The 55,893-nt window shown below is 72.6% G+C and carries 50 protein-coding genes, 1 other RNA gene and 3 pseudogenes (1 of these 54 only partly in view); 25 read left to right on the forward strand and 29 right to left on the reverse strand.

The window, feature by feature from the left end; all coding sequences use genetic code 11:
• Window positions 1–551: 551 nt before the first annotated feature.
• Both cysE and MKK68_RS21300 read right to left on the reverse strand, forming a co-directional pair.
• On the reverse strand, window positions 552–1,412 hold the full coding sequence (gene cysE / locus MKK68_RS21295; protein ID WP_187274774.1) for a serine O-acetyltransferase: 861 nt from the start codon (window positions 1,410–1,412) through the stop codon (window positions 552–554).
• Window positions 1,413–1,440: 28 nt separating this feature from the next.
• Complete coding sequence (locus MKK68_RS21300; protein WP_147843484.1) at window positions 1,441–1,638, reverse strand: hypothetical protein; 198 nt, start codon at window positions 1,636–1,638, stop codon at window positions 1,441–1,443.
• A gap of 257 nt (window positions 1,639–1,895) precedes the next feature.
• Here MKK68_RS21300 and MKK68_RS21305 point away from each other — a divergent pair, with 257 nt between their 5' ends.
• The 8 genes from MKK68_RS21305 to MKK68_RS21340 all read left to right on the forward strand — a co-directional run bounded on the left by MKK68_RS21305 (window position 1,896) and on the right by MKK68_RS21340 (window position 9,390).
• A complete protein-coding gene (locus MKK68_RS21305; protein WP_244032875.1) occupies window positions 1,896–2,321 on the forward strand; it encodes a YeeE/YedE family protein in 426 nt (141 codons plus the stop codon).
• Window positions 2,321–2,770 carry a DUF6691 family protein gene (locus tag MKK68_RS21310; RefSeq protein WP_409567296.1) on the forward strand — a complete coding sequence of 150 codons (450 nt, stop codon included), beginning with the start codon at window positions 2,321–2,323 and terminating at the stop codon, window positions 2,768–2,770. Before MKK68_RS21305 ends, MKK68_RS21310 begins: the two co-directional genes overlap by 1 nt.
• Before the next feature lie 362 nt (window positions 2,771–3,132).
• Window positions 3,133–3,573: a VOC family protein gene (locus MKK68_RS21315; RefSeq protein ID WP_147727343.1), complete on the forward strand. Its 441-nt coding sequence runs from the start codon at window positions 3,133–3,135 to the stop codon at window positions 3,571–3,573.
• Between the two features lie 44 nt (window positions 3,574–3,617).
• Window positions 3,618–4,026, forward strand: an RNA gene (gene rnpB / locus MKK68_RS21320) — RNase P RNA component class A.
• Between the two features lie 522 nt (window positions 4,027–4,548).
• Complete coding sequence (gene rsmH, locus MKK68_RS21325) at window positions 4,549–5,595, forward strand: 16S rRNA (cytosine(1402)-N(4))-methyltransferase RsmH (RefSeq protein WP_147843480.1); 1,047 nt, start codon at window positions 4,549–4,551, stop codon at window positions 5,593–5,595.
• A complete protein-coding gene (locus MKK68_RS21330; protein ID WP_147727345.1) occupies window positions 5,592–6,008 on the forward strand; it encodes a hypothetical protein in 417 nt (138 codons plus the stop codon). The genes rsmH and MKK68_RS21330 overlap by 4 nt, the downstream gene beginning before the upstream one ends.
• Before the next feature lie 5 nt (window positions 6,009–6,013).
• A complete protein-coding gene (locus tag MKK68_RS21335) occupies window positions 6,014–7,930 on the forward strand; it encodes a peptidoglycan D,D-transpeptidase FtsI family protein (protein WP_409567291.1) in 1,917 nt (638 codons plus the stop codon).
• Window positions 7,927–9,390, forward strand: a complete 1,464-nt coding sequence (locus MKK68_RS21340; protein WP_244032877.1) for a UDP-N-acetylmuramoyl-L-alanyl-D-glutamate--2,6-diaminopimelate ligase — start codon at window positions 7,927–7,929, stop codon at window positions 9,388–9,390. The genes MKK68_RS21335 and MKK68_RS21340 overlap by 4 nt, the downstream gene beginning before the upstream one ends.
• A gap of 243 nt (window positions 9,391–9,633) precedes the next feature.
• Here the strand turns inward: MKK68_RS21340 and MKK68_RS21345 are convergent, their stop codons facing one another.
• Window positions 9,634–11,166, reverse strand: coding sequence for a flavin-containing monooxygenase (locus tag MKK68_RS21345; RefSeq protein WP_147729266.1), 1,533 nt, complete (start codon window positions 11,164–11,166; stop codon window positions 9,634–9,636).
• 213 nt (window positions 11,167–11,379) lie between these two features.
• On the opposite strand from MKK68_RS21345, the gene MKK68_RS21350 reads away from it, so the two are divergent.
• On the forward strand, window positions 11,380–12,075 hold the full coding sequence (locus MKK68_RS21350; RefSeq protein WP_147729267.1) for a TetR/AcrR family transcriptional regulator: 696 nt from the start codon (window positions 11,380–11,382) through the stop codon (window positions 12,073–12,075).
• A gap of 12 nt (window positions 12,076–12,087) precedes the next feature.
• Here MKK68_RS21350 and MKK68_RS21355 read toward each other — a convergent pair whose 3' ends face one another.
• From MKK68_RS21355 to MKK68_RS21370, 4 genes are all read right to left on the reverse strand, one after another.
• Complete coding sequence (locus MKK68_RS21355) at window positions 12,088–12,873, reverse strand: SDR family NAD(P)-dependent oxidoreductase (RefSeq protein ID WP_243938816.1); 786 nt, start codon at window positions 12,871–12,873, stop codon at window positions 12,088–12,090.
• Window positions 12,874–13,331: 458 nt separating this feature from the next.
• Window positions 13,332–13,475: a hypothetical protein gene (locus MKK68_RS21360; protein ID WP_187274983.1), complete on the reverse strand. Its 144-nt coding sequence runs from the start codon at window positions 13,473–13,475 to the stop codon at window positions 13,332–13,334.
• 3 nt (window positions 13,476–13,478) lie between these two features.
• Window positions 13,479–13,865, reverse strand: a complete 387-nt coding sequence (locus MKK68_RS21365) for a hypothetical protein (protein WP_243938814.1) — start codon at window positions 13,863–13,865, stop codon at window positions 13,479–13,481.
• Between the two features lie 405 nt (window positions 13,866–14,270).
• Window positions 14,271–14,870, reverse strand: a complete 600-nt coding sequence (locus MKK68_RS21370) for a superoxide dismutase (protein ID WP_147729591.1) — start codon at window positions 14,868–14,870, stop codon at window positions 14,271–14,273.
• 241 nt (window positions 14,871–15,111) lie between these two features.
• On the opposite strand from MKK68_RS21370, the gene MKK68_RS21375 reads away from it, so the two are divergent.
• Window positions 15,112–16,032: a hypothetical protein gene (locus tag MKK68_RS21375; RefSeq protein WP_244032878.1), complete on the forward strand. Its 921-nt coding sequence runs from the start codon at window positions 15,112–15,114 to the stop codon at window positions 16,030–16,032.
• Between the two features lie 57 nt (window positions 16,033–16,089).
• Here the strand turns inward: MKK68_RS21375 and MKK68_RS21380 are convergent, their stop codons facing one another.
• From MKK68_RS21380 to MKK68_RS21415, 8 genes and pseudogenes are all read right to left on the reverse strand, one after another.
• On the reverse strand, window positions 16,090–17,835 hold the full coding sequence (locus MKK68_RS21380; RefSeq protein ID WP_244032879.1) for an HWE histidine kinase domain-containing protein: 1,746 nt from the start codon (window positions 17,833–17,835) through the stop codon (window positions 16,090–16,092).
• Between the two features lie 316 nt (window positions 17,836–18,151).
• Window positions 18,152–18,877 (reverse strand): tRNA (guanine(46)-N(7))-methyltransferase TrmB, encoded by a 726-nt coding sequence (locus tag MKK68_RS21385; RefSeq protein ID WP_243938424.1) that lies wholly within the window; start codon window positions 18,875–18,877, stop codon window positions 18,152–18,154.
• A 103-nt stretch (window positions 18,878–18,980) separates the two neighbouring features.
• On the reverse strand, window positions 18,981–20,159 hold the full coding sequence (metK, locus tag MKK68_RS21390) for a methionine adenosyltransferase (protein ID WP_147844288.1): 1,179 nt from the start codon (window positions 20,157–20,159) through the stop codon (window positions 18,981–18,983).
• Between the two features lie 182 nt (window positions 20,160–20,341).
• A complete protein-coding gene (locus MKK68_RS21395; RefSeq protein ID WP_147729573.1) occupies window positions 20,342–20,746 on the reverse strand; it encodes a helix-turn-helix domain-containing protein in 405 nt (134 codons plus the stop codon).
• A 245-nt stretch (window positions 20,747–20,991) separates the two neighbouring features.
• Window positions 20,992–23,364, reverse strand: a complete 2,373-nt coding sequence (locus tag MKK68_RS21400) for a Tex family protein (protein ID WP_244032880.1) — start codon at window positions 23,362–23,364, stop codon at window positions 20,992–20,994.
• A gap of 36 nt (window positions 23,365–23,400) precedes the next feature.
• Window positions 23,401–23,613, reverse strand: a complete 213-nt coding sequence (locus MKK68_RS29795; protein ID WP_244032917.1) for a hypothetical protein — start codon at window positions 23,611–23,613, stop codon at window positions 23,401–23,403.
• A 92-nt stretch (window positions 23,614–23,705) separates the two neighbouring features.
• A pseudogene (locus tag MKK68_RS29800) lies at window positions 23,706–24,065 on the reverse strand (chemotaxis protein CheB); the annotation flags it as partial.
• Window positions 24,066–24,162: 97 nt separating this feature from the next.
• Window positions 24,163–24,726 (reverse strand): TspO/MBR family protein, encoded by a 564-nt coding sequence (locus tag MKK68_RS21415; RefSeq protein ID WP_244032881.1) that lies wholly within the window; start codon window positions 24,724–24,726, stop codon window positions 24,163–24,165.
• Between the two features lie 191 nt (window positions 24,727–24,917).
• On the opposite strand from MKK68_RS21415, the gene MKK68_RS21420 reads away from it, so the two are divergent.
• The 3 genes from MKK68_RS21420 (at window position 24,918) to MKK68_RS21430 (ending at window position 27,392) form a co-directional block, all read left to right on the forward strand.
• Complete coding sequence (locus tag MKK68_RS21420; RefSeq protein WP_244032882.1) at window positions 24,918–26,108, forward strand: trans-sulfuration enzyme family protein; 1,191 nt, start codon at window positions 24,918–24,920, stop codon at window positions 26,106–26,108.
• A 106-nt stretch (window positions 26,109–26,214) separates the two neighbouring features.
• Window positions 26,215–26,709 carry a hypothetical protein gene (locus MKK68_RS21425; protein WP_147844330.1) on the forward strand — a complete coding sequence of 165 codons (495 nt, stop codon included), beginning with the start codon at window positions 26,215–26,217 and terminating at the stop codon, window positions 26,707–26,709.
• A gap of 8 nt (window positions 26,710–26,717) precedes the next feature.
• Window positions 26,718–27,392, forward strand: coding sequence for a haloacid dehalogenase type II (locus tag MKK68_RS21430; protein ID WP_147860267.1), 675 nt, complete (start codon window positions 26,718–26,720; stop codon window positions 27,390–27,392).
• 303 nt (window positions 27,393–27,695) lie between these two features.
• Here MKK68_RS21430 and MKK68_RS21435 read toward each other — a convergent pair whose 3' ends face one another.
• The 5 genes from MKK68_RS21435 to MKK68_RS21455 form a co-directional block, all read right to left on the reverse strand.
• Window positions 27,696–29,453: a carbamoyltransferase gene (locus MKK68_RS21435; RefSeq protein WP_244032883.1), complete on the reverse strand. Its 1,758-nt coding sequence runs from the start codon at window positions 29,451–29,453 to the stop codon at window positions 27,696–27,698.
• Window positions 29,454–29,497: 44 nt separating this feature from the next.
• Entirely contained in the window at window positions 29,498–29,701 is a 204-nt protein-coding gene (locus MKK68_RS21440) for a hypothetical protein (RefSeq protein ID WP_147844666.1), read from the reverse strand.
• A gap of 169 nt (window positions 29,702–29,870) precedes the next feature.
• On the reverse strand, window positions 29,871–30,104 hold the full coding sequence (locus tag MKK68_RS21445; protein ID WP_147730013.1) for a hypothetical protein: 234 nt from the start codon (window positions 30,102–30,104) through the stop codon (window positions 29,871–29,873).
• A gap of 644 nt (window positions 30,105–30,748) precedes the next feature.
• Window positions 30,749–31,750 (reverse strand): helix-turn-helix domain-containing protein, encoded by a 1,002-nt coding sequence (locus MKK68_RS21450; protein ID WP_147860265.1) that lies wholly within the window; start codon window positions 31,748–31,750, stop codon window positions 30,749–30,751.
• Window positions 31,751–31,896: 146 nt separating this feature from the next.
• On the reverse strand, window positions 31,897–32,781 hold the full coding sequence (locus tag MKK68_RS21455; protein ID WP_147860264.1) for a TIGR01459 family HAD-type hydrolase: 885 nt from the start codon (window positions 32,779–32,781) through the stop codon (window positions 31,897–31,899).
• 121 nt (window positions 32,782–32,902) lie between these two features.
• On the opposite strand from MKK68_RS21455, the gene MKK68_RS21460 reads away from it, so the two are divergent.
• Together MKK68_RS21460 and MKK68_RS21465 are read left to right on the forward strand one after the other, a co-directional pair.
• Complete coding sequence (locus tag MKK68_RS21460) at window positions 32,903–33,160, forward strand: UPF0175 family protein (protein ID WP_244032884.1); 258 nt, start codon at window positions 32,903–32,905, stop codon at window positions 33,158–33,160.
• A 289-nt stretch (window positions 33,161–33,449) separates the two neighbouring features.
• Window positions 33,450–33,614, forward strand: a pseudogene (locus tag MKK68_RS21465) (DUF3368 domain-containing protein); the annotation flags it as partial.
• An 88-nt stretch (window positions 33,615–33,702) separates the two neighbouring features.
• Here MKK68_RS21465 and MKK68_RS21470 read toward each other — a convergent pair.
• Window positions 33,703–35,127 (reverse strand): EAL domain-containing protein, encoded by a 1,425-nt coding sequence (locus tag MKK68_RS21470; RefSeq protein ID WP_244032914.1) that lies wholly within the window; start codon window positions 35,125–35,127, stop codon window positions 33,703–33,705.
• Between the two features lie 310 nt (window positions 35,128–35,437).
• Between MKK68_RS21470 and MKK68_RS21475 the strand changes: the two genes are divergently transcribed.
• Window positions 35,438–35,656 (forward strand): heavy-metal-associated domain-containing protein, encoded by a 219-nt coding sequence (locus tag MKK68_RS21475; RefSeq protein ID WP_147729049.1) that lies wholly within the window; start codon window positions 35,438–35,440, stop codon window positions 35,654–35,656.
• 198 nt (window positions 35,657–35,854) lie between these two features.
• Window positions 35,855–37,528, forward strand: a complete 1,674-nt coding sequence (locus MKK68_RS21480; RefSeq protein WP_147729048.1) for a formate--tetrahydrofolate ligase — start codon at window positions 35,855–35,857, stop codon at window positions 37,526–37,528.
• Between the two features lie 123 nt (window positions 37,529–37,651).
• Here MKK68_RS21480 and MKK68_RS21485 read toward each other — a convergent pair whose 3' ends face one another.
• Complete coding sequence (locus MKK68_RS21485) at window positions 37,652–38,422, reverse strand: restriction endonuclease (protein WP_147860280.1); 771 nt, start codon at window positions 38,420–38,422, stop codon at window positions 37,652–37,654.
• A gap of 299 nt (window positions 38,423–38,721) precedes the next feature.
• Window positions 38,722–39,213: a MucR family transcriptional regulator gene (locus tag MKK68_RS21490; RefSeq protein ID WP_147844642.1), complete on the reverse strand. Its 492-nt coding sequence runs from the start codon at window positions 39,211–39,213 to the stop codon at window positions 38,722–38,724.
• A gap of 666 nt (window positions 39,214–39,879) precedes the next feature.
• Between MKK68_RS21490 and MKK68_RS21495 the strand changes: the two genes are divergently transcribed.
• Together MKK68_RS21495 and MKK68_RS21500 are read left to right on the forward strand one after the other, a co-directional pair.
• A complete protein-coding gene (locus tag MKK68_RS21495) occupies window positions 39,880–42,525 on the forward strand; it encodes a bifunctional acetate--CoA ligase family protein/GNAT family N-acetyltransferase (RefSeq protein ID WP_243938808.1) in 2,646 nt (881 codons plus the stop codon).
• A 12-nt stretch (window positions 42,526–42,537) separates the two neighbouring features.
• Window positions 42,538–42,912, forward strand: a complete 375-nt coding sequence (locus MKK68_RS21500) for a helix-turn-helix domain-containing protein (protein WP_244032885.1) — start codon at window positions 42,538–42,540, stop codon at window positions 42,910–42,912.
• A gap of 57 nt (window positions 42,913–42,969) precedes the next feature.
• Here the strand turns inward: MKK68_RS21500 and MKK68_RS21505 are convergent, their stop codons facing one another.
• The 4 genes and pseudogenes from MKK68_RS21505 to MKK68_RS29955 form a co-directional block, all read right to left on the reverse strand.
• Window positions 42,970–43,503 (reverse strand): Dps family protein, encoded by a 534-nt coding sequence (locus MKK68_RS21505; RefSeq protein WP_244032886.1) that lies wholly within the window; start codon window positions 43,501–43,503, stop codon window positions 42,970–42,972.
• 182 nt (window positions 43,504–43,685) lie between these two features.
• Window positions 43,686–45,260 (reverse strand): murein L,D-transpeptidase, encoded by a 1,575-nt coding sequence (locus tag MKK68_RS21510; protein WP_244032887.1) that lies wholly within the window; start codon window positions 45,258–45,260, stop codon window positions 43,686–43,688.
• Between the two features lie 598 nt (window positions 45,261–45,858).
• Window positions 45,859–48,078, reverse strand: a complete 2,220-nt coding sequence (locus MKK68_RS21515; protein ID WP_244032888.1) for a TonB-dependent siderophore receptor — start codon at window positions 48,076–48,078, stop codon at window positions 45,859–45,861.
• A 353-nt stretch (window positions 48,079–48,431) separates the two neighbouring features.
• A pseudogene (locus MKK68_RS29955) lies at window positions 48,432–48,671 on the reverse strand (DUF6894 family protein).
• A 377-nt stretch (window positions 48,672–49,048) separates the two neighbouring features.
• Here MKK68_RS29955 and MKK68_RS21525 point away from each other — a divergent pair.
• Window positions 49,049–50,128: an acyltransferase family protein gene (locus MKK68_RS21525; RefSeq protein WP_244032889.1), complete on the forward strand. Its 1,080-nt coding sequence runs from the start codon at window positions 49,049–49,051 to the stop codon at window positions 50,126–50,128.
• Between the two features lie 92 nt (window positions 50,129–50,220).
• Complete coding sequence (locus MKK68_RS21530) at window positions 50,221–50,526, forward strand: hypothetical protein (protein WP_187275586.1); 306 nt, start codon at window positions 50,221–50,223, stop codon at window positions 50,524–50,526.
• 10 nt (window positions 50,527–50,536) lie between these two features.
• Here MKK68_RS21530 and MKK68_RS21535 read toward each other — a convergent pair whose 3' ends face one another.
• Window positions 50,537–51,094, reverse strand: a complete 558-nt coding sequence (locus MKK68_RS21535) for a DUF4337 domain-containing protein (protein WP_147729230.1) — start codon at window positions 51,092–51,094, stop codon at window positions 50,537–50,539.
• A gap of 159 nt (window positions 51,095–51,253) precedes the next feature.
• Here MKK68_RS21535 and MKK68_RS21540 point away from each other — a divergent pair, with 159 nt between their 5' ends.
• Window positions 51,254–51,814 (forward strand): DUF2059 domain-containing protein, encoded by a 561-nt coding sequence (locus MKK68_RS21540; protein WP_147859896.1) that lies wholly within the window; start codon window positions 51,254–51,256, stop codon window positions 51,812–51,814.
• Between the two features lie 27 nt (window positions 51,815–51,841).
• Here the strand turns inward: MKK68_RS21540 and hemA are convergent, their stop codons facing one another.
• Window positions 51,842–53,176 carry a 5-aminolevulinate synthase gene (hemA, locus tag MKK68_RS21545; RefSeq protein ID WP_147859897.1) on the reverse strand — a complete coding sequence of 445 codons (1,335 nt, stop codon included), beginning with the start codon at window positions 53,174–53,176 and terminating at the stop codon, window positions 51,842–51,844.
• A gap of 362 nt (window positions 53,177–53,538) precedes the next feature.
• Between hemA and MKK68_RS21550 the strand changes: the two genes are divergently transcribed.
• From MKK68_RS21550 to MKK68_RS21560, 3 genes are all read left to right on the forward strand, one after another.
• Entirely contained in the window at window positions 53,539–53,748 is a 210-nt protein-coding gene (locus MKK68_RS21550; RefSeq protein WP_147859898.1) for a hypothetical protein, read from the forward strand.
• A 362-nt stretch (window positions 53,749–54,110) separates the two neighbouring features.
• Window positions 54,111–55,400 (forward strand): UDP-N-acetylglucosamine 1-carboxyvinyltransferase, encoded by a 1,290-nt coding sequence (gene murA, locus MKK68_RS21555; RefSeq protein WP_147729280.1) that lies wholly within the window; start codon window positions 54,111–54,113, stop codon window positions 55,398–55,400.
• A gap of 226 nt (window positions 55,401–55,626) precedes the next feature.
• Window positions 55,627–55,893 carry the beginning of a methyl-accepting chemotaxis protein gene (locus MKK68_RS21560; protein ID WP_244032890.1) on the forward strand. It continues 1,890 nt past the right edge of the window, so only the first 267 of its 2,157 coding nucleotides appear in the window; it begins with the start codon at window positions 55,627–55,629; its stop codon lies beyond the right edge, outside the window.

The raw sequence follows: 55,893 nt of genomic DNA on the forward strand, positions 1-55,893 counted from the left end.
CCGACGTGACGGTCGCGGTCGATAGATTGCGTGCTGCCGATGCGCCCACGCTCTGCCCTTGTCCGCTCATCGTTCGTCGTCCCCGCTTGATTGTCGTTCGAGCCCGGGCACGTTGCTGTGCCGGCATGATGTATCGGCCGCAGCCACCCCGCATGAAGGGATGGCGCGTTCGGATGAAGCATCGAATGCTTGACGTCCACCCGCGACGACCTGCGTCGCGTCTTGGAACGTTCGTGGTCTAGCCTCGGCCGCGATGCGCGGTCAATAGAACGATTTTCTCAAGTTGCGATGTCTAGCATAAATGCCGGCTATCGAACGCTGGTATGATGAATTACGGTGCCGTGCAGTCGTTTTTCTGGAGAATGTACTTCTCCAAAAGCCTCGTCCGGCGATGAAGGCTAAGCTCGTCCCACCGTCCGCTCGACCGTTCCGACGCCCGCGCGGGACGAGCGACCCTTCCCGTCGCCGAGACGAGCGAGACGAGCGAGACGGCGCAGCCGACGGCGCCTCCGATCGTGGCCGCGGGCCGGTCGCCTTCGCATCGGCCCGTGTCAGATCCCGTCCCCGAAGAACTGGTCCATGCTCTGGGCCGGCTCCTCGCTGCGCGGCAGCTTCGACACCACGCGCGCCGGCACCCCGGCGACCGTGGTGTGGGCCGGCACGTCGTGCAGCACGACCGCGGCCGCCGCGACGCGGGCGCCCTCGCCGACGCGGATGTTGCCGAGCACCTTGGCGCCGACGCTGAGCAGCACCCCGCGCTCGATCTTGGGATGGCGGTCGCCGCTTTCCTTGCCGTTGCCGCCGAGCGTCACGGATTGCAGGATCGAGACGTCGTCGGCGATCACCGTGGTCTCGCCGATCACCACCCCGGTGGCGTGATCGATGAACACGCCGGAGCCGATGCGCGCCGCCGGGTGGATGTCGGCGCCGAACACTTCCGAGATCCGGCTCTGTACGTGCAGCGCCAGCGTCGCCCGGCCCTGGTGCCAGAGCCAGTGCGCCACCCGGTAGCCCTCCAGCGCCGCCAGGCCCTTGTAGAACAGGAACGGGTCGAGATAGCGCCGGCAGGTCGGGTCGCGCTCGCGGATGGCGACGAGGTCGCGCACCGCGTGGGCGCCGGCATGCGGGTCGGCCTCGAAGGCGGCGAGGCAGAGGTCGCGCATCGCCAGCCGCGACAGGTCGCCGTCGCCGAGACGGTGCGCGAGCCGGTAGGCGAAGGCCTGCGCGATGCTGCGCTGGTCGAGGACGGTCGCCTGGATGATGCCGGCATAGAGCGGCTCCTCCACCAGCGCCGCCTCGGCCTCGGCGCGGACCTCCGCCCAGACCGCGTCGACGCTCGTGCTGCGGCTCGTCGTCCGCAGCGGCGCCTGCGGCAGGGAGGAACGCGCCTCGAGGATGGCTCCGAGGCTCATGCGGCGACCCGCGAGCGGATCGGCATCCTCACGCCGTCCGCTTCTCGAAGATATCCGGCAGGTAGCGATGCAGGGTCTCGTGGCCGTCGAACTTGACGTCGAGGGTGACCCGGGCCGCCTGCGCCTCGTCGTGCGTCTCGACCACGCGACCGAGGGCGTGGCGCCAGATGCCGAGCGCTTCGGCGACGTCGAGCCGGGCGAACACGACCTGATCGCCCTCGGCGATCGCGGCGGCCGCGCCGGTGCGATGCGCCCCCGCCCGCGGCGAACGAACCGGGGTCGGCGGCGCGAGGACGTCGTTGTCCTCCCAGGGGTCGAATTCGGAGATGCTTTGCGTCGCGGAAGCTCTGTCCAGCAGCATGATTCTTCCGTTAAGTTGTTGACTTGATTAAATAATTGGTGATCCTGCGGGGGATTGCAAGCCTTGTTTCCGGCGACCCCGCGCGATACGCCGGCCGCCGCACGCGAAGGAGGACCGCCCGCATGACCAGCACCGATCTGTCCGCGCTCGCCGGCGGAGCGCTGATCGGCCTCTCGGTGGCGCTGCTGCTGCTGCTGAACGGCCGCATCGCCGGCATCAGCGGTCTCGTCGCCGGCCTCGGCACCGACAGGGGCGAGCGCCGGCGGGTGGATGCCGCCTTCGTCGCCGGCTTGCTGATCGGGCCGCCGGCCTTCGCCTGGCTCTCCGGCGCGTGGCCGGAGATGCGGATCGTCGCCTCGCTGCCGGTGCTCGTCGTCGCGGGCCTGCTCGTCGGGTTCGGCACGCGGCTCGGCTCGGGCTGCACCAGTGGCCACGGCGTCGCCGGCCTCGCCCGTCTGTCGCCGCGCTCGCTCGTGGCCGTGCTCACCTTCCTGTCGGCCGGGATGGCGACGGTGGCGGCGGCGCGCGCCTTCGGGGGGGCGTGGTGATCGGCCTTCGGTGCCTGCTGGCGGGGCTCGCGGCGGGCGTGATCTTCGGGGTCGGCCTGTCCGTGTCCGGCATGCTCGACCCGGTGCGGGTCCGCGGCTTCCTCGACGTCACGGGAGCCTGGGACCCGAGCCTGATGTTCGTGCTCGGCGGCGCGGTCGCCGTCTCCGCGCTCGGCTATCGCCTGTCCCGCCGGCTGCCGCGGCCGGTCCTCGCCGACGCCTTCCAGATCCCGACGAACCGCCGGATCGACGCGGCCCTCGTCGGCGGGTCGGCCGTGTTCGGGATCGGCTGGGGGCTCTCCGGCTTCTGCCCCGGGCCGGCGGTCGCGGCCCTTTCGACCGGGAGGCTGCCCGTCGCCGTCTTCGTCGCGGCGATGCTGGTCGGGATGGCCGCCCACCGCTTCGCGACGGCGCCGGGATCGAGAGCCGCCGCGGGGCCGACGCGATAAGATCCCGGCGCCCGCACGCCCGCCGGACGATCGCGCCGCCAAGCCCGGACGCCGCCCTGACGGGATCCTGTGCGAAGCCGCCCCGAGGACGAAGAACGTCGCCGACGGGGCGGAGATCGTCGGGGCTCTTCCTTCGAAGCCCTGCGGCCCGACGGGGATGCCGCCGCCGCGTCGGCCGACGCGATCCAGGCGCGTGCCGCGATTCGCGACCGCGCCGACGGGTACGGCCTACCGGCCGCCCGATCGGGCGCTAGCTACCGCGGCGACCCGCCCGGCGCCGCGACCTTCGTCGGCTGCGCCGGGCGTCCCGCAGATCCGGCCGGGGAGGCGGGACGCCGCTCCGGCCCAACAGGATGCCGCCTATGGAATATTTGCACACGATGGTGCGCGTCGCCGACCTCGACACGGCGCTCGCGTTCTACGTCGACACCTTCGGATTGCAGGAGGTGCGCCGCATCGACAACGAGAAGGGCCGCTTCACGCTGGTCTTCCTCGCCGCCCCCGGCGACGCGGCCCGCGCCGAGACCACCAAGTCGCCCCTGGTGGAGCTGACCTACAACTGGGACCCGGAGACCTATTCCGGCGGGCGCAACTTCGGGCACCTGGCCTATCAGGTCGACGACATCTACGCCTTCTGCGCCCGGCTGAAGGACAAGGGCGTCACCATCAACCGGCCGCCGCGCGACGGCCACATGGCCTTCGTGAAGTCGCCGGACGGCATCTCGATCGAGATCCTGCAGAAGGGCGGCGCGAAGGAGCCGCAGGAGCCGTGGGCCTCGATGGAGAACACCGGCAGCTGGTAGCCCGCTTGACCCGGGCGGCCGATCCGGCCCACATCCGCGCCGGATCAGTCGGCCGGGCGGCCGCTCCGGGCGTCAGCCCGGGGAGGAAAGTCCGGGCTCCATGGAGAGACGGTGCCGGATAACGTCCGGCGGGGGCGACCCCAGGGACAGTGCCACAGAGAGCAGACCGCCCCGGGCCGCGAGGTCTCGGGGTCAGGGTGAAAGGGTGCGGTAAGAGCGCACCGCGGACGCGGCAACGCGGACGGCACGGCAAACCCCACCGGGAGCAAGACCGAATAGGGGCGGCGCGCCTCGCCTCGCGAGAGGCAGAGGCAGGCCCGCTCTCCAGGCCAGTCGCCCGGGTTGGTTGCTTGAGGCGGTCGGCAACGATCGTCCCAGAGGAATGGCCGCCACGTCCGGGTGCCTCGCGGCATCCGGGCCCTACAGAACCCGGCTTACAGGCCGGCTGATCCGCTCGCTCCCGGCCCGGCGCGTCGTCGGGAACCCCGGCTAAGCTGTTGACGGATCGTGCCGATCCTCGGGCGGCTGCGGGATCGTGGGGAATATATGCCCGCGCTGGGCGAAGCTGTGCGAAGCTTTCGCCGGCTGACGCTTTCACGTCGTCACTACAGTCGTTGATCGCAGCCCGAACCTCGGCCGACGCGACGAAAAATTGACCGTCGGTTAACCTTGTCGAGGTCAGATCGGACGTCCGCGATGCGGGTCTTCGCTTGCGTTGACGATCGTCAGAGGCCCATGGTACCCGCCAACATCTCGTCAACGGTGACTTCCGGATCGACGGACGCGCCCCGCGCCCAAGCGGGGATCGCCCGTGTGCGGGCCTTTGGCCGCCGCATCACCGGGACCGCCCAAACCGACCGCGCCGCGACGCAGCGGCCGGGTGCAGGCAGCCATGAGCCGAACCGTTCCCCCCGTCCACGGCGGGCTGCCTCGGCCGCGCGCGGCCCGGCGAACCTCCGCAGGCGGGGTGCCCCGATGACGCGCAAGCCCCTGGAGCCGGCCGGCGGACCGCACGTTCCGGTGCTGCTCGACGAGGTGCTGGCCGCCCTCGACCTGTGCGGGGCCGGGCTTGCGGTCGACGGCACCTTCGGCGCCGGCGGCTACACCCGCGCGATGCTCGCCGCCGATCCCGACCTGCGCGTGATCGGCATCGACCGCGACCCGTCGGCGATCGCCGGCGGCGCCGGGCTCGTCGCCGCCGCGAACGGGCGGCTCACCCTGGTTCCCGGACGGTTCGGCGCCCTCGACGCCCACCTCGCTGAGCTCGGCGAGGCGCAGGCCGATCGGATCGTGCTCGATATCGGCGTGTCGTCGATGCAGATCGACCAGCCCGAGCGCGGCTTCTCGTTCCGCAACGACGGCCCGCTCGACATGCGGATGGCCGCCACCGGCCTCAGCGCCGCCGACCTCGTCAACGAGGCCGAGGAGGCGGAGCTCGCCGACATCATCTACCATTACGGCGAGGAGCGGCGCTCGCGCGCGGTGGCCCGCACCATCATCGAGGCGCGCCGGCGCGGCCGGATCGAGACCACGGCGCAGCTCGCCGACCTCGTCGCCGGCGTCGTCCGCACCGAGCCCGGCAGCGGCATCCATCCGGCGACGCGCACGTTCCAGGGCCTGCGCATCGCGGTCAACGACGAGCTCGGGGAGCTGGTCCAGGCGCTGCACGCGGCCGAGCGGATGCTCGGGCCGGGCGGGCGGCTCGCGGTGGTGACCTTCCACTCGCTCGAGGACCGCATCGTCAAGCAGTTCTTCTCCGCCCGCAGCGGCCGCGCGGTCCAGGCCTCGCGCCACATGCCGAGCGCGCTGCCCGGCGGCGAGCCCGCCGCCGCCAAGAGCTTCAAGCCGGTGACCAAGGGACCGGTGCTGCCCTCCGATTCCGAGACCGCGCGCAACCCGCGCGCGCGCTCGGCCAAGCTGCGGGCCGCCGAGCGCACGGATGCACCCGTGCCGGCGCCGCTTGCCGCGATCCAGGCGCTCGCCGCGCTTCCCGAAGCCCCGCGCGGAGGCGCACGCCGGTGATCCGCCTGCTCAACCTGCTCGCCGTCGCCGGCCTCGTCGCCTCGGCGATCTACGCCTACTCGATCAAGTACGACACGCTCTACCAGGGCGGTCAGGTCTCGAAGCTGAAGAGCGGCCTGCATGCAGAGCGGCAGGCCATCGCCGTGCTGCGCGCCGAGTGGCAGCTCCTGACCCGGCCGGACCGGCTGCAGGCGGCGGTGGAGAAGCACCTCGCCCTGGAGCCGATCGGCACCAGCCATCTCGGGCGCCTCGCCGACCTGCCGGCCCGGCCCGAGCGCGGCGACGAGATCGGCCGCCTGCTCGCGGCCACCGCGACGCCGAAGGAGAAGGGGCCGGCCTCCGAGCCCCGCACCACCGGATCGATCACCCGCACCGTCGTCACGACCCGCACGCCGAACGCGGCCTCGAGGTAGTCCCCGTGTCCCAAGACGCTCACGACGCCGCACCCGAAGACGACGCCCGCGATCCGCAGGCCGCCGACCCGCACGCGCTGCCCGACGACGCGGCCGGGCACGATCACGCCGAGCCCGAGCTTGAATCCGCGCCGCGTTCCCACGCCGTCGAGGAGCCGGTGCTCGAGACCGAGCCGCGGGTCCATCCGGGGATGCGCCTGTTCCGGGCGATGTTCCGCCTCGCGATCGAGCGCTCCTACACCCGCGTCGCGCTGGTCGGCCTCGCGTTCCTGGCGGTGTTCGGCGCGATCAGCGTGCGGCTCCTGTCGATCGCGATCTTCGGCGCGCCGCCGAGCCAGGAGCACCGGGTGGCGGCCGCCGCCACCACCGCGATCCGGCCCGACATCATCGACCGCAACGGCGAGATCCTCGCCACCGACATCCGCACCGTCTCGGTCTTCGCCGAGCCCGGCAACATCTACGACAAGGACGAGGCGGTCGAGCTGCTCACCGCCGTCCTGCCCGAGCTGAACGCCACGGAGCTGCGCGCCAAGCTCACCCAGAAGCCGGGCAAGAAGGGCGTCGGCTTCGTCTGGGTGAAGCGCGAGCTGACGCCGAAGCAGCAGGCCGAGGTCCACCGGCTCGGCATCCCCGGCATCGGCTTCCTGCCCGACCACAAGCGCGTCTACCCGAACGGGGTCGCCGCCGCCCACATCATCGGCGCGACGAACCTCGACAACATCGGCATCGCCGGGATGGAGAAGTACATCGACAACCAGGGCAACAAGGCCCTGAACGAGTTCGGCTTCGTCGCCAAGCAGACCGACCTCAAGCCGATCCAGCTCTCGGTCGACCTGCGCGCGCAGTTCGCGGTGCGCGACGAGCTGGCCAAGGGCATCGAGCACTTCAAGGCCAAGGCCGGCGCCTCGATGATCCTCGACGTCCAGACCGGCGAGGTGATCGCGCTGGTCTCGATGCCGGACTTCGACCCGAACAACCCGGTCGACGCCCTGTCCGACGACAAGATCAACCGCATGAACGTCGGCGTCTACGAGATGGGCTCGACCTTCAAGGCGATGACCCTCGCGATGGCGCTCGAATCGGGCAAGTACAACGTCAACTCGACCTTCGACACCCGCGGCGGCGTGCTGAGCTGGGGCCGCCAGAAGATCCACGAGTATCACGGCACCAACCGCGTCATCACCATGCCGGAGGTGTTCACCCACTCGTCCAACATCGGCTCGGCCAAGATGGCGCTCGGCGTCGGCGTGCCCGGCCACAAGGCGTTCCTCAAGAAGATGGGCCTGCTCGACCGGATGCGGACCGAGCTGCCCGAGTCGGCCATGCCGATCATCCCGCCGCGCTGGACCGAGATCAACACCATCACCATCGCCTTCGGCCACGGCCTCGCGGTGGCGCCGATCCAGGCGACGGCGGCGGTGGCGGCGATCGCCAACGGCGGCTTCCTGATGACGCCGACCTTCCTCAAGACCGACGTCAAGGAGGCGATGGCGAAGGCGACGCAGGTGCTGAGCCCGCAGACCAGCGAGGCGATGCGCTTCATCATGCGACTCAACGCGACCGAAGGCTCGGCTAAGAAGGCGGCGATCCCGTACTACTTCGTCGGCGGCAAGACCGGCACCGCCGAGAAGGTGATCGGCGGGCGCTACAACAAGAACCGCCTGTTCACGACCTTCATGGCGGCCGCCCCGATGGACAAGCCGAAATACCTGTTCGTGACCATCATGGACGAGCCGCAGGGCCTGCCGGAGAGCGGCGGCTACGCCACCGCCGCCTGGAACTCCGGCGTCGTCACCGGCAAGGTGATCGAGCGCGTCGCGCCGATCCTCGGCCTGCCGCCGCAATTCGAGCCGCCGGCCAAGCCCTTCCCGCTGATGGTCAAGCTCAACGCCTACCACGCCAGCATGGTCGGCGGCCCGTGAGCGCGCCGACCCTGGGCACCCTGTTCCCGGATGCGGGAACGGGCGAAGCCGGCCGCCCGGTGGCCGGGCTGACCGCCGACAGCCGCAACGTGGTGCCGGGCGGCGTCTTCGTCGCGGTGCCGGGGACCCGGGCCGACGGGCGGCTGTTCGCGGCCAAGGCCGCGGCGGCCGGCGCCGTCGCCGTGGTGGGGGAGGGCGACCGTCCCGCCGACCTGCCGCGGGATTGCGCCTGGATCGCCGTGGCGGATGCCCGCCGGGCGCTCGCGCTCGCCGCCGCGCGCCTGTCGGGCCGCCAGCCCGAGACCATCGTCACGGTGACCGGCACCGCCGGCAAGAGCTCGGTCGCCGACTTCGTCCGCCAGATCCTCTCGCGGATCGGGCGGGAATCGGCGAGCCTCGGCACCGTCGGCATCGTCACCAACCGCGGCGCCGCCTACGGCTCGCTGACCACGCCCGATCCGGTGACCCTGCACCAGACCCTGGCGCGGCTCGCCGACGACGGCATCACCGACCTCGCGATGGAGGCCTCCTCGCACGGCATCGAGCAGCGCCGCCTCGACGGCGTGCGGCTGGCCGCCGCCGGCTTCACCAATCTCGGGCGCGACCATCTCGACTACCATGCGACGGTCGAGGACTATCTCGCCGCCAAGCTCCGCCTGTTCGCGACCCTGCTGCCGGCGGGCGCGCCCGCCGTCGTCAACGCCGACGGCGCCTATGCGGACCGGGTGATCGCCGCCGCGACCGAAGCCGGCCACGCCATCCGCACCACCGGCCGCGCCGGCTCCGACATCCGCCTCCTTGATGCCCGCACCGAGGGCTTCGCGCAGGTGCTCGACCTCGACGGCCGCCACGGCCGACGCCGGATCCGGCTGCCGCTGGTCGGCGGGTTCCAGGTCGAGAACGCGCTCGTCGCCGCCGGCCTCGCGCTCGCCACGCCCGCCGGCGCCGCCGACCCCGACGGCGTGTTCGCGAGCCTGGAGCACCTCACCGGCGTGCCCGGCCGCATGGAGCGCATCGGCGAGGTCAACGGCGCGCTCTGCCTCGTCGACTACGCCCACAAGCCGGAAGCCCTGGAGGGCGTCCTCGTCGCGTTGCGCCCCTTCGCCACCGGGCGCCTGGTCGTAGCCTTCGGCTGCGGCGGCGACCGCGACCGCGGCAAGCGCCCGATCATGGGCGCCATCGCCGCGCGGCTGGCTGATACGGTGATCGTCACCGACGACAATCCCCGCTCCGAGGACCCGGCCGCGATCCGCGCCGCCATCCTCGCCGAGGCGCCGGGCGCCGGCGAGATCGGCGACCGCGCCGAGGCGATCCGCACGGCCGTGCGCGGGCTCGGGCCCGGCGACGTGCTGGTGGTGGCCGGCAAGGGTCACGAAACCGGCCAGATCGTGGGCGACCGGGTGCTGCCGTTCTCGGACCACGCAGTGCTGCGGGCGGCGATCGATGGGGATCTGCGATGAGCGCCGTTCCCGTGAAACACGACGACTGCCGCACGTCTCCCTCCCCCCTCTGCGGGGGAGGGTGGCCCGCGAAGCGGGTCGGGAGAGGGAAGCGCCGCATCCGGCACTGTCGCTCCCCTCTCCCGACCCTCGCTCACGCGAGGCCCACCCTCCCCCGCACCCAAGTCGGGCCTGCCCGACTTGGGCACACAGGGTGCGGATCTCGGGCAAGCCCGAGATCCGTCGGGGGGAGGGAAGGGAGGCTCACGCCGCGCGCTTGGCCGCCTCGCGGCGCGAGAACCGCATCGTGCCGTCGTCGAGGCGGCCGAACTTCAGGGCGGCGGTGTCGAGGATGTAGTTCTGGTGCAGCTTCCACGGCTTGGTGTCGGCCTGCTTCGGCAGCAGGTGCGCGGCGCGGGTGACGTAGCCGGAGGTCAGCGGCAGGGTCGGCTCGGTGTTGAGCCGGCCGGTATCCGCCAGGGGCTCGCAGCGCGCGAAGCCGTTGGCGTCCATGTGGTTGATGAGCCGGCAAAGGTAGCGCGCCGTCAGCTCGCTCTTCAGGGTCCACGAGGCGTTGGTGTAGCCGATCGTCACCGCGAAGTTCGGCACGCCCGACAGCATCATGCCCTTGTACAGGAACGTGTTCTCCGGCTCGACCGCGCGGCCGTCGACGGAAAGCGTCATCCCGCCGATCATCTTCATCCGGAGGCCCGTGGCGGTGACGACGATGTCGGCCGGCAGCGTCTTGCCGGAGGCGAGCCGGACGCCGTCCTCGGTGAAGCTGGCGATCGTGTCGGTCTCGACCGAGGCGGCGCCGGAGCGGATCGCCTTGAACAGGTCGCCGTCCGGCACGAGGCAGAGGCGCTGGTCCCACGGCTTGTAGCTCGGGGTGAAGTGCTTGGCGACGTCGTAGTCGGGGCCGAGCTGCGCGCGCACGCCGTCGAGGATGCGCTTGGTCATCGCCGCCGGCTTCTTGCGCGCGAACTGGTAGAAGAAGATGCCGAGCGCGACGTTCTTCGCCCGCGTCAGCCGGTGGGCGAGGCCGGCCGGCAGCTTTTCGCGCAGCCAATGCGCGATTCTGTCCCGGCTCGGCAGGGCGACGATGTAGGTCGGCGAGCGCTGCAGCATCGTGACGTGCTGCGCGGTCTTGGCCATCGCCGGCACCAGCGTCACCGCGGTGGCGCCCGAGCCGATCACCACCACGCGCTTGCCGTCCCAGGACAGGTCCTCGGGCCAGGCCTGCGGGTGCACCACCGGCCCGGCGAAGCGCTCGCGCCCGGGAAAGTCCGGGCTGTAGCCGTGGTCGTAGGCGTAGTAGCCGCTGCACACCGACAGGACCGCGCAGGTGTAGCGCACCGGCTCGGCGGCTTCGCCGACCTCGGCGTCGAGGGTCCACAGGGCGGCGGCCGAATCCCAGGCCGCCCGCACCACCCGGGTGCCGAAGCGTATCTTTTGGTCGATGCCCTCGGCCTGCGCGGTCTCGCGGACGTAGCTCAGGATCGAGGCGCCGTCGGCGATCGCCCGGTCGCTGCGCCAGGGGCGGAAGCTGAAGCCGAAGGTGTAGAGGTCGGAATCCGAGCGCAGGCCGGGATAGCGGAACAGGTCCCAGGTGCCGCCGATCGCGTCGCGGCTTTCCAGGATGGCGTAGGTCTTCCGCGGGCACTCGGTCTGCAGGTAGTGCCCCATGACGATGCCGGAGAGCCCGGCGCCGACGACCAGCACGTCGAAATGCCGGGCGGCGTCCGCGGCGGAGGCGGGCGCCCGAAGCGGACTCGTGGGGGGCGAGGCGTCGTTCATGGCGTCGGGCTCCGGCGGTTTCGCGCGTCGCCCCGATTTAAGGTGGACACCTTATAGACGTCAACGGGCTACCACCGTAAAATGCATCTGGCGCGAAACGTGATGGTGCCGGACGCGCCCCGCGCTCGGCGGATCGCAGGCCGGATCAGGGTGCGGGTGGATCGATGGGGCGGCCAAGTCGGACGGCGGGCCTGAGGCGATGAGGGCGGGGCGATGAGGACGGGCCCTGCGGCGCGCGCGAAGGATCTGCCGAAGGGCGTTGCCGGGGCCGCGGGCAGGAGCGGTGCGACGCGCGTCGCGAAGCCCGGCACGCGCGACCGCGTGCTCGCGGCCTGCCGCGACCTGTTCAACGAGCGCGGTCCGGCCGCCGTCACCACCGCCGAGATCGCCGCCGCGGTCGGCATCAACGAGGGCAATCTCTACTATCACTTCCAGCGCAAGGAGCAGATCCTGGAGGCGCTGTTCTCGGCCTTTGAGATCCGGCTCGAGGCGGTGGCGACGGCCTACGCGACGCAGGCGGGCGAGGCGCGCTACGCCCCCTACCTCGCCGGCTGGTTCACGCTGATGTGGGAGTGGCGCTTCTTCTACCGCGACGGCGGCACGATCTTCCGGCTCGCGCCGGCCCTGCGGCCGCGGCTGAAGACGGTCAGCGATTCCGGCCAGGACCACGTCCGGCAGGCGCTCGCCGGGATGAAGGCGGCGGGCCTGCTCAGGGCCGGCCCGGCGGAGACCGAGCACCTGATCGTCAACGCCTGGATCGTCTCTACCTACTGGATCGACTACCTGCGCTCGCGCCGCGGCCTCGGCGAGGTCCGGCGCGAGCACCTGGATTGGGGCGCGGCCCAGGTGGCGAGCCTGTTCCGGCCCTACCTGACCGAGGCCGGGCTCGCCGCCGCCGCGCTGGCCTGAGCCGCCGGCGGCTCAGGCCGCGCGGTAGCGCTCCGCCGCATGCGGCCGCCCGAGATTGGGCAGCATCGCCTGGCGCCCGGCCTCGTAGGCGCTCCACTGCCCGGCATCGGGCAGCGGCGGGATCGTCACGGTCTCGCGCCGGTCGAAGCCGACGAGGGCGGCGTCCACCAGCTCGCCGACCTCCATGACGTTGTCGAGGGTGTTCACGTCGGCGCCGGACCGCTCCCAGATCTCGGTGCGGGTGGCGGCCGGCAGCACCGCCTGGACGTGCACCCCCTTGGGCCCGAGCTCGAGATGCAGCCCCTGGCTGAGATAGAGCACGAAGGCCTTGGTCGCCCCGTACACCGACATGCCGAGTTCCGGGGCGAGGCCGACGACCGAGCCGATGTTGATGATCGCGCCGGTGCCGGCCCGGACGAAGCGCGGCGCCGCGGCGTTGGCGAGCCGCGTCAGCGCGGTGACGTTGAGGGCGATGAGGGCGGCGAGCGGACCGGGATTCTGATCGACGAAGGGCCCCAGTACCGCCGCGCCGGCATTGTTGACGAGCACGCCGATGCGCGCGTCCTCACGCAGGCGCGCCTCGACGCGGGCGAGGTCGGCCTCCACGGTCAGGTCGGCCTGGACCACGTCCACGGCGATGCCGGCCTCGCGCCGCAGCCGGTCTGCGAGGGCTTCGAGGCGCTGCCCGTCGCGGGCGACCAGCACGAGGTCGTGGCCGCGCCGCGCGAAGCGGTCGGCATAGGTGGCACCGATCCCGGACGAGGCGCCGGTGACGAGAACTGCGGGCTTGGTGGACATGGCCGATCTCTCCTGCTCTAACATGATGTTCATCATGTATAAACGGACATGATGACCATCATGGTCTGCGTCAAGCGCGGTGATCGGGGCCGGTGTGAGGTGGCGCACAGGGCGCGGTTTTCGCCGGATCGGATGCGAGCCGGCGGCTCAGCAAGCCGACGTCATGCGCCGCGACCGAAGCGGAAGCGCCTCTCCCTCCCCCCGACGGATCTCGGGCCTGCCCGAGATCCACACCGTGTGTGCCCAAATCGGGCGGGCCCGACTTGGGTGCGGGGGAGGGTGGCCCGCGAAGCGGGTCGGGAGAGGGGAGCGCGCTGTCCGGATATGGCGCTCCCCTCACCCGACCCTCGCTGACGCGAGGCTCACCCTCCCCCGCAGAGGGGGGGAGGGAAGTTGGGGTGGATTCACCGTCGCCTGGATGGATGAAGGCTGTTGCCCGTCTGAGCCGGGGGGGCGGATCAGCGATGCGCAGAGACGGGTTTGCTGGCCGAGCCCTGTTCCGCGCCGCGCGGGCGGAACGCCCGGCTGCCGAGAGCGAAGAAACCCACGGCCCCGCCGATGACGACGCCGACCAGCAGAAGGAGGAGATTCGTGTCGGGCATCGCTCAGCTCTCGCTCTGGATGAACCGAATGACGAACTGCCCGGAGGCGGGCAGCGCGGCGCCGAGGAGCATCCACCAGATGGCTTCGCCCTGCGGCCGGTTGTGATCCTTGACGTAGGGTACGATGAAGGCGGCACCTACGATAGCGATCCCCAGCGTGTTCGAGAAGCTGCCATAGAGCTTGATGTGCTCATTCCAACGCTTGGCCTCGAGCTTCCTGAGATCGGGCTCGAGTTCGATCCGCCTCCGCCGATGCGAGAAGTACAGTCGCAGAGCCGCGGCCGCAAAACCGGCCAGGGCGCCGAGAAGGGGAAGGGCCAGCCTGGTTCCGGTTCGGTCGGCGATCCAGTTGGCCGAGCCGTCGAGAAGACCTGCGAGGTCGCCGGGCATCGATTTCCCCCTCGGAGACCTGCGCCGGGAAACGGGCGCTCCCGACCGGCGGGACAATGTGCGTCGTAGGCGGATGGACGCCGCCGTCGCCAAGCTTGGACGCGGCCCGTTGGTCGACCTGCACCGGCCGTGCGATCGAACGCGACGAAAACGGCCGGTGCTGGACGCCTCGGGGCGGGACGACGCCTGTCAGGGGTGGCTTCCCTCCCCCCGCACCCAAGTCGGGCCTGCCCGACTTGGGCACACGGGGTTGCGGATCTCGGGCAAGCCCGAGATCCGTCGGGGGGAGGGAAGAGGCGGTGGCGTGATCGTCCAAGAGATGGGTGAAGGCCGTCGCCGATCCGGGACGTGGCGCCGCGAGGTGCGACGCCCGGCCCGCCAAGCGGCGACCTCCGCCACGCCGCCTCAGGCGGTGGCTTCGCCGTACAGCGTCTCGACGTGTTCCCAGTTCACGAGGTTCTCCAGGAACGCCTTGAGGTAGTCGGGGCGGCGGTTGCGGTAGTCGATGTAGTAGGAGTGCTCCCACACGTCGACGCCGAGGATCGGCTTGGCGCCGTGCACCAGCGGGTTCTCACCGTTCGGGGTCTTCATGATGGCGAGCTTGCCGTCCTTGACCGCGAGCCAGGCCCAGCCCGAGCCGAACTGGCCGATGCCGGCCTGGATGAAGTCCGCCTTGAACTTCTCCGCGCCGCCGAGATCCTCGTCGATCTTCTTGGCGAGGCTGCCCGGGATCGCGCCGCCGCCGTTGGGCTTCATCCACTGCCAGAAGTGCAGGTGGTTGAAGTGCTGGCCGGCATTGTTGAACAGCGGCTGGTTGTTGCCGTAGCTCGCCGTGACGATCTCCTCGACGCTCTTGCCCTCGAGACCGGTGCCCTCGAGCAGCTTGTTGCCGGTGTCGACGTAGGCCTTGTGGTGCTTGTCGTGGTGGAACTCGAGGGTTTCCTTCGACATGTACGGGGCCAGCGCGTCGTAGGCGTAGGGCAGTTCCGGCAGGGTGAAGGTCATCAGATTCTCCGTCTTGTCGAGGTCTTCTGGACGGGCGTGCGGAATCGCGCCGCGCGCCGCGCTCGACGGGGTAACGACCGGAAGGTAAGTCGGTGCCCCCGCCGCGGCAACGCCGGAACCGGCACGAAGCCCGTGGAAACCGCCACGCCGCGGGGCCGACTCCGGGTCGCCGGCGTTTTGCAAAACGCCGGCAAGGTCTTACTACGATCCTGGCGTATCCGGCCCCGACTTCGAGAGTTCCATGATCATTGCGCTGTTCGCGCTCAGTGCCGCGATGGTGATCGGCGGCGTCGTCGCCGTGATCCAGGGGTTCCCCTTCGTCCGCCTGGAGAGCGGGCTCTCCATGGTGATCGCGGGCGCGACCGTCGCCTCGGCCGGGGCGGTGCTCTCCGGCCTCGCGGTGGTCGCGATGGGCCTGCGCCGGGTCGCCCACGCCTTCGACGCCCGCCGCATCGTCGACGCCGTCAGCACGATGCAGGACGGGGTCCGCCTGCCCCCGGCGGCCCCCGCGCCGGCGTCCCTCGCGGTCCCGGCCGCGCCCGCGCCGACCGACCCGGCGCCGGCCCGCCCGATGCTGCCCAACGTGCTGGTGCCGGCCGCCGGCGCCGGCCTGCTCGGCGGCCAGAGCCGGACCGATCCGGTCTTCACGGAGGGCTACGCCGAGCCGTCGATCCCCGAGCCTTCGATGCCGGAGCCGGCCGAGGCCCATGCCGAGCCGGCGGTCCCGCACCCCGAACCGGCGGTCCCGCACCACGCGGCGCACGAGCCGGAGCCCGCCGCCCCGATGCCGGCCGAGGCGCAGGCCGAGCCGGAGCTGCCGCTCCCCGGCCTCACGCCGCCGGGGCCGGAGCCGGCCGCGCACGTCCCGCCGCCCCCGCCTCCGCCCGCCCCCGAGCCGGAGGACGACCTGTTCGCCCCGACCGAGCCGCCGGCCCTGCGCCGGAGCCTCGATGCCGAGCCCGCGCGGGAGGCCCCCGAGCCCGAGCCGGACACCCGCGAGGTCGTCGGCCGCTACGCCTCGGGCGGCAACACCTACGTGATGTACGCCGACGGCGCGATCGAGGCGGACACGCCGCAGGGCCGCTTCACCTTCGCCTCCCTCGACGAGCTGAAGGCCTTCGTCGAGGGCGGCGGCGAAGCCGGCAGCCGCGGCGCCGCCTGAAGGCGTTTCGCGCGCTCTCCTTCCCCCGCAGAGGGGGGAGGGGCAAGTGCCCGTGCGTCAGCCCGGCGGGTCGAGGCTGGCGTTCCGCACCGGAAGCGGGGCCAGCATCGTGAGGGCGAAGCCGCCGGGGGCGTAGAGGGTCTCGACCTCGGCCTGCACCTGCGTCGTCAGCACCCGCTGCAGCAGGCGCGAGCCGAAGCCCTGGCGGCGGGGCGGCTCCACCGTCGGGCCGCCGCTCTCGCGCCAGGCGAAGCGCAGCATCCCGGCCGGGCCGCCCGGCAGGACCGCCCAGGCGACCGAGATCCGCCCGCGCCGGTTGGAGAGCGCGCCGTACTTGGCGGCGTTGGTGGTGAGCTCGTGGATCGCCATGCCGATCGGCACCGCGATCTCGGAGGGCAGCGCCGTGTCCGGCCCGTCGAGCACGATGCGGCCGTCGAGGGCCCCGTCCGCATCGGCGGCCTCGCCCTCGCCCGCCTGCGCCTCGGCGTAGGGGCGCAGCTCGCTCAGCAGCAGCGTGCGCAGGTCCGCCGTCTGCCAGGTCGCCTCGGTGAGCACCGAATGGGTGTGGGCGAGCGACTTGATGCGGCCGACGAAGGCTTCGTAGAAGCTCTCGATGCTGGACGCCGTCCGCGCGGTCGAGCCGACGATCGCCTGCACCGTCGCCAGGGTGTTCTTCACCCGGTGGTGCAGCTCGCGGATCAGCAGCGCCTGCCGCTCCTCGGCCAGGCGCTGGTCGGTGACGTCGGCGACGAGGCCGATCAGCCGCCGCGGCAGCCGGTTCGGGGCGTCGCGCTCGAAGCGGCCGGCGAGGTCGATGGTGCGCCACGCGCCGTCGCTGCGGCGGCGGATGCGGCCCGTGGTGTGCAGGATCGCGTCGTCGCGCAGCGCCTGCGAGATCGCCAGCCGCACCGCGGCGCGATCGTCCGGGTGCAGCGTATCGCGGAGGAACTCGGTCTTGCCGATGGTGCCGTCCTCGGGCGTGTGCCCGAAGATCTCGAACATCCGCTCGTTCTCCCAGATCGCGTGGTCCTCCAGCATGTGCCACTCGAAGATCCCGAGCCGGGCGACCGTGGTCGCGACCCGCAGGCGCTGGTCGCGGGCGGCGAGCCCGTCGCGGGCCTCGACCCGCGTGGTCACGTCCTGCACCACGCCGACCATGCCGGTGCGGCGCCCGTCTTCGGCGTGGACCGGGCGGCCGCGCACGTCGACGATGATCTCGCGCCCGTCCGCCTCCCGCGTCAGGCGGGTCTCGAAGCGGTAGGCGCCGTCGCGCGCCATCGCGTCCCGGACCACGGCCTGGATCCGGTCGGGCTCGCCCGCGGAGAGGCCGGCGCGCAGGATGTCCCAGGTCGCGGAGGAGCCGGGGGGATGGCCGAGGATCTGCGCGGCGCGGCGCGACAGCACGAGGCGGCCGGTGCTCCGCTCCCAGCGCCACTCGCCGAGGCCCGCCGCGGCGAGGTCCTGGCGGTTCTCCTCGGAGCGGGCCGCCTCGTCGGCATCCACCGCCTCGACGACGAGGACGGTCCCGCCGGCGCCGGAGCGGCGCACCCGCACCTCGACCGAGCCGCCGTCGGCATGGAGCCAGGGATGGATGCCGTCGGCGATCCGGCCGCCGCCGACGAGGTCGGCGGCCGGCCGCCCCGCGAGCGCGCCGGGGGGGTGGCCGAGCAGGGCGCAGAGCGCGGGGTTGGCGTCGCGCAGGCGCGCGCCGTCCTGCGACAGCACGGCCAGCCCGATGGCGGCCTCCTCGAAGGCCGCGCGCCGCGGGTCGTCCGCCGGGCCGTGATCGTCCCTGTCGGTCACACCGTCCCCTCGAACGCGCGGTCGCGCCGTCTCGAAAAGCGTCGCCCCGACGGAGGCACCGAGCGGGCGCCCGACAGGAGCGCGCCCAAGATGGGGCCGGGGCCGAAGCGGGGCAAGTCGCCCGGCGGCGCCTGCGGCTTCGACAACAGCTTAGTTGACCCCGTCGCCCCGGCCGATCCTCGAAGAAAGCCGCCGAACGCCGCCCGAGGCCGCCGCGAGGATCGTGCGGGTCGCCTGCGCCGGGCCACCGGCGCTTTCCTCCGGCACCCGGTGGCCGGCCCCGCGACCTCACGCATCGTCGCCTGCGGACGGGGCCTCAGCCCGGCGCGACGCGCGCGAACTCGAGGTAGGTCGGGCGGCGCCCGGCCGCGATCGCCTTCGCCTCGTAGCGGGTGCCGGGCCAGCCGGGATAGGGCTGCGTCCAGTCGGCGGCCGTGCGCGCCGTCCAGCGCAGGTGCGGGCAGCGGGCGGTGCGGACCAGGGTCCAGCCGACGTAGTCGTCGATGTCGCTGGCGAAGCGGAACAGGCCGCCGGGCCGCAGCACCCGGGCGATCTCGGCGAGCGACTCGTCCGAGACGAAGCGGCGCTTGCGCTGGCGCCGCTTCGGCCAGGGATCGGGGTAGAGCAGGTAGACCCGCGCGAGGCTGGCATCCGGCAGGGCGGCGAGCAGCGGCGACACGTCCTCGTCGCGGATGCGGACGTTGCGCAAGGCCCGCTCGTCGACGGCGCGCAGCAGCTTGGCGACGCCGTTGACGAAGGGCTCGGCGCCGATGATGCCGATCTCGGGATGGGCCGCCGCCTGCGCCGCCAGGTGCTCGCCGCCGCCGAAGCCGATCTCGAGCCAGACCTCCGACGGGCCTCGCGCGAGGCCGGGAAACAGCGTCGCCGGGTCGAGGGGGCGGCCGTCGGCGGGCGGGGCGACGCGCAGGCGCGGCAGCAAGTCCGACAGGCGCTGCTCCTGCAGCCCACGCAGGCGCTTGCCCTTGCGTCGGCCGAAGAAGGCCCGCTCGGAGGCGTCGGCCGGGGGGCTGGTGTCGGTCACGGGGAAACTCGTTGGGAGGCTCACGCCTCGATCGGCGACCGGATCGGGCGCAGGCCCCCTCTCCCGTTCGGGAGAGGGGGCCGCCGGCGCGGGGTCGAAACCCTTACGCCAGGGCCGATCTCAGCTTGTCGGCGAGGTCGGTGCGCTCCCAGGAGAAGCCGCCGTCGGCGTCCGGGGCGCGGCCGAAATGGCCGTAGGCCGAGGTGCGGGCGTAGATCGGCTTGTTGAGGCCGAGCGCCAGGCGGATGCCGCGGGGCGAGAGGTCGAGGGCGTCCATCAGCACGCCCTCCAGCTTGGCCTCGTCGACCTTGCCGGTGCCGTGCAGGTCGACGTAGATCGACAGCGGCTTGGCCACGCCGATGGCGTAGGCGAGCTGGATCGTGGCGCGCGAGGCGAGGCCGGCGGCGACGACGTTCTTGGCGAGGTAGCGCGCGGCATAGGCCGCCGAGCGGTCGACCTTGGTCGGGTCCTTGCCCGAGAAGGCGCCGCCGCCGTGGGGCGCCGCGCCGCCGTAGGTGTCGACGATGATCTTGCGGCCGGTGAGGCCGGCATCGCCGTCGGGGCCGCCGATGACGAACTTGCCGGTCGGGTTCACGTGCCAGACCGTGCCCTCGTTGATCCAGCCCTCGGGCAAGGCCGCGCGGATGTAGGGCTCGACGATGGCGCGCACGTCGGCCGAATCGAGCGACTCGTCCAGATGCTGGGTCGAGAGCACGATCTGCGTCGCCTCGACCGGGCGGCCGTTGGCGTAGCGCACCGTGACCTGGCTCTTGGCGTCGGGGCCGAGCTTGGCCGCGTCGCCCTGCTTGGCCTTACGGGCGTCGGCGAGGTCCTTGAGGATCTTGTGGGCGTAGAAGATCGGGGCCGGCATCAGCTCCGGGGTCTCGTCGGCGGCGTAGCCGAACATGATGCCCTGGTCGCCCGCGCCCTCGTCCTTGTTGCCGGCCGCGTCCACGCCCTGGGCGATGTCGGCCGACTGAGCGTGCAGGTAGATCTGCACGTCGTTGTTCTTCCAGTGGAACCCGGACTGCTCGTAGCCGATGTCCTTCACCGCCTCGCGGGACAGCGCCTCGAGATCCTTGAAGGTCACCGAATCGGGGCCGCGGACCTCGCCGGCGATCACGACGCGGTTGGTCGTGGTCAGCGTCTCGACGCCGAGGCGGGCTTCCGGCATCGCGGCGATGTAGGCATCGACCACGGTGTCGGAGATCCGGTCGCTCACCTTGTCGGGGTGGCCCTCGGAGACGGATTCGCTCGTGAACAGGAAGTCCGAACGCGGCATCGTAAGAGCACCCCGGTTGACGGGTGCGCCTTCCTGATCGCGGCGCTTGACCCGGTTGTAAGGGCCGGAGTTCTGGCACCGGCTTCCGGCAGGGTCAAGGTGGAATGCCGAACGGATCCGTTATAGCGTACGAAGCGGACGGCCGATCGGTCCGAAGGTGCTACCACAGGGACGCGGTGGCCTCAGCCGCTCAACTTGCGCTCGAGGGCCTGGACCGCGGCGGCGAGGTCGCGCCGCGTGTCGGCCGAGCAGTTCTCGGAGACGTGGCGGGCCACCATCTCGGCCACGCCCTGCCAGCCGGCGTCGAGCGGGCGCTGCGGCGTGTCGCCGAAACCCTCGACGGCGTGGTCCTCGTCCCGGGGCATCCCGTTGAAGAAGTGATCCAGCGGCACGCCGGTCATGCGCGAGAAGATGTCGAGATGGATCGCGCTGATGCGGTTGGTGCCCTTCTCGTACTTCTGCAGCTGCGCCGCGGACATGCCGAAGCTCTGGGCGACGCGGCGCTGGGTCAACGACGCCTTGCGCCGTTGTTCCGCGATGCGTTGCCCGACATAAACGTCCCGTTGATCCGTCTTCTGGCCTGCCATCACTCGTCTCGCGTGCGCGCCCCCAAGGACGCGGAATCGTCGACCATCCGCGCCCTCGCCCTGCGCAAGCTTAGCTGCCGGCGCACGGCTTGTCACCCTCATAACCCGTTGGCTCTCCAGCGGTATCCGCCTGCATGGATGCCGCCGCGATCGCACCGCCGGCCAAGCTCGGCCGTTCTCCGATCCGCTCTACGAGAATTCTGTTGCCGCGGCAACGGTTTCGCGGGGCCGGCGTCCCGCGGGCCTCAGGAACGTCCGCGTCCCTGCGCGGTCGCCGCCCGGCGCAACGCGTCGGCGAGGGCACCCCCCGATTCCGGCGCCGGCGCGGCGGCGGATCGCGGCGCGGGCCCGCGCGTCGGCGCCGCGCGCTCCTGGCGTGCCTGGTCTTGGCGTGCCTGGTCTTGGCGCCCCTGCTCGCGGCGCGCCGGCCGCTCGCCGTCCTCCGCGCGCATGCTCAGGGCGATGCGCTTGCGCGCCGGGTCGACCTCGACGACGCGGACCTGCACCACGTCGCCGGGCTTCACCACCTCGCGCGGGTCCTTCACGAAGCGGTCGGCGAGCACCGAGATGTGCACCAGCCCGTCCTGATGCACCCCGACGTCGACGAAGGCGCCGAACGCGGCCACGTTGGTGACGACGCCCTCGAGCCGCATGCCGGGCTTCAGGTCCGCGATCGTCTCGACGCCGTCCTGGAAGGTCGCGGTGCGGAAGGCCGGGCGCGGGTCGCGGCCGGGCTTCTCGAGCTCGGCGATGATGTCGCCGATCGTCGGCAGGCCGAAGGTGGCGTCGACGAATGCCCGCGGGTTCAGCGCCCTGAGCACGCCCCCATTGCCGATCAGGGCGCCGATCGGCTGGCCGGTGGCGGCCAGGATCTTCTTCACCACCGGATAGGCCTCCGGGTGCACGCCCGAGGCGTCGAGCGGATCGCTGCCGCCGCGAATCCGCAGGAAGCCGGCGGCGAGCTCGTAGGCCTTCGGCCCGAGGCCGGCGACCTTCCTCAGCGCGGCGCGCGAGCGGAACGGGCCGTTGGCGTCGCGGTGCACGACGATGTTGGCCGCCACCCGCTCGCTCAGCCCCGAGACGCGGGCGAGCAGCGGCGCGGAGGCCACGTTGACGTCGACGCCGACGCCGTTGACGCAATCCTCCACCACCGCGTCGAGCGAGCGCGACAGCTTCCCCTCGGCAAGGTCGTGCTGGTACTGCCCGACGCCGATCGCCCGCGGCTCGATCTTCACCAGCTCGGCCAGCGGGTCCTGCAGCCGCCGCGCGATCGAGACCGCGCCGCGCAGGGTCACGTCGAGGCCCGGCAGCTCGGCCGAGGCGTAGGCCGAGGCCGAGTAGACCGAGGCGCCGGCCTCCGAGACCATCACCTTGGTCAGCGTCAGCTCCGGGTGCTTGCCCAGCAGCTCGGCGGCCAGCCTGTCGGTCTCGCGCGAGGCGGTGCCGTTGCCGATGGCGATCAGCTCGACCCGATGCGCGCGGCACAGCTTGGCCAGCGTCGCCAGGGCGCCGTTCCAGTCGCGCCGCGGCTCGTGCGGGAAGATCGCGTCGGTGGCCACGACCTTGCCGGTGGCGTCGACCACCGCGACCTTCACGCCGCTGCGGAAGCCCGGATCGAGCCCGAGCGTCGGCCGCGCGCCGGCGGGCGCGGCCAGCAGCAGGTCGCGCAGGTTGCCGGCGAAGACCGAGATCGCGCCGGCCTCCGCCACCGCCCAGAGCCGGGCCCGCAGGTCCGTGTCGATCGCCGGCTTCAGCTTGGTCCGCCAGGTCTTGCGCACCGTCTCGGCGAGGAACCGGTCGCCCGGCCGTCCGCGCTCGGCGATCCCGAAGGCCTCGGCGATGCCGAAGGTCTGGGCGATCCGCGCCTCCTGCCAGCCCGGCCGGCCGGGCGGCGGCGTCTCGGCGTCGGTGAGGTCGAGGTCGAGCACCTCCTCCTTCCCGCCGCGGAACAGCGCCAGGATCCGGTGGGAGGGCAGGCGGGCGAGCGGCTCCTCGAACGAAAAGTAGTCGGCAAACTTCTGTCCGGCCTCGGCCTTGCCCTTGCGCACCGAGGCGCGCATCCGCCCGCGCCGCCAGGTCTCCTCGCGCAGGCCGCCGACCAGCTCGGCATCCTCGCCGAAGCGCTCGATCAGGATCGCGCGGGCGCCCTCCAGGGTCGCCTCGACGTCGGGGAAGCCGTCCTTGCCCAAGAAGCTCTTCGCCGCCTGCTCGGGGGCCTGGTCCGGCCGCGCCAGCAGCGCCTCGGCGAGCGGCCCGAGCCCGGCCTCGCGGGCGATCTGCGCCTTGGTGCGGCGCTTGACCTTGAACGGCGCGTAGAGGTCCTCGAGCCGTGCCTTGGTCTCGGCCGCCGCGATCTTCCGGGCGAGGTCCGCATCGAGCTTGCCGAGGGCCCGGATCGCATCCTGCACGGCGGCGCGGCGCTCCTCGAGGTCGCGCAGGTAGCCGAGGCGCTCCTCCAGGGTGCGCAGCTGCGCGTCGTCCAGCGCCCCGGTCGCCTCCTTGCGGTAGCGGGCGACGAACGGCACCGTCGCGCCGCCGTCGAGGAGGTCGACCGCCGCCCTCACCTGCGCCTCGGCGACGCCGAGCTCGGTGGCGATGCGCTGCGTGATGCCGATCATCCGGTCGCGTCCTGCAGATGGCGTGGGGCGCGGTGTCTAACCCGGATGGGGGAGGGGGGCCAGAGCGGGCGCGGCCGGCGCGCGGGCCGGCTCCGCCTGCGGCGCCGCCTCCACCGCGATCCCCGGAGGATCGTCCGCCGCGATCGCCGCGGCGATCGTCCTCGGGCTGCCGATCGTGGCGATCGGGCCGTCGTGGGCGATCGCGCTCTCGGGCATGCCGTGGCGGGGCGGCGGCTCGGGCGTGAGCACCCTGGTGAGCCCGCCGGTGCGATGGATCGCGGCGAGCCCCGGGCGCCGCCGTCGAGGGAGCCGGACAGCACCACGCCGATCATCCGCCCGCGGCCGTGCCGGGCCACGGAATGGAAGAGCAGGTCGACCGTGCGGTTGCCGTGCAGCCGCATCGGGTCGGCGACGATCTCGCCGAAGCTGCGGTCGGCCAGGATCGGGTGCCGGGCCGGCTCGCCGATGTCGATGCGGCCCGGCTCGAAGCGTTCGCCCGCGTCCGCAAGCAGGACCGGGTGCGGGCAGGCCTGCGCCAGGATCGCGCGGAGGTGGCTCGGCCGGTCCCAGGGGCGGAGCAGCACGAGGAGGACGGCCCGGAGCGGCGCCGGGAGGGCGACGAGGAGCGCCCGGATGTCGCGAAGGCCCTCGGCCCCGGAGGCGCCGACGCCGACGAACCGGGGCCGGTCACCGGCGGGCATGGGTGCACGGCAGCATCGGGCCGGGCCGGGGCGCCACGCCGGACGGCGAGGATTTTTTGGCCCCACGGTCCGGGGCGTGGGGTGCCGGCGCGCCGCGTCAGTTCAGCCGCCAGATCGCCGCGTTGAGCAGGGACGCGAAGGCGACCCAGGCGGCGTAGGGCACCAGAAGCCACGCCGCGATCCGGTCGATCCGCCAGCTCAGGCGGATCGTCCACAGGATCATCACGAGGAGGGCCACCACCACCACCAGGCCGGCACCCAGCGCGTGGCGGGCGAAGAACGTCGGCGTCCAGGCGGCGTTGAGCGCGAGCTGCACGCCGAAGGCGGCGATCGCCAGCCACCAGCCCCGGCGCGACGGGCCGGTGGCCGGGCGGGCGCCGAGCAGGCGCCAAGCTGAGACGACCATCAGCACGTCGAGGATCGTCCAGGCGATCGGGAAGGCCGCGTTCGGCGGGTTGAAGGCGGGCTTGGCGAGGCCGGCGTACCACCCGTCGATCTCGGGGGCCGTCGACAGCCCGCCGATGAGCGAGGTCGCCCCCACCGGCAGGATCGCGGCGGGCAGGCGCAGCCACCAGGGAAGGGCCGGGCGGATCGGAACCCGCGTCGGCGAGGCTTGCGTGGACGAGGCTTGCGTGGACGCGGCGCGGCTGGCGGTCTGCATGGACGAAACCCGACGGGGACCTCGGAGGCGGCCCCGGCCCGGATCGTGGCAGCCGCGGCGTTCGGAGGCTATAGGAAACCCGCGCGTCTTCCTCCCCTCGTGCGGGGAAGGGACGATGAAGGGAAGGGACGCGGCGCGAGCCGCATCCGGACCGTCGAACGATCTCCCGCCACGCAACATCGGACGCGGCCATGACCTCACGCAACCCGACGGACGACGCCGACCCTCGCGCCGCCGGATGGTCGAAGCGGACGCTCGCCGCCCAGGCGATGGGGCATGTCGAGCCGGTGACCCGCGCGGTGGTGGCGCCGCTGCACGTCTCCACCACCTTCATCCGCGACCCCGACAACGGCTATTCCTCCGGCTTCTCCTACGCGCGGCCCGACAACGCGACGGTGCGGGAGGCGGAAGCCGTGCTGGCGATGCTGGAGGAGGCGCCGGCCGCGATGCTGTTCGGCTCCGGCATGGCGGCGGCGACGGCGGTGTTCGGCGCGCTGGAGCCCGGCGACCACGTGGTCGCGCCGGCGGTGATGTACTGGGCCCTCAAGCGCTGGCTGCGCGAGGAGGCGCCGCGGCGCCGGCTCGACCTCGATTTCGTGGCGATGGACGACCTCGACGCCCTGCGCGCCGCGATGCGGCCGGGCCGGACCAAGCTCGTCTGGATCGAGACGCCCGGCAACCCGCTCTGGACGGTCACCGACATCGCCGCCGCGGCCGAGATCGCCCATGCGGCCGGGGCGCGGCTGGCGGTCGACTCCACCGTCGCCTCGCCGTTCCACACCCGGCCGCTGCGGCTCGGCGCCGACCTCGTCATGCATTCCGGCACCAAGATCCTGAACGGCCATTCCGACGTGATCGCCGGCGTGCTCGCCACCGCCGCCCGCGACGCCGCCTGGACCCGGATCGGCGCGATCCGCGCGAGCGGCGGCGCGATCCTCGGGCCGTTCGAGGCCTACCTCTTGATGCGGAGCCTGCGCACCTTCCCCCTGCGCGCCGCCGCGCAATCGGCCGGCGCCCTCGACCTCGCGGGCCGCCTCGCCCGGCACGCCCACGTCGCCCGGGTGCTCTATCCGGGGCTCCCCGAGGATCCGGGCCACGCGGTCGCCGCGCGGCAGATGGACCAGGGGTTCGGGGCGATGCTGTCGATCCGGGTGGCCGGGGGCGAGGCCGCGGCGATCGCCACCGCCGCGTGCGTGCGCCTGTGGAAGCGCGCGACCTCGCTCGGCGGCGTCGAGAGCCTGATCGAGCACCGCGCCTCGGTCGAGGGACCGGGCACGCCGTGCCCGCCCGACCTGCTGCGCCTCTCGACCGGGCTCGAGGACCCCGACGACCTGTTCGCCGACCTCGACGCGGCGCTCCGGGCCGCCCACGCGGGCCCCTGAGCGCGGCGGGCTCGGATTCCTGTCCCGCGGGCGGGACCCTCCGGCGTGCCGCGCGTTGTGCCTCACAGCTTCCGAGCATCCCACGCCGAGAGACGACGAGCGGACCATGACGACACGCATCCTTGCCGGCGCCGCGCTCACCGGGGCCCTGGCGCTCGCCCTCCTCGCCGCACCGGCGGCCTCCACCGCCGCGCGGGCCGACACGGTCCCGAACCTCGACATCAAGAAGACCTGCCAGTCGGCGAGCCGGGCCAACGTCAGCGTCAGCGACAACGCCAACATCGAGGGCTGCCTGCGCTCCGAGCGGGACGCGAAGAAGGAGGCCGAGCGCCGCTGGGGCGACTACACGCCCTCGGCCAAGCGCCAGTGCGAGGACCAGTACAAGGCCGGCGGCTACCCGTCCTACGTCGAGATGGTGACCTGCCTCGAGCTCGCCAGCGGCACGGTGCCGACCCAGCCGAATTCCGGCGGCACCGCCACCGGCGGTCCCGGCGCGCCGGGCGGCAAGGCGGCCCCGCAGGAAGCGGGAAGCCAGAACCTCACGCGCGAGCCGGCCGCGAGCCAGCGCACCAACCCGATCGAGGTGCTCGAGAAGAAGTAGCGCCCGCGATGTCGGAAAGACCGCTTCTCGCCGGCCGCCGCGCCGTGGTGTTCGACGCCTACGGCACCCTGTTCGACGTGCATTCGGCGGTGCAGCGCCATGCCGACGCCGTCGGGCCGGCGGCGGCGCGGCTGTCGGAGCTGTGGCGGGTGAAGCAGCTCGAATACAGCTGGACCCTGTCGCTGATCGGCCGCACCGCCCCGTTCTGGCAGCTCACCGAGCGGGCCCTGGACTTCGCCCTGGCGAGCCACCCGGACGTCGACGCGGGCCTGCGCGACCGGCTGCTCGACGCCTATCGCGACCTCGACGCCTACGGGGAGGTGCCGGGCGTGCTGGAGCGCCTGCGCGCGCGCGGCCTGTCCACCGCCATCCTCTCCAACGGCGACGACGCCATGCTCGGCCGCTCGGTCGCCTCGGCCGGCCTCGCGTCCCGCCTCGACGCGGTGCTCTCGGCCGACGCGGCCGGCGTCTTCAAGACCCATCCGCGCGCCTACGCCGTGGCGCTCGACGCCCTCGGCGTGCCCGCCGAGGCGGTGCTGTTCTGCTCCTCGAACCGCTGGGACATCGCCGGCGCCACCGCCTTCGGCTTCGCCTGCGCCTGGATCAACCGCACGGGGAAGCCGGACGAGTACGCCGACCTCGCGCCGGTGGCGGTGCTGTCGGATCTCGCGGGCTTGTTCTGAGGCGGGGCGTCGGCTCCCCCATCTCACCTGGATCGCATGGGGTGCGGGTTCCCCTCTCCCCGCACGCGGGGAGAGGCCCGGCCGCACCTCGTCGTGCAGCCGGGAAGCGTAGGCGAAGCCGAAGCGGCGGTGAGGGGAAGGCACCGGACGAGGCTCCGCCGTCGAAGCCCCCTCACCGTCGGCTGCCGCCTCGCCGCGCCGACGACAGGGTCGTCGCGGCCCTCTCCCCGCGTGCGGGGCGAGGGGATGCGCGCGGGGCGCACCGCCATGGTCCTGTAAGGCTCCCGCGCGCCTCCCGACCCCTCACTTCACCACGATCCAGTCCTCCACCACCAGGGCGTCGAGGCCGGTGGTGGTGAACATCAGGATCGCGTCCTCCGCCGTGTGGAGGATCGGCTTGCCCATCACGTTGAAGCTGGTGTTGAGCAGGATCGGCACGCCGGTGATCTCGGCGAAGGCGGCGATCAGCGCGGCGTAGGCCGGGTTGCGCGCCGGCGTCACGCTCTGGAGCCGGCCGGTGCCGTCGGCGTGCACCACCGCCGGGACCTGGTCGCGCTTAGATTCGCGCCAGACCAGGGTGCGCTCCATGTACGGGCTGTCGGCGTAGGCCTCGAACCAGTCGGGGCCGGCCTCGGCCAGGATCGAGGGGGCGAAGGGCCGGAAGGCCTCGCGGTACTTCACCTTGGCGTTGAGCGCGTCCTTCGCGCCCGCCGGCCGCGGGTCGGCGAGGATCGAGCGGTTGCCGAGCGAGCGCGGGCCGAACTCGGCCCGGCCCTGGACCCAGCCGACGAGGCCGCCGGCCGCGAGGATCCGCGCCGCCTCCCGGGTCGCCGCCGCATGGCCGACCTTGCGCGCGCGCGGCTCCCACTCGGCCAGCCGCTCCATCGGCGCGGTCGAGACGCGCGAGCCGAGATAGGGGGTGAGCGGGCGCGCCTCCGGCGCCGGCCCGGTCCAGCCCGGGTTGTCGGCGGCGTAGGCGAGCCAGGCCGCGCCGACGGCGTTGCCGTCGTCGCCCGGCGCGGACGGCACGTGCAGGCGGGAAAAGCTCGAGCGCTCGAGCACCCGCCCGTTGTAGGAGGAGTTGAGGCCGCAGCCGCCGGCGATCACCAGGTTCTCGTGCGGGCTGAGCGCCCAGGCCTCGGCGACGAGGATGTCCATCAACTCCGAAAACACCTCCTGGCCGCTCCTGGCGAGATCGGCCCAGCCGGCCTCGCCGAGATCGGCCGGGCGGCGGCTCAGGATCGTCGCGACCACGTCGCGCACGGTGGCGTCGTCGGTGAACTTCAGGCGGCCGCCCTCCGCCGTGTACAGGCGGCGCAGCTGCGCGACGAGCGCGGGATCGGAGCGGCCGTAGGGCGCGAGCCCCATGATCTTCCATTCCTCGCCCTTGAGCTGGTCGAAGCCGGCGAGGTCCGTGACGAGCCCGTAGAGGAAGCCGACCGAGCCGCGGCCGCGGTGGCGCCGCACCTCGGCGATGCGGCCCGCCTCCATCCGGTAGAGCGCGACCGCGCCGGTCTCGCCCATGCCGTCGACGATCACCGCGGTCGCGTCCGAGAACGGGCTGCCCCACAGGGCGTAGGCGGCGTGGGTGAGGTGGTGGGGGAAGCGGTCCTGCCGCACGATCCGCGCGCGCGCCGCGCCGCCGCGGCCCCGCGTCTCCTGGTCGAGGGCCAGCAGCGTGCCGTAGCCGGCGCGCGCCTGGGCGATCGCCATCTCGGCCACGAAGATGCGCTCGGCGCGCTCGGGCACGAACGAGCGGTTGAGCACCGGCGCGTGCCGGCCCAGGGCCTCGAGGGTGAAGGCGCCGGTGCGCCCCTGCCCCTCGAGGAACTCGGTGAATTGCTGGCCCCAGGTCGAGGCGACGACGAGCTCGGAGCCTTCCGGCACGAGCTCGGCGAGCAGCCCGACCATGCGGGTGGCCGGGTCCGGCTCGCAGTTCGGGGCGCGCTTGTATTGCAGGAAGCGCTCGGCGCCCTCGGCGAACAGGACCGTGCCGTCGGGCCCGATCAGCGCGAGCGCCGGGTCGTGGAAGGTGGTGGCGAGGCCGAGATAATACCGCATCGCGGATCGGGTTAGCGCCGCGGCGCCGACCCGGCAACCTCCCGTCAGGCGCGCTGCGCCCGCTCCAGCCGGCGGGCGAGGCGGGTCGCGCCGTAGACCTCGCCGAGGCGCCGGCGGGCGGCGTGGACGGGAGGCGCCTCGCGCTCGGCATGGGCGGCGGCGATCACCCGCAGCGTCGCGGCGACGGAGCGCTCCAGGCGCTGCTCGTCGTGGGCCTTCACGGCGCGGGCCGGCACGGATTCGGTCATCGGGATGCCCCCTCGTGGTCCCGCCCTCGTCCGGACGGCGACCGTCGGCGACAGCATCCGGGGCGGGCTGGGCCGCAAGATGGCAGCTTGGCCGTAACCTGGCCGCTTGGCCCCGAGTCGGCCGCTCGATCATAAGGTGGCGGCTTGGCCACGGGAGCCGCCGCCGGCCTCAGGGCGCGGCGGAGGCCTCCTGCGCCCGCACGACCTCGCGGGCGGTGTCGAGCACGATCCGGCGGTCCGCGTCGCTGCGGATCGCGTCCCACAGCGTCAGCAGCTCCCGGGTTTCCTGGGCCGGGCAGCCGCCCTCCCGGGTGCTCACCAGCTCCTCGACGGTGCAGCCCAGGGCCGTGGCGATGCGCTTCAGCGTCTGAGCGGTGCGCTCCGACGGCAGGAGTTCTGTCATGCGTCGATCTCGATGGGGCATCGGCATCACGCGGCCCGGCGTGCGCGGGACGGCGCGGAAGGCCGGCATGCGGCAGGCCGGGTCGGGCGCCGGCCCGCGCCCGGGCGACCCGGCCGGTGCGCGGGTTGCATCGTGCGCCGGCCGCGGGGGGCCATGGCGGCGCCTGCGGTCGAACCGGGCGTCGTCACGGCCGCATCGCGATCCGCCGGCGGACGAGCCGGGATCGTCTTGCGGGTGCAGGCATCGTTGTTCGCAAGATCCAGCATGCGGGTTCCCGTGCGACGCGCTCGAGGGGCGTAGGATAATCGATCTATGAGTTACAGTCTATTTTGAATAAATACCTTACAAAGACCGTTCGCTATATATTCGGCAGCTCCGATCCGGCGACGATGCAGGATTTGGACCTGCCCTCGAGACCGCCGATCGATGAGAGACCGGATATCGAATCCAAAATGGGATCGAAGTTGCACTCACATACGTTGGTATCCGATTTTAAACTATAAGTGTCAAATTCGCGCGATATTTATACTGTCTTGCGCTATATTGATAGCCAGCCCCGATAGGGCCCCGGCGCTCGGCCGGCAGGCCTCCGCATCCGGGCCCGCGGCCGAAGCGCCGCGGGCCCCTCACCGCCCGGGGCGCATTCAGCGCGGCCGGCCGGCGTCGCGCCGCGTCTCGGACGGCGCGCAGCCGTACAGCCGCCGGTAGCGCTGCCCGAAATCGCTCATGTGGACGAACCCCCACCGCGCCGCGACCTCGGCGATCGAGAGCGTCGCGCCGCCGCGCGCGGTCAGGTCGTGGTGGACCTTCCGCAGGCGGCGATCGATGATGAACTGCACCGGCGTCTGCCCGATCGCCTGCCGGAACCTGTCCTGCAGCGAGCGGACGCTGATCCCGGCCGCGGCCGCGATGTCGGCCAGCGTCAGCGGGTCGGACAGGTGCGCCTCGATGTAGTCGAGGGCGGCGCGGATGCGCCGGAGCGGCACGTCCTGGCTCTCCTGCGGCGCCGGCATGTCCCGCTTCGGCCAGACCGAGAGCAGCTGGTAGCTCAGGATCTCCTGGATCAACGGGACGATCAGGTTCCCGCGCCGGCTCGGTCCGTGGCTGTGCGCATGGATCTGCCTCAGGGTGCAGAACAGCATCTGCATGCCGGGGGTCGTCATCGCGGCGATCGGCGCGAGCGGCGCGAAGCCGCGGTCGCCGCCGCCCGTCAGCGCCGCGTTGGCGGCCGTCAGGGCCGCGACCGGGATCGTCCCGCCGATGGCGCCGAACCCGCTCGAGGCCTGGACCTCGCGCAGGTCCTCGAAGCCGACCAGCGTGGCGTGGGAGGGCAGGCCGATGGCCTCGCCGGCCCGGTAGCGGTAGGCGATGCTGCCGCTCGTGACGAAGCGGATGGTGACGAGGTCGGCGTCGAATTTCGGCTTGGTGACGAATCCGCTCGCCGAGGCGGTCTCCCACAGGCTGAAGGTCTCGCTCTGGCTGCCGGCGATGCGGATGTCGGGCGCCGCCGAGCGCAGGATGTCGAAGTTGACGGCGATGCCACCGCGATCGTTGAACAGCTGGAGCTGCCGCAGCGAGCCGATGCGCGCGACGATGCGGTCCTGGGAGCGCCAGGCCGCCGGATCGCGCTGGGCGAGACCGCTCATCCGAGGGGCCTGACCGATCGGGGCGGCGTGGAAGCGGGGCGGCGCATCGTCGGGCAACTCGAAGTGGGGATCGGCTGTGCCGCCGGGGCGATCGACCGCCCCGAAACCGCGCACCGCCGTGCGCGGGCCGTGCCGCGGCCGGCGGGCTACCAGACGAGCCGCTCGATCACCGCGTCGGGCTGCACCGGCTGGCGCGCGAGCCAGGCGGCGACGTCGCCGAGGGTGTGGTGGGCGGCCGAGACGCCGAGCTCCTCGGCGTGGATGCCGCGGGCGACGAGCAGGCTGGCGATGCCGAACCCGCGCGCGCCGGCGATGTCGGTGCGGATCGCGTCGCCCACCGCCAGGACGCGGGCGGGATCGGGCGCGGCGCCCGCGTCGAGGCCGGCGGCGAGCGCGAGCGCGGCCTCGTAGACCGGCCGGTGCGGCTTGCCGGCATAGGTCACCGCGCCGCCGATCGCGGTATAGGCCTCGGCCAGCAGGCCGGCGCAGGGGATGAGCAGGCCGTCGCGCTCGACCACGAGGTCGGGGTTGGCGCAGATCATCGGCACGTCGCGGGCCCTCAGCGCGGCCAGCGTCGCCCGGTAATCCTCGGCCGTCTCGGTGGCGTCGTCGAACAGGCCGGTGTTGACCACGAGATCGCAGGCGTCGGCCGGCACCAGCGTGAGGTCGAGCCCCTCGAAGATCGGGCCGTCGCGCTCCGGGCCGAGATGGTGGATCCGCGCGCCCGGCCGCCGGGCGATCAGCTCGCGGGTGAGGTCGCCCGAGGTCAGGATCGCGTCGTAGGCGGCGCGCGGCACGCCGTAGCCGTCGAGGATGCGCTGCACGCCGGCCCAGGGGCGGGGCGCGTTCGAGACCAGCACCACCCGGCGCGGGCGCGGGCCGGGCCGCTCGCGGAAGGCGATCAGCGCCGCGCCGGCGGCGGTGTGGGCGCGGGTGCCGTCGTGCAGCACGCCCCAGACGTCGCACAGGATCAGGTCGTAGGCATCCGCGATGCCGGACAGGCCGGGCAGCGTCGGGATCGGATCGGGCATCGGCGGTCTCGGGCGGATCTGTCGGGGAAGGCGCCGGCCGGGTTAGGCGCGCCGGCCGGGGTTGGCAATCGCGCGGGGCTTTGCGGGATCGGGCGACCCGGCGTAGCCTCGCGGCGGGAACGTGACGGTCCCGATTCCCGACGACCTCGCCCGCCGCCTCACCGCGGATGGCGGCGACCTCGCGCGCCGCGCGCTGGAGGCCTTCGCGGTCGAGGAGTTTCGCGCCGGGCGGCTGACGCCCCCCGAGTTGCGCACGCTGCTCGGGTTCGGCACCCGTGCGGCGCTCGACGCCTTCCTCAAGGCCCGCAACGTCTTCGTCGACTACGACCTCACCGACCTGGACGACGACCGCCGCGATCTCGACCGCCTCGGCCTGTGATCCGTTGCGTGCCGTCGCCGATGCCGGGCCGATCCATCATCTCGTGCTGATCGACCGGATCGCGGTGCTGCCGACGCTGCTGGCCGGGGTCGCGATCCCCGATACGGTATGCCGGGAGTTGCGCCATCCCGAAGCTCCCGCGGCCGTGCGACGCTGGATGTCGGCGCCGCCGGCCTGGCTCGCGGTCGAGCCCGATCCGGTCGGGTCGGACCCGTCGCTCGGGCCACTGGATGCCGGGGAACGGGAAGCCATCCGGTTGGCGACGGCGCTCGGGGCTGACCTGATCCTCATGGATGGCCGTGCCGGCGTCGCCGCCGCCCGGGCCAGGGGGGGCGCCGTCACGGGCACGCTCGGCATCGTCGACCTCGCCGTGCGGCGCGGCCTCCTCGATGTGCACGACGCCGTCTCACGGCTCCGGGCGACCAATTTCCGCTGCCGCCCGGCGCTGTTCGAGGCCCTGCTCGCCCGGCATCCTCGCCCCTGGCACGGCTTCTCCCCGATCTGCCATCCCGAAGGGACCCTCAGGATCGGGTACGACCCCTCTAGCTCGCCCGGCGCAGGAAGGCCCGGAACGGGCGGCGCTCCGGCGTCGGCTCGGGCGGGTCGTCCGGGGTCGGGGGGGCGGAGGGGACCGGCGGGGCCTGCGCGGCGAGCACGTCGGCCCGCACCGGGCGCGGCGGGGCGAAGACCGCCCCTTGCGCGAACGGCACGTCGAGGTCGATCAGATCGGGCACGTCGGATTCGGCCGCGACGTCGGTCGCGACCAGGCGGATGCCAGCCCGCGCGAGCGCGGTGACGAGGTCCTCGATCGCGATGTCCGACAGGCTGCGCCGGGCCGGGCCGGGGCGCAGCAGCAGGCCGGCGGGGACCTTGACCTGGCCGACGCCGTAGCCCGCCAGCGCCGCGGCGTCGAAGCGCAGGTCCGCCGGCCGGTCGAGGGTGAAGCCGACCCGGCCCTTGAGCGCGGCGACGGCGCCGGCCTGCTCGGCGTCGAGGTTGCGCCAGCTCGCCTGCGGCAGGGCGACGACGAGGCGGCCGGCCAGGGCCGGCTCGGCCGCGACCAGCCGCGCGATCCCGCGCAGGAACCCGGGCTCGTAGAGCGAGAGCGGCGACAGGCCGTAGGCCACCGCCGCCTCGCTGCCGCGGCCGACGAGGTGGCGGGCGATGGTGGCGACCCGCTGCAGCATGCGCCGGTCGAGCTCGGTCGAGCGGCCGTGCCGCTCCAGCACCGGCAGGAACGCCTCCGGCGTCAGCACCGCGCCGGCGAGCCTCAGGCGGGCCAGGGCCTCGTAGGACGCGACCTTGCGCTGCGGCAGCGTCACCAGCGGCTGGAGGTGGACCTCGAGGCCGTCGCCGTCGAAGGCCGCGATCACCGCCTCGTCCTCGGTCGAGCCCCGGGCGGCCGCGTCCGCCCGGGGCAGGGCGCGCGGCGGGAAGAGGCGCGGCACCGGCATCGGCGCCGGCTCGGGCTCCGGCGCCGCGGGCGGCACGTAGGCCGGCGGCTGAATCGAGGCGGGCGGCGGCGCGTAGGCGGGGGCCGGCGCGTAGGCGGGGGCCGATGCGAAGACTTGGGCCGGCGGCGGTTCCGGGGCGGGCGCCGGCTTCGAGGCGGCCAGGTCGGCGGCCTGCTGCTTCAGCCGCGCGACCTCGCCGTCCTGCGTGCCGACCACGGCCGCGAGGTCGCGCACGATGCCGCTGAGCAGGCCGATCTCGACGGTCAGCTCCTCGACGTCGCGGGGCAGCCCGGCCTGCGCCGGATCGGCCCGGCCGGCCGCCTCGGCCTTGAGCAGGCGCTTCGACAGGGTGTCGAGCTCGGCCGAGAGCTTGTCGCAGCGTGCCTTCAGCCCGCTCGCACGGGCATGGGCCGCGAGCGCGCCGAACGCGGCGAGCCCCCCGAGCGCGAGCGCGCCGACCGTGGGCATCAGGGCGGCGAGCGGCGCGAGCGCAACGAGGCCGAGCAGACCCATCGACCACAGGCCCGCATGCCGGCCGATCCTCCGGGCTGTGGGTCGGTTCGCCACGGGTGCCTTCTTGCCTGGATTCGGGGGGAGCCCGGGCCTGCCTGATCGGGGCCGCGGAGCCCTTTTGTCGCCGAGGGCCCGCGGGGCCGCAAGCGCGCAGGTGAGCCGGCGCGGCGGTTTTCCGCGAGTGTGACATCCGGAAGTTTCTTCGCCCGCTTGCGGCCTCGCGCGCCCAATCCTCGCCCTGCTCCGCCCTTGCCGCGCCCGGCCCGGCGCCCGAGATCGGTGGCAGGCGATCGATCGACGGAGCGACGGCATGGACGCGCAGGGCGAACTTCTGATGCGGGTCGAGGGCATGACCTGCGGCGGGTGCGAGGCGTCGGTGCGCCGCATCGTCCAGCGGATCGATCCGGCGGCGGAGGTCGCGGTCGACCGGGCGCATGAGCGCGTCGCGATCCGGACGTCGGCCCAGAGCCTCGTGCTGGCCGAGGCGCTGACCAAGGCCGGCTACACCGCCACCGCGATGACCGGCTGAAGGCGCGCCAAATCGAATTTGTCGGCGCAGCGAATAATTTCGACGCGCTTTTCGACCGGAGCTGACGCAAAATGTCGGAATCGGCCGGGCGTTGCGCTTGGTCTTGCGCCCGTCGCACGGCACAACGCCGGCTTGAACGGACGTCGCGGACAAAACCGGACGCCACACGACGCCCTCGTGCCAAAGGTTGAGGAAACCATGCCCTCCGACATCGAGATCGCCCGCGCGGCGACGTTGCAGCCGATCGCGCAGGTCGCCGAGAAGCTCGGCATCCCCGACGACGCCCTGCACAATTACGGCAAGCACATCGCCAAGCTCGATCACGGCTTCATCGGCGGGCTCGAGGGCAAGCCCGAGGGCAAGCTGATCCTCGTCACCGCGATCTCGCCGACCCCGGCGGGCGAGGGCAAGACCACGACGACGGTCGGCCTCGGCGACGCGCTGAACCGCATCGGCCGGAAGACCATGATCTGCCTGCGCGAGCCCTCGCTCGGGCCCTGCTTCGGCATGAAGGGCGGCGCGGCCGGCGGCGGCAAGGCCCAGGTCGTGCCGATGGAGCAGATCAACCTGCACTTCACCGGCGACTTCCACGCCATCACCTCGGCGCACGCGCTCGCCGCGGCGCTGATCGACAACCACGTCTACTGGGCCAACGAGCTCAACATCGACGTGCGCCGCATCCACTGGCGCCGGGTCGTCGACATGAACGACCGGGCGCTGCGCGCGATCACCCAGTCGCTCGGCGGCGTCGCCAACGGGTTTCCGCGGGAAGACGGCTTCGACATCACCGTGGCCTCCGAGGTCATGGCGGTGTTCTGCCTCGCCAAGGACCTCGCCGACCTCGAGGAGCGCCTCGGCCGCATCGTCGTCGCCGAGACCCGCGACCGCAAGCTCGTGACCCTGAAGGACGTCAAAGCCACCGGCGCGATGACGGTGCTGCTGAAGGACGCGCTGCAGCCGAACCTGGTGCAGACGCTGGAGGGCAACCCGGCGCTGATCCACGGCGGCCCCTTCGCCAACATCGCCCACGGCTGCAACTCGGTGATCGCCACCCGCGCCGGCCTCAGGCTCGCCGACTACACCGTGACGGAAGCCGGCTTCGGCGCCGACCTCGGCGCGGAGAAGTTCCTGGACATCAAGTGCCGGCAGGCCGGCCTGTCGCCGTCCGCGGTGGTCATCGTCGCCACGGTGCGGGCGCTGAAGATGCACGGCGGGGTCAACAAGAAGGACCTCGGGGCCGAGAACGTCGACGCCCTCGAGAAGGGGTTCGCCAACCTGGCGCGCCATGTCGCCAACGTGCGCGGCTTCGGCCTGCCGGTGGTGGTGGCGGTCAACCACTTCCACGCCGACACCGATGCCGAGCACGCCAAGCTGCGCGACCTCTGTCGCGAACGCCTCGACGTCGAGGCGATCACCTGCAAGCACTGGGCGGAGGGCGGCGCCGGCGCCGAGGCCCTGGCCCATGCGGTGGTGGCGCTCTCCCAGGGCGCGCCGAAGCCGATCGCCTACACCTACGAGGCCGAGGCCAAGCTGTCGGACAAGGTCAAGGCGATCGCGACCAAGCTCTACGGCGCCGCCGACATCCAGATCGAGTCCAAGGCGGCGGGCAAGCTCGCCACCTTCGAGAAGGACGGCTACGGCCACCTGCCGGTCTGTATGGCCAAGACCCAATACTCGTTCTCGACCGACCCGACCCTGATCGGCGCCCCCGAGGGCCACGTGGTCGCGGTGCGCGACGTGCGCCTCTCGGCCGGGGCCGGCTTCGTCGTGGTGATCTGCGGAGAGATCATGACCATGCCGGGCCTGCCGCGGGTGCCGGCCGCCGACACGATCCGCCTCGACGCGAACGGCCAGATCGACGGGCTGTTCTAGGGGCGCACGCGACGCGTCTTTCCCTCCCCCGCACCCAAGTCGGGCCTGCCCGACTTGGGCACACGGGGTGCGGACCTCGGGCAAGCCCGAGATCCGTCGGGGGAGGGAAGAGGAGAAGAGCCGTCAGCCCCGCGCGGCCAGGACGGTCCGCATCGGGCGCAGGTCGTCGAGATCGTCGTGGTGCAGCAGCAGCACGTCGGTGGCGGCGGCGAGCTTGCGGGCGGCGGGGGTGAAGCCGGCATTCGTGACCACGGCGGCCATGTCGCCGGACCAGTAGCGGGCGGCGGCGGCCGCCTCCTGCACCGCGGCGTTGCCGACCGGGCGGCCGTAGCGCTTGCACTGCACGACGAGGCGGGTGCGGCCCTGCTCGGCGACGATGTCGGCGCCCTGGTCGCCGCTCGCCGGGGTCGGGTGCGTGCGCCAGCCGGCGCGCTCGAGCCGCGCGGCGCAGAACCGCTCGTAGGGCACGCCCTCCTCGGGCGCCGCGTCGTCCTCGGGCAGGTCCACCGCCTCGGCCACCGCCTCGACGATGGACAGGATCGTGTCCGCCCGCGCCGCGCACAGGTCCGCGAAGCCGCGCGCGGTCAGGTCCGGCACCACGGTGCGCGCGACGAAGTAGTCGCGCTCGCGCAGCCAGCCGTCGACGATGCGGTTGCCGTAGGCGTCGACGAAGCTTTCCTGCCGGCGGCGCAGGGCGAGCGTCCGGGCGTGGCGGCGGGCGAGCTTGCGCACCCGGGCGCGGAAGCGCCGGGGCCGCCCGAGATGGCGCAGCAGGACGAGGCCGAGCGCCGCGCCCGAGAGCAGGAGGCCGCCGCGCCCGTACCGGAGCGACAGGCCGCCGCCGACCACCGCGATCCAGAACAGGCGGGCGACGAGGCTGGGCTGGCCGGGCATGAACGACGCCTCACGCGGCCGGCCCCACCGGCCGGCTCCTCGCCGACAGCCATCGCACCCGGCGATGCCCGATCCCTGAATCGGCCCGGCGAGCGCCGCGGAAAGCTGTGGATTTCCCGGGGGCGGGCGCCCGCGAGCGGATCGCGTCGCGCTGTCCGGCTCCCCCTCCCGGAGGAGAGGGCCGGGGCGAGGGGCATGACCCACCCGGACGGGTCGTGCCCCGCAATCCGCCCGTCTCCCACGGGGGACGGGACGCGGGTTCTGCCGGGCCCGGTCGGGCGATCGGAAGAACCCGGCGATCAGCCCTCGGCGGCGCTGCGGCCTCGGCTGCGGCGCGGGGCCGGAGCGGCGGCCGCCTCGGGTGCGGCCTTGCCGCGGGTCTTGCGACGCTGCTGGCCGAGGCCCATCGTCTTGGCGAGCTCGGAGCGGGCGGCGGCGTAGTTCGGCGCGACCATCGGGTAGTCGGCCGCCAAGTTCCACTTGGTGCGATACGCGTCGGGGGTCATGTCGTAGCGCGTGCGCAGGTGGCGCTTCAGCGACTTGAACTTCTTCCCGTCCTCCAGGCAGATGATGAAGTCCGGCGTGACCGAGCGCTTGATCGAGACCGCGGGCGTCGGCGGCTCGACCTTCTCGGCGGCGGCGCCGTTCCCCAGCTGGGCCAGCGTCGTGTGCACCGAGACGATGAGCCCGTTCAATTCCGGGACCGGAACGGAATTCTTGCTCACGAAGGCCGACACGATCTCTGCCGCCAGAGCGATGTAATCCGGTTCCATGCCGTTGTCGTTCATCATCGATCGTTCCCCGGTCCGACTTCCCTCGACACGTCCGACGTCAACGCAGCCCAAGGGTTGGGAAATTTTCAGCTGACGCCAGCTTGTTCAGGCAAGGCGGCTATGATGTCTAACATCTCAACGCAATGCGCAAGGTCTGTTTCCGTTCGATTAAACTTGATGGAAAGGCTTCCAACACAAAAAAACGAGTGTAGCGCCGCACCCGGAGTCCAGTCCGACCCCCTGCGGCGCTGGTGTCCAATGGCGGAGCCGGTCGTCGAGACGGCCGGAGCCTTCGCGGATTCGGTATTAGTCGCCTGCTTTTCCGTCCCGGCGCGCCAATACCCTCGTTCGATTCCCGCCTCGGGCTTGAAAACTTTGTTGTGTCCGCAACGAGATCGCGAGCGATCCTGCGCGGGCCGCGGCGGAGCGGCCAGGGCCTGCCGGTGCTCCCGAGCCGCCGGTCCGCGCGGCCGCACCCGCGCGACCGGTCGTGCCGCCGCGCGCGCCGACATGAGGACTTGCCCTGGCGCGGGTTGCTCTGTTGAAGAGGCGGGCGCACCGGACGATCGGCCCGCCCCCGTTGATTCGCGACCGGGCGGGCAGACGAGAAGGATCGCATGATGCCGATGGACCGGCCGTGACCGCCTTCCGCCGGGCGGCCGGCCCCCCGCTCGGAGGCCCCGCGTGAGCACCTACCGCTTCGAGGCCCTGCTCACCCCGCGCTCGGTCGCCGTGGTCGGCGCCGGCGCCCGCGCCGGCTCGCTCGGGCGCGCGGTGTTCGACAAGATCCGCGCGGGCGGCTTTCCCGGGTCGGTCCACCCGGTCCACCCGCAGGATGCCGAGGCCGACGGCGTGCCCTGCGTGGCGCGGATCGCCGACCTGCCGGCGGTGCCCGACCTCGCCGTGGTGGCGAGCCCGCCCGAGAGCATCCCCGGGATCGTCGCGGAGGCCGGGCGGGCGGGCGTGCGCGCCGCGATCCTGCTCACCGCCGGCCTCGGCACCGAGCCGGACGATCCCGGCCCGCGCGCGGCGCGGATCGCGCGGGAGCACGGCCTGCGCCTGCTCGGGCCCGACAGCGCCGGCCTCGCGGTGCCGGGCCACCGGCTCGACGCCAGCCTGCTCGCCCGCGCGCCGCGGGCGGGCGACCTCGCCCTGGTCTCGCAATCGGGCACGGTCGCCGGGGCGATCGTCGAGTGGGGCGCCCGGCACGGGGCCGGGTTCTCGGCGGTGATGGCGCTCGGCAGCGCCTGCGACGTCGACATCGCCGACTGCCTCGACCACTTCGCCAACTGCCTGCGCACCCGGGCGATCCTGCTGTGCCTGGACGGGGTGTCGGACGCCCGCCGCTTCATGTCCGCCGCCCGCGCCGCCGCGCGCACCAAGCCGGTGGTGATCCTGCGCGCCGGCCGCCATGCCCGCGACGGGCGGAACCCCGAGACCCATACCGGCGCCCTGGCCCGGCCCGACGCGGTCTACGCCGCCGCGTTCCGCCGGGCGGGCCTGCTCGCGGTCGAGGATCTCGACGCGATGTTCTCGGCCGCCGAGACCCTGTCGCACCAGCGCCCGTTCGCGGGCAAGCGCCTCGCGATCCTCACCAACGGCCGCGGCATCGGCCTGCTCGCCGCCGACCGGCTCGCCGACCGCGGCGGCGTCCCGGCGGACGGGCCGGTGGTCGATCTCGGCATCACCGCCGACGGGCCGGCCTACGCCGCCGCCCTCGCGCCGATGCTGGCCGACCATGCCGGCGACGCGGTGCTGACCGTCCACGTCCCCACCGCCCGCTCGGACGCGGCCGCGGTGGCGCAGGCCGTCGCCGACACGGTGACGCGGGCGCGGCGCGGGCAGGCGCGCAAGAAGCCGGTCTTCGCGGTGTCCCACGGCGAGGCGGCCGCGGCGATCCTGGCCGGCGCCGGCATCCCGCACTTCGCCACCGATTCCGAGGCGATCGAGGGCTTCCTGCACCTGGTGCGCTACCGCGAGGCGCAGGACGACCTGATGCGCACGCCGGATTCGCTGCCGCGCGACTTCTCGCCCGACACCGCGGCCGCCGAGGCGATCGTCGCCGCCGCCCTGCGGCAGGGGGCGGCGTGGCTCGATCCGGTCGCGGTCGCCGGCCTGCTCGCGGCCTACGGCATCGAGACCGTGCCGCTGACGCTCGCCCCCGACATCGACGCGGCGGCGGCGGCCGCCTGGACGATCATCGCCGCCGGCGGCACGGTGGCGCTGAAGGTCGTCTCGCCCGACGTGGTGCACAAGTCCGACATCGGCGGCGTCCACCTCGACCTCACCAGCGAGCAGGACGTCCGCGACGCCGCGCGGAAGATCCTGGTGCGCGCCCGGCGCGAGCGGCCCGATGCCCGGGTCACGGGGTTCGCCGTGCAGCCGATGGTGCGCAAGGGCCAGCGCCGCGAGCTGATCGCGGGGCTCGCCGAGGATCCGGTCTTCGGGCCCGTGGTGGTGTTCGGCCGCGGCGGCACGGCGGTGGAGGTGATCGACGACCGGGCCCTCGGCCTGCCGCCCCTCGACCTCGCGCTCGCCGACGACCTCATCGGCCGCACCCGCGTCGCCCGGCGGCTCGCCGCCTATCGCGACGTGCCGGCGGTCGACCGCGGCGCGATCGCGCTGACGCTGGTGAAGCTCGCCCAGCTCGCCGCCGACCTGCCGGACGTGCGCGAGCTCGACATCAATCCGCTGCTCGCCGACGCCGACGGCGTCGTCGCCCTCGACGCCCGGGTGCGCCTGCGCGCCAGCCCGCGCCGGGCCGGCGGCCATCCGCGCTTCGCGATCCGGCCCTATCCCGCCGAATGGGTGCGGGCGCTGACGCTGAAGGGCCGGGCGATCGCCGTGCGCCCGGTGCGGCCCGAGGACGAGCCGCTGTTCCGGGCCTTCTTCGCCACGATCGACCCGGAGGACGTGCGGCTGCGCTTCTTCGCCCCGGTGCGCGACTTCAGCCACGCCTTCCTCGCCCGCCTGACCCAGCTCGACTACGCCCGCGCCATCGCCTTCGTCGCCCTCGACGAGACCGAGGCGGGCGCCGGCGAGGGGGCGAAGCGCATGCTCGGGGCGGTGCGCCTGCACGCCAACGCCGACGGCACCAGCGGCGAGTACGCGATCCTCGTCCGCTCCGAGGCCCGCGGCACCGGCCTCGCGCTCGCCCTGATGCGGCTCATGCTCGACTGGGCGCGCTCGGAGGGCATCGGCACCGTCGAGGGCACGGTGCTCGCCGAGAACCGCGCGATGCTCGCCGTGTGCCGCCGCCTCGGCTTCGCGCAGAGCCGCGACCCGGACGACGTCGGCGTGGTGAAGGTGCGGCTGGGGTTGCGGGGGTGAGGGGAGACGGCCATGACTCGCACATCGGCTCGCACATCGGCTCGGACATCGCTGACGGACCTCCTCGCGTCGCCGCCGGACATCGACCGCGCGCGCATCCTGGCGACGACGGAAGCGGAGATCCGCGCGCAGGCCGTCGCCGACGGCGACGACCCCGATACGGAGGCCGAGGGCTACCGGCTGGTTCCGCCTCCCCACGACCTGCGGCGGACCCTGGGCCTGACGCAGGCCGCTTTCGCCGCCCTGCTCCGGTTTCCGATCGGGACGGTGCGGAACTGGGAACAGGGCCGCACGCCGCCCAATCCCGCGGCGCGCACGCTGCTGGCCCTGGTGGCCGCAGATCCCGCCCATGCGCTGCGGGTGCTCGGGACGCCGCGGGCGCCATGAAAAAAGCCCCGCCTCCTCATCGGAAGCGGGGCCGCATCTCGCGTCACGCGTAAACGATCAGTGGCCGCCCTCGGTGGCGTTGCGGGTCGACTCGTAGAGGAACCAGGTGCGCTCCTCCGACTGGTCGATCCACTCCTCGAGCAGCGAGGTGGTCGAGACGTCGTTGGCCTCGTCGGTGACCTCGTGCAGCTCGCGCATGTTGGCGGTGAGCGTCTTGTTGTCGTCGCGCAGCTCGCGCAGCATGTCGAGCGGCGAGACGTACTCCGCGTCGTTGTCGGCGACGCGGGTCAGGGACTTCGCCTGGCCCAGCGACTTCAGCGCGGTGCCGCCGATCTTGCGGGCGCGCTCGGCCACGTCGTCGATGATCGCGAAGATCTGCTCGCTCTGCTCGTCGAGCAGCAGGTGGTAGTCGCGAAAGTTCGGGCCGCTCATGTGCCAGTGGAAGTTCTTGGTCTTGATGTAGAGCGCGAACAGGTCCGAGGTCAGGACCGCGAGGCCCTCGGCGATCTTCTTGGTGTCGGCCGGGTCGAGGTCGGTCGGGGTGTTGAGGCGATCGCTCTCGATGCGGGTGATGGGCTTGGCCTTCGCCATGGTGGTCGCTCCGTTTGGGTCTGTCGGGGGCGAACGCCGGGCGGCCGCCGCGACGGCCCCGGCATCCCTCACCCGGCAGAATGAGCGGTGGCGGCGATTGTTCCAGGGCCGGTCCGCGGCGCGGGGCAGGGGTGCCGCCGGTGCACAGGCTGGAACCATTCCAGGCGGCGGCGCGGGTCCGCTCAGTTCGGGATCGCGCCCGGCGGCCGCGGGGCCGGCCCGTCGCCGAGCTGCGTCGCCTGCGGCCGCGGCGCCGGCCGCGCGGGCGCGGGCACGGCAGCCCGGGGCGCGACCGCCGGCTTGAGGTCGGCGGCCACCGGCGGGCGCTGGTCGGGCTTGGCCGGGCGGATCGTGGCGCGCGGCGCGATCGCGCCGGTGGCGGCCGGCTCGGTCGCCGCCGAGGGCACCGGCCCGCCCGGCGTATCCAACCCGTAGATGTCGTCGCGGAAATGGACGCGGCCGTCCGGCGTGGCGTAGCCGGTGAGGTAGACGAAGGTGACGGGGACGGGCTTGACCAGCTTGAGGTCGCGGCGCTCGCCGTCGGCGATGCCGGTCTCGATCTCGATCGGGCCCCAGGCCGAGCCCGGCCCGTTCGGCCCCTCGACGCCCTGGAGCAGCCAGCCGACCAGCTCCTTGACCCCGCCGACGCGGACGCAGCCGTGGCTGTGGAAGCGGACGTTGCGCGAAAACAGCGATTTCGAGGGCGTGTCGTGCATGTAGACCGCGAAGCGGTTCGGCATGTCGATCCGCACCTGGCCGAGCGAGTTGTCGAAGCCGGAATCCTGGCGCAGCGTGTAGGCGACCGCCTTCTCGGTGTTCCAGTTCACCGCCGTCGGGTCGACCTCGACGCCGCCGGGGCCGAGGATGCGGATGTGGTTCTTGGCGAGATAGCCCGGCTCCTTGCGCATCCGCGGGATGATCTCGTTCTTCACCACCGAGACCGGCACCGTCCAGGTCGGGTTGAAGTTGATGTCGGTGATCCGGGTCTCGACGCTGGGGGTCGCCTTGTCGGGCTTGCCGACCACGGCGACGTAGCGGCGCGCGACCTGGCCGTTCTCCACCGCCTCGACGGTGGCCGCCGGGATGTTGACGACGACGTAGCGCTCGCCGAACGGGAACTTCGAGCCCATCAGCCGCGCCGCCGAGGCCGCGAGCTGGCGCTGGCGGACGGAGGCCGGCACGTTGAGCGCGGCGATCGTCAGCCGGCCGATCAGCCCGGATTCCGGTAGGCCGTGGCGGGCCTGGAACGCCGTCACCGCCGCGACCAGCGGCGGATCGAGCCGGTCGCTCGGGGGCGCGTCGGCGGGCAGGTCGCCGGTGAGCGTGAGGTGGTGGCGCAGCGCCGGGATCGCTGGGTTCGACGCGCCCGGCTTGAACACCGTGCTCTCGGGCACCGGCGCCCAGCCGCCGGCATCGGCGAAGGCCTGGTACAGGTCGGCCGCGCGCAGGGTGTCGGTGAAGGTCTTCTGCGTCAGCGTCGGGCGCGGGTCCGCCGAGACGGTGGCGTAGACCAGCTCCGGCTCGGGCTTGCGCTTCCCCGCCTCGCGGGGCGCCGCCTCCGGGGCGGCGGCCGCGAGCGGTGCCGACGCCGGCACGCCCTGCGGCGCGGATGGCGGCACGGCGGGCAGGGCGGGCGCGGGCTGCGCCGGGGCGGGCATCGCGCCGGGCGGCGGCGCGCCTTGCGCGGCTGCGGCGCTCAGCGCGGCGGCGAGCGCCAGCGGCGACAGGCCCGCGCGCAGGAAGGCGGCAGAGAACATCACGCAACCCCGATCTCGGTCCCGCGACCGGGCGGTTCCGAGCCGGATCATGCCGGCCCGATGGTTACCGATCCCTTGTGGCCGCCCGAGGGTTCGGCCCCCATCGGCTTGGCCGCGCGAGGGTCACGTTCGATGCGTTTCAGATCCGCGGAAGATCTGCCGACCGCCCGTATGGTCGGCGCCCGATGCGACCCTCTCTCCACCGCTCATACGTTCCATCGTTCGCGGCATCGAAGCGTGCCGATCGGCCATGACGGGCTGAAGTCGCTCGACAGGAGCGAGATCGAGGCTGTCGCCGTCCCAAGCGAGCACTTCGTCCTGGCGACCGAGGTCCTGGCGACCGGGAAGGATCAGGCCGCCACGGTTGCGGACATACGGCCGATGCCGACGCGACCGCGACGGTTTCAGGCCGAGACGCTGCGCGCTTCGGGAGTCGAGCGAGGCAAAGGGGGCGTGGTGGCTCGGGGGCAGGCCGATCTCGGGCGCGTCACGGCCTCGCCCACACGTCGTTTCGAGTGCAGGCCACCATGCGGACTTCGGTCGTCGTGTCGGCGCTGCGCGCGGCGTCTCGATCCCCGACCGCCGGAGGCGAGCCTTCTCACCACCGATAGATCAGGCTGCCGATGACCGTTGCCGGCTGGTTGAAGTTGCAGAAACCGAACGAACAGGTCGTGTAGTTTCGGTTGAAGATGTTGTAGCCGTTGATCTGCGCGCGGAAGCCTTTGTACTTCGGGTCGAGCGCGGCGAAGTCGTAGGCAACGAGGGCGTCGTAGAGCGTCACGGCGGTATTGCGCACGGTGTTCTGATCATCCGCGTAGCTTGAGCCGATGTAGCGGATGCCGCCGCCGATCTGCAGCCCGCGCAAGGCCGAGGCGGGCGGGAAGGCATAAGTCAGGAACGACGCGTAGGTGTCGCTGGGGATGCCGGAGACGCGGTTCCCGTTGAGGGACTCGCCGGCAAACGAGGTCGAGTTCACGAACCGGATGTCGACATGCGTGTAGGCGATGGTCAGGTTCGTGCCCGGCGCGAGGTTGGCGGTCGCCTCGGCCTCGAAGCCCTTCGAGCGTACGGCACCGCCAGCGGTCTGGAACGCGATGTTGCTCGCGTCGGGGATCAGGATGCTCGACTGGTTGATGTCGAAGCCGGCGAACGCCGTCTGGATGTTGGTCCCGGGAATCAGGTACTTCACCCCCGCCTCGATCTGGTCGCCCGTGGCCGGCTTGAACGCCTGTCCGTTTCGGTCCTGGCCGACCTGCGGGGTGAAGGTCGTGGCATAGCTCGCGTATGGAACCAGCCCTGGCGCCAGAACGTAGCCCAGGCCGACCCGGCCGGTGAAGGCGCTGTTGTCCTGGCGCGAGACCGCGCTGTCGGGCGTGGCGTAGTTGTCCTGGAAGACCCAATCGTGGCGCCCGTTCACGGTCAGGATGAAGTCGCCGAACTTGGCCTGATCCTGCAGGTAGACGCCGACCTGATCCTGGGTCTGGCGCGAGGCGGACCCAAGAGGCGGCGTCGCGATGAACTGCTGGCCGTAGTTCCGGGTGGTGAGGTTCAGGTCCGGGGCGAGGCCGAAGCCGAAGCGCGCGCTCAGGCTGTACCGGGCGTAGTCGACGCCGCCGACCACGGTGTGGGCGACCGGGCCGGTGGCGAAGCGCGCCTCCAGCTGGTTGTCCAGCGTCTGCTGCACCAGGCCCTCGCGGATATAGCCGGTGTCGCGGGTGCCGATCGTGCGCGCGTCGTTGACGTTGTTGATGTCGACGTACTTCGCGCTCAGGAACAGCCCGTAATGCCGGAAGTTCTGGCGGAAAACCAGGTCCGGCGTGAAGAAATGCTCGAAGGCGTAGCCGACCCGATACTGAGTCTGGTCGAGGCCGATGAAGCGCGGATCGCCCTGGTAGAAGTTGGACACCCGGAAGCCCGGGTCGTTGTAGAAGAACGTCGCCGCCGGCGTGTTGGTGACCTGGAACTCGCTCAGGAACGTGAACGTCGTGTCGGCCGACGGCTTCCAGGTGAAGGCGGGCGCGATGTTGAGCTGGTCGTCGTTCGTGCCGAGGCCGATGAAGGTGCCGGCCTCGCGGCGTACGCCGGTGAGGCGGTAGGCCATGGTGCCGTCCGAACCCTCGACCGGGCCGCCGACGTCGAAATTGCCCTGGAAGCGTCCGAAGCTGCCGGCTTGGAACTGCACCTCGCCGAACGGCACGAAGACGGGGCGCTTGCTCGTGATATCGAGGATGCCGCCGGGCGATCCGAGGCCGTAGAGGCCGGAGGCCGGGCCGCGGAGGATGGTCAGCGCCTCGGCGCCGTAGGGCTCGCTTTTGGGAAAGGCGAAGCCGCTGCCGATCACGCGCAGGCCGTCACGATAGATGCCCTGGTTGGTGAGCACGTCGAAGCCGCGGATGAAGATCTGATCGAAGCGCGGGTCGAAGCCCGACCGGGCGGAAATGGCGCCCGGGACGTAGTTGACCGCGTCGGTGAACGTCTGGACGTTGCGGTCGTTCAGCTGCTCTCGGGTGACCACCGAGACCGATTGCGGGGCCTCGATTAGCGGGGTGTTGGTTTTGGTGGCGGCCGTGGCGACGCGCGCGGTGTAGCCGGTGATCCCGGAGGGGCCGCCACCGCCGCCGCTGGTGGCGGCCGTGCCGCCGTCGCCGGCGCTGACGTTGAGGCCGCCGGAGCCGGCCGATGCCGGCGCGGCGTTGCCGGGTCCCACCGCCTCGACCGAGATCTCGTTGAGCTGAACGGTGCCATCTTGTGCCACCACGGGACCGGCGAGGATTGTGGTGGTGAGAAAGACGGGGAGGAGCGAGGAGCGGTGGGACATGGATCACGCTGGCGCGCGCTCGGACGAGCGCAGTACCCGTGTGATCGTCCTTCACGGATCCGCGATCAAGCCAAAAACGTGTTATAGATCACACACTTAAAACGTTTCAAATCTGAAAATATTCTAAATTCAAAGTGGGCGAATGCCCCTCGTCGAGGCCGAGGCGCAGGGCATCCGAGAGGGTTCGGGCCGTGAGCGACCTGCCCCGCGCCCGCCGGCGCGAGCCGAGCGACCAGGGCACGAAATCGAACGTCGGCTTTCAAGCGCCAAGCCGGCTTCCGTTCACCACCCTTCGCGGCCTTTCACAGGGTCAAGCTGCGCGCGCAGGCCTTTGGTCGGCGCAGGCGCCGAGGTCAGCGCAGGAGCCAGGTGCCGACGAAGGCGAGGGCGGCCGAGTAGACGGCGTATCCGTCCTCGTCCGTCACCACCACGGTGATGGTCTGGCGCTCGCCCTCGGCCGGGCTCTCGTCGACGGCGATGGCGGGCAGCAGGCGCTTGGCCTAGAGCGCGGCGGCCTGCACGTCCTCGCACAAGGTGCCCACGTCGTCGCGCTGGTGGAAGCCGTCGTGGATGTCGAAGAAGTAGCGGGGCACAGGCTGTCCACGCGTGGAAGGCGGGAGCGCATCCGTCTCTCAGGCGCGGAGCGCCGAATACTGGGGCCGCGATGGCAGAATCGTATACATCCCGACCGGGACGGCAACCGCGCGAGTGTCGCATGCGGCGGCGGCGCACGAACCGGCCGATGTATTGGCCCGATCCCCGTGCGGACGGTGCGATAGCCTCGCGGAGATTCGCACGCCTCGTCCCTTCCCCCACGGAAGGGGAGGGACGATGCGGCGCCCGCCTCCGGCGCCGGCGCGGATGGCGCGGACGGAAAATTTCCGGTTTCCTGCTTGTCCTGTCCGGCGATCGTCGAAAGATCCGCGAGGAGCCTGCCATCCCGAGCCCCACCGCCCCGGTCCCGCCCGCGATGCCCTACCTGCCGCAGCTCGACGGGGTTCGGGCGCTGGCGATCGCCGTTGTCTACGTCGCCCATTGCGGGCTGAGCCACGTCGTGCCCGGCGGCTTCGGCGTCACGGTGTTCTTCTTCCTGTCGGGCTACCTGATCACCACGCTGCTGCGGATCGAGCGGGGGCGGACCGGGACGGTCTCGCTGCCGGCGTTCTACCTGCGCCGAAGCTTGCGCATCCTGCCGCCGATGTACCTGGCGCTGGCGCTGTCCGGCCTGCTCCACGGGCTCGGGCTGCTCGACTGGATGCCGGTCGACGCGGCGGCGGTGCTCGGGCAGGCGACGTTCCTGACGAACTATCCCGACCTTCTCGGCACCGAGCGGGTGCTGCCGGTGCCGCTGTGGAGCCTCGCCATCGAGGAGCACTTCTACCTGCTGTTCCCGCTGGCCTACCTCGCGTGGCTCGGGCGCCTGTCGCCGCGGCGGGCGGCCGTGGCGTGCCTGGCGCTGTGCGGCGCAGTGCTGGCGATCCGCGGCCTCAACGTGTGGCGGCTCGCCGACTACAGCCTGAACTACTCCTGGACCCACACCCGCATCGACGCGATCCTGTTCGGCTGCTGCCTCGGCCTGTGGAACAACCCGGTGATCCCGGCCGACCGCGCCTGGCGGCCGAAACCCTGGCACGTGGCGGCGGCGGGCGCCGTGATCCTCGCCACCCTCGCGGTGCGCGACCCCGCCTTCCGCGAGACCCTGCGCTACACCCTGCAGAGCGCGGCGCTGCTCGTGCCGTTCTCGGCGGCGCTTCAGGGCCGCGGATGGGTCGTGCGGGCCCTGGGCTCCGCGCCGATGCGCCGGCTCGGGCTGTACTCCTACGGCTTCTACCTGGTGCACCCGACGGTGATCGCGCTGCTGCTGCACCTGCGGCCGGGCTCGGGCCCGCTCGTGCTGATCGCCGCCGGCCTGGTGCCGACGCTCGCCCTCTGCGCGCTGATGCAGGTCGCGGTGGAGCGCCCCTGCGCCCGGCTGCGCCGGCGCCTGCTCGCCCCGTCCGGCCGGCCGCCGGAGCCGAGCCTCGCCGACCCCGCGCGCCGGGCGGCCTGAACCGCGCGGCGGCACGCGGCGTTCCTCCGGCACACCGAAGGAGACCGCCCGTGCGCCGCCCGATCGCAGCCCGCCCGCCGATCGCCGCTCCCCTGCTTCTCGCCGTCCCCCTGCTGCTCGCCGCAGGCCTGCTGGCCGCCGCCGGCCCGGCCCAGGCGCAGCGCGTCGACACCACGACGCTCACCTGCGCGCAGGCCCGCGGCGCCGTCGCCCGCGCCGGCGGCATCGTGCTCGGCACCGGCGGCCCGACCTACGACCGCTTCGTCCGCGACCGCAGCTTCTGCGCGGCGACGGAGGTGACGCGATCCGCCTACGCGCCGACGCGCACCGACCCGAGCTGCTTCGTCGGCTACCGGTGCATCGAGCCGGGGTTCGACGACTGGTTCGGCGACCGGTGAGGCCGTCCCCTCAGTGGAGGAACGGCAGGGCGTGCGGCGCGAGGTAGCCGAAGCCGAGCAGCACCGCGCCGGCCGCGCCGAGCAGGCCGCCGGCGAAGACCAGGGCGACGATGCCGGTGATCACCTCGGCCGAGGCCAGCACGATGCCGATCTGGAAGGCGGCCGAGGCCAGCTCGTAATGGTGGTAGCGCAGCAGCGAGAGGTCGCGGTTGTTCTGCGCGGTCTTCGCCTTCTCGGCGAGTTCCTTGCGCCCCTCGCCGGTGGCGGGCTCGGAATCCCAGCGTGCCATCGTCTTCGCCCACTCGGCGCGCTTGGCCGCGATTGCGTCCTGGTTCGGCCCCGGCGGCACCAGGGCCACCGCCTCGTCGGCGGTCTTGAGCACCGTGGCGCGGATGGTGCGCGCCTGGAAGAACGCCCACTGGTTGGCCGCCTCGACGTTGGCGCCGATCGCGTCGGTCTGCGCCGCCTTGCCCAGCGTCTCGCTGAAGGCGAGGAACAGCGCCAGCACCGAGATCAGCAGCGCGACGCGCTTGTTCGACGTCCCGCCCGCTCCGTGACCACCCGACATCCGCTCAACGCTCCCCGTTCGATTCGTGCGGGCGCAGTCACAGCGCATCCGGCGCGCGGATGCAACGCGGCCGAGCTTTTAGGCCGATCCGCCGGCACCGCCTATGCTTCGGCCCGGCCCGATTCGCGGCCGGCGGTTTTCGTCTCCGGAGGACGCGTGATGCGCATCGCCAGCCTCACCTTCATGGCCCTCGCCCTCGGGCTGGCGGGACCCGCCCGCGCCGAGGCGCCGCAGAAGGCGGTTCCCCAAGTCCCTTCCCAGGTCACGCCTCAAGTCACCCTCGATCCGGCCCGCCTGGCGGCGGCGAAGGCGGTGGTCGCCCGCGCCCAGGGCGATCGCGACACCACGCTCCAGGCGATGACCGCGCCGATGACGGCGATGGTCCAGCAGATGGGGCTCAAGCAGCCCGATCGGGCCAAGGTCATGGTGCAGGAGGTGATCATGCCGATCCTCTCCGAGCATTACGACGAGCTGCTCAACCTGCAGGCGATCTCGTTCGCGGCCGTGCTGTCGAAGGCGGACCTGGAGGCCATCGCCGCGTTCTACGACACGCCGGCCGGCCGCAACATGGCCAAGGCGCAGCCGCAGCTGGCTCAGGCGCAGCTGACGGGCATGCAGCACTGGATCGGCAGCCTGGCCGGCGAGATGCAGGCGAAGCTCGCCGCGACCGCCGAGGCGCACGGCTGGGTGCCGGGCGGGAACAAGCCGAAGCCGAACTGAGCCTCCGGCTCTTCCGGCGGCGCCCGCCTACTCCGCCGCCTGCGCGAACACCGTGCCGGCGCGCGGCAGGTCGAGGGTGTCCCAGGTCTCGACCAGCGCCGCCGTCAGGGTGGCGATGCGGGCGGCGTCGTGGAACGGCGAGGGGGTGATGCGCAGGCGCTCGGTGCCGCGCGGCACCGTCGGGTAGTTGATCGGCTGGATGTAGATCGCGTGGCGCTCGAGCAGGTGGTCGGCGGCCGCCTTGCACAGCTCGGCGTCGCCCACCATCACCGGCACGATGTGCGTCTCGGTGGCGAGCACCGGCAGGCCGGCCTCCTCCAGCGCGCGCTTGGTCGCGGCGGCCTGGCGCTGGTGCGCCTCGCGCTCGGCCGTCGAGCGCTTGAGGTAGCGCACCGAGGCGCGCGCGGCGGCGGCGATCGCCGGCGGGATCGCCGTGGTGAAGATGAAGCCGGGGGCGAAGCTCCGCACCGCGTCGCAGAGCGCGGCCGAGCCGGTGATGTAGCCGCCGACGCAGCCGAACCCCTTGGCCAGCGTGCCCTCGATCACGTCGACCCGGTGCATCACGCCCTCGCGCTCGGCCATGCCGCCGCCGCGCGGCCCGTAGAGGCCGACCGCGTGGACCTCGTCGAGGTAGGTCATCGCGCCGTACCGCTCGGCGAGGTCGCAGATCGCGCCGATCGGCGCCACGTCGCCGTCCATCGAGTAGACGCTCTCGAAGGCGATCAGCACGTTGCGGCCGGCCGCCTCGACCAGCAGCGCTTCCAGGTGCGCGAGGTCGTTGTGGCGGAAGATCCGCTTCTCGCAGCCCGCGTGGCGCACGCCTTCGATCATCGAGTTGTGGTTGAACGCGTCCGACAGGATCAGGCAGTCCGGGATCAGCTTGGCGATGGTGGAGATGCCGGCCTGGTTCGAGACGTAGCCCGAGGTGAAGACCAGGCCCGCCTCCTTGCCGTGCAGGTCGGCGAGCTCGCGCTCGAGGTCGACCAGCGGCGAGTTGTTGCCGGCGATGTTGCGGGTGCCGCCGGCGCCGACGCCGCAGCGCTTGGCCGTGTCGGTGAGCGCGGAGACCACCTCCGGGTGCTGGCCCATGCCGAGGTAGTCGTTCGAGCACCACACGGTGATCTCCGAGGTCGCCCCGTCCGGCCGGCGCCAGTTCGCGATCGGGAAGCGGCCCGCGATGCGCTCGATGTCGGCGAACACCCGGTAGCGGCGCTCGCCGTGCAGGCGCTCCAGCGCGCCGCGGAAATGCGCCTCGTAGTCCACCCGCCGCGCCGCGATCTGGCCCTGCACGGAGCCCGGGCCGCGTTCGGAACCGTGCGCGTGCGTGGGGGCCGGTGTGGAGGCGGGCCGGGTCTCGGGCATGGATGTCCTTGGGGGCTGGCCGGGCGTCGGATGCGCCGAGGCGCGGGATCGTCGTCGGCCGGGCCTGTTCGGGATGCGGGAAGGCGCGGCCGAGGACCGGTACGGTCCGGCGCGCCCGATCGCGCATCGGGTGGAGAGGAATCCGGCGGCGTCGCGTGGCGCCGTCGGACCGGAAGATACAGCCGGATCTGGAATCGGTTCAAGGTGACGGGGCGTCATCCCTGCCTTGCAGGCCGACGGGGGGCCGCCGCCGGCATTCGAGCGACCCTTTGAACGCCGCCGGGGCCATCGCCCCGACGGATGGATTGTGAGGTGCCGGCGGACGATCTAGGAGTCGAAGGCGACGATGGGTCGCGTGACGCATGACGACGAAGAACGACGAGGCCCGGGCCGCCCGCCTCAAGGCGGCCCTGCGCGAGAACCTGCGGCGGCGCAAGCGCCAGGTCCGCGGCCGGGGCGAGCCGGCGGCGGGGCAAGAGGCGGCGCAGGAGGAGGGGCAGGTCGCGGCGGAGGACGCCGCCGAGCCGCCGGACGACCGCGACCCGGCCCCGTCGGACGCGCCGTCGTCGTAGGCGGCACGCGAGGCATCGGCGCTGCGTCCGCAGCCCGAGCCCGTCGAGCCGGCTCCTCCGCGACGTCACTTGGATGAGGCGGGACGCGTTTCGCCGGGCTCGGCAGGGGCCTGCGTCCCGTCGCCGGGCCGGGTCCTTCCCGGATCGTCCGGGGCGAAGCGGAAGGGGCGGCGCGGATCGGCGCCGCGATGCTCCCGCCTCCGAGGCCGGCCTGCGAACCGAGCAAAGACCCGGCGCGCCGGCGCGGTCCCCTTTCGGACAAAACTCGCCTATAGGCTGCGCTCGAGCATGGGCGGCGAGCGCCCGAGGGGCAGGGCCGGCGGCGCGCGGGACGAAGCGCGGCGCGTGAGGATCACGAGACCATGGACCGCATCCACATCACCGGCGGCGTGCCGCTCAACGGCACGATCCCGATCTCGGGGGCGAAGAACGCCGCCCTGCCGCTGATGATCGCGAGCCTTCTCACCGGCGACACGCTGGAGCTCGCCAACGTGCCGCGGCTCGCCGACATCGCCGCGCTGACGCGGATCCTCGGCAACCACGGCGTCGACCACATGGTGGTCGGCAAGCGCCCGGGGCAGACCACCGAGACCGGCCAGACCATCCGGCTCACCGCCTCCAACGTCATCGACACCACGGCGCCCTACGAGCTGGTTTCGACCATGCGGGCGAGCTTCTGGGTGGTCGCGCCGCTGCTGGCGCGCTTCGGCGAGGCCAAGGTCTCGCTCCCCGGCGGCTGCGCCATCGGCACCCGGCCGGTCGACCTCCTGATCATGGCGCTGGAGAGGCTCGGCGCGCAGATCGAGATCGATGCCGGCTACGTCGTCGCCAAGACCAAGAACGGCCTGCGCGGCGCCGAGATCGACTTCCCGAAGGTAACCGTCGGCGGCACCCACGTGGCGCTGATGGCGGCCTCCCTCGCCTACGGCACCACGGTGATCTCCAACGCCGCCCGCGAGCCGGAGGTGGTGGATCTCGCCGAGTGCCTCACCAAGATGGGCGCCCGCATCCAGGGCGCCGGCACCCCGCGCATCGTGATCGAGGGCGTCGCCCGCATGAACGGCGCCCGCCACGAGGTGCTGCCCGACCGGATCGAGACCGGCACCTACGCCATGGCGGTGGCGATGACCGGCGGCGACGTGGTCTTGGAGAACACCCGCGCCGACCTGCTGCATTCGGCCCTCGACATCCTCTCCACCACCGGCGCCGAGATCACCCAGGTTCCCGGCGGCATCCGGGTGCGGCGCAACGGGGCGGGAATCGCGGCGGTCGACGTGACCACCGACCCGTTCCCGGGCTTCCCCACCGACCTGCAGGCGCAGTTCATGGCGCTGATGACCCTGGCCAACGGCCAGTCGCAGATCCGCGAGACCATCTTCGAGAACCGCTTCATGCACGTGCAGGAGCTGGCGCGCCTGGGCGCCCGGATCCGCCTCGAGGGCGACCTCGCCATCGTCGAGGGCGTCGACCGCCTCAAGGGCGCGCCCGTGATGGCGACCGACCTGCGCGCCTCGGTGTCGCTGGTGATCGCGGGGCTGGCGGCCGAGGGCGAGACCCAGATCAACCGGGTCTACCACCTCGACCGCGGCTTCGAGGCGCTGGAGGCCAAGCTCGCCCGCTGCGGCGCGCGGATCGAGCGCGTGCGGGCCTGAATCGCCCGCCGTATCGAGCGCCCGCCCGCCTGCATTCGCGCGGCGCGGGCCGGGCCCGGGCAGTCGAGCGCGGGCGGATGCGGCTGCGAAGACCGCCGATAATCCCAATCGATACGGTTTTATAGGATCGTCGTCTTGTCTCGTGCGGCTCGCACGAGCAGGGAATCTTAACGCGCGCCTGCCTAAGGACCGGCTCAAGCTCTCCGAGCATTTTCGAGACGGATCGATGTCGGCATTCTCACGTCTCGAGGCGCGCCTGCCCGCCATGACCATCGGGCTCGCGCTCCTCAGCGCCACGGCGATGGGCGGCTTCAGCTGGCACCAGGCCCGCGCCGGGCTGATGGAGGCGGCGCGCGAGCGGCTGCAGCTTGCCGCCGACGCGCGGCGCGATGGGGTCGAGCTGGTCGCCGACCGGATGCAGGCCGACTTCCTCACGGTGGCGGCGCACCCGCAGGTGGTGTCGAACGTCGCCGACCTGATCGAGACCCTCGAC

The organism is Methylobacterium sp. E-016, from assembly GCF_022829745.1.
Lineage (GTDB): Bacteria > Pseudomonadota > Alphaproteobacteria > Rhizobiales > Beijerinckiaceae > Methylobacterium.

Bases quoted from the DNA above. Each gene is read 5' to 3' on its own strand.
- MKK68_RS21505 (WP_244032886.1), bottom strand. From the start codon at position 43,503: ATGGCGAAGGCCAAGCCCATCACCCGCATCGAGAGCGATCGCCTCAAC.
- MKK68_RS21515 (WP_244032888.1), bottom strand. From the start codon at position 48,078: ATGTCCCACCGCTCCTCGCTCCTCCCCGTCTTTCTCACCACCACAATC.
- hemA (WP_147859897.1), bottom strand. From the start codon at position 53,176: ATGCCCGAGACCCGGCCCGCCTCCACACCGGCCCCCACGCACGCGCAC.
- MKK68_RS21550 (WP_147859898.1), top strand. From the start codon at position 53,539: ATGACGACGAAGAACGACGAGGCCCGGGCCGCCCGCCTCAAGGCGGCC.
- MKK68_RS21420 (WP_244032882.1), top strand. From the start codon at position 24,918: ATGACCTCACGCAACCCGACGGACGACGCCGACCCTCGCGCCGCCGGA.
- rsmH (WP_147843480.1), top strand. From the start codon at position 4,549: ATGACGCGCAAGCCCCTGGAGCCGGCCGGCGGACCGCACGTTCCGGTG.
- MKK68_RS21470 (WP_244032914.1), bottom strand. From the start codon at position 35,127: ATGGGTCTGCTCGGCCTCGTTGCGCTCGCGCCGCTCGCCGCCCTGATG.
- MKK68_RS21435 (WP_244032883.1), bottom strand. From the start codon at position 29,453: ATGCGGTATTATCTCGGCCTCGCCACCACCTTCCACGACCCGGCGCTC.
- MKK68_RS21525 (WP_244032889.1), top strand. From the start codon at position 49,049: ATGCCCTACCTGCCGCAGCTCGACGGGGTTCGGGCGCTGGCGATCGCC.
- MKK68_RS21485 (WP_147860280.1), bottom strand. From the start codon at position 38,422: ATGCCCGGCCAGCCCAGCCTCGTCGCCCGCCTGTTCTGGATCGCGGTG.
- MKK68_RS21360 (WP_187274983.1), bottom strand. From the start codon at position 13,475: ATGCCCGACACGAATCTCCTCCTTCTGCTGGTCGGCGTCGTCATCGGC.
- MKK68_RS21430 (WP_147860267.1), top strand. From the start codon at position 26,718: ATGTCGGAAAGACCGCTTCTCGCCGGCCGCCGCGCCGTGGTGTTCGAC.
- MKK68_RS21535 (WP_147729230.1), bottom strand. From the start codon at position 51,094: ATGTCGGGTGGTCACGGAGCGGGCGGGACGTCGAACAAGCGCGTCGCG.
- MKK68_RS21350 (WP_147729267.1), top strand. From the start codon at position 11,380: ATGAGGACGGGCCCTGCGGCGCGCGCGAAGGATCTGCCGAAGGGCGTT.
- cysE (WP_187274774.1), bottom strand. From the start codon at position 1,412: ATGAGCCTCGGAGCCATCCTCGAGGCGCGTTCCTCCCTGCCGCAGGCG.
- metK (WP_147844288.1), bottom strand. From the start codon at position 20,159: ATGCCGCGTTCGGACTTCCTGTTCACGAGCGAATCCGTCTCCGAGGGC.
- MKK68_RS21375 (WP_244032878.1), top strand. From the start codon at position 15,112: ATGATCATTGCGCTGTTCGCGCTCAGTGCCGCGATGGTGATCGGCGGC.
- MKK68_RS21540 (WP_147859896.1), top strand. From the start codon at position 51,254: ATGCGCATCGCCAGCCTCACCTTCATGGCCCTCGCCCTCGGGCTGGCG.
- MKK68_RS21370 (WP_147729591.1), bottom strand. From the start codon at position 14,870: ATGACCTTCACCCTGCCGGAACTGCCCTACGCCTACGACGCGCTGGCC.
- MKK68_RS21415 (WP_244032881.1), bottom strand. From the start codon at position 24,726: ATGCAGACCGCCAGCCGCGCCGCGTCCACGCAAGCCTCGTCCACGCAA.
- MKK68_RS21345 (WP_147729266.1), bottom strand. From the start codon at position 11,166: ATGAACGACGCCTCGCCCCCCACGAGTCCGCTTCGGGCGCCCGCCTCC.
- MKK68_RS21400 (WP_244032880.1), bottom strand. From the start codon at position 23,364: ATGATCGGCATCACGCAGCGCATCGCCACCGAGCTCGGCGTCGCCGAG.
- MKK68_RS21480 (WP_147729048.1), top strand. From the start codon at position 35,855: ATGCCCTCCGACATCGAGATCGCCCGCGCGGCGACGTTGCAGCCGATC.
- MKK68_RS21510 (WP_244032887.1), bottom strand. From the start codon at position 45,260: ATGTTCTCTGCCGCCTTCCTGCGCGCGGGCCTGTCGCCGCTGGCGCTC.
- MKK68_RS21490 (WP_147844642.1), bottom strand. From the start codon at position 39,213: ATGATGAACGACAACGGCATGGAACCGGATTACATCGCTCTGGCGGCA.
- MKK68_RS21355 (WP_243938816.1), bottom strand. From the start codon at position 12,873: ATGTCCACCAAGCCCGCAGTTCTCGTCACCGGCGCCTCGTCCGGGATC.
- MKK68_RS21445 (WP_147730013.1), bottom strand. From the start codon at position 30,104: ATGACAGAACTCCTGCCGTCGGAGCGCACCGCTCAGACGCTGAAGCGC.
- MKK68_RS21425 (WP_147844330.1), top strand. From the start codon at position 26,215: ATGACGACACGCATCCTTGCCGGCGCCGCGCTCACCGGGGCCCTGGCG.
- MKK68_RS21315 (WP_147727343.1), top strand. From the start codon at position 3,133: ATGGAATATTTGCACACGATGGTGCGCGTCGCCGACCTCGACACGGCG.
- MKK68_RS21395 (WP_147729573.1), bottom strand. From the start codon at position 20,746: ATGGCAGGCCAGAAGACGGATCAACGGGACGTTTATGTCGGGCAACGC.
- MKK68_RS21475 (WP_147729049.1), top strand. From the start codon at position 35,438: ATGGACGCGCAGGGCGAACTTCTGATGCGGGTCGAGGGCATGACCTGC.
- murA (WP_147729280.1), top strand. From the start codon at position 54,111: ATGGACCGCATCCACATCACCGGCGGCGTGCCGCTCAACGGCACGATC.
- MKK68_RS21440 (WP_147844666.1), bottom strand. From the start codon at position 29,701: ATGACCGAATCCGTGCCGGCCCGCGCCGTGAAGGCCCACGACGAGCAG.
- MKK68_RS21450 (WP_147860265.1), bottom strand. From the start codon at position 31,750: ATGAGCGGTCTCGCCCAGCGCGATCCGGCGGCCTGGCGCTCCCAGGAC.
- MKK68_RS21500 (WP_244032885.1), top strand. From the start codon at position 42,538: ATGACTCGCACATCGGCTCGCACATCGGCTCGGACATCGCTGACGGAC.
- MKK68_RS21365 (WP_243938814.1), bottom strand. From the start codon at position 13,865: ATGCCCGGCGACCTCGCAGGTCTTCTCGACGGCTCGGCCAACTGGATC.
- MKK68_RS21455 (WP_147860264.1), bottom strand. From the start codon at position 32,781: ATGCCCGATCCGATCCCGACGCTGCCCGGCCTGTCCGGCATCGCGGAT.
- MKK68_RS21305 (WP_244032875.1), top strand. From the start codon at position 1,896: ATGACCAGCACCGATCTGTCCGCGCTCGCCGGCGGAGCGCTGATCGGC.